Origin of the sequence: Brevundimonas sp., from assembly GCF_036963785.1 — a bacterium.
Classification (GTDB): Bacteria; Pseudomonadota; Alphaproteobacteria; order Caulobacterales; family Caulobacteraceae; genus Brevundimonas.
Genome location: NZ_JBALUS010000003.1, coordinates 224,184 through 279,836 on the forward strand (window position 1 = coordinate 224,184; position 55,653 = coordinate 279,836).

General features: G+C 68.9%; 56 protein-coding genes and 1 tRNA gene (2 of these 57 running past the window's edge). 31 read left to right on the top strand and 26 right to left on the bottom strand.

All coding sequences use genetic code 11. The features are described 5' to 3' along the window. Positions 1-1,652 carry the 5' portion of a transcription termination factor NusA gene (gene nusA / locus V7672_RS07785; RefSeq protein ID WP_335624029.1) on the bottom strand. The gene continues 121 nt to the left of window position 1, outside the view, so only the first 1,652 of its 1,773 coding nucleotides appear in the window; the start codon lies at positions 1,650-1,652; its stop codon lies beyond the left edge, outside the window. A gap of 3 nt (positions 1,653-1,655) precedes the next feature. After that, a complete protein-coding gene (rimP, locus tag V7672_RS07790; RefSeq protein ID WP_335624030.1) occupies positions 1,656-2,219 on the bottom strand; it encodes a ribosome maturation factor RimP in 564 nt (187 codons plus the stop codon). Positions 2,220-2,391: 172 nt separating this feature from the next. Between rimP and V7672_RS07795 the strand changes: the two genes are divergently transcribed. After that, positions 2,392-2,943: a phosphatase domain-containing protein gene (locus tag V7672_RS07795; RefSeq protein WP_335624031.1), complete on the top strand. Its 552-nt coding sequence runs from the start codon at positions 2,392-2,394 to the stop codon at positions 2,941-2,943. Here V7672_RS07795 and trmB read toward each other — a convergent pair. The 6 genes from trmB to hemC form a co-directional block, all read right to left on the bottom strand. After that, on the bottom strand, positions 2,868-3,572 hold the full coding sequence (gene trmB, locus V7672_RS07800; RefSeq protein WP_335624032.1) for a tRNA (guanosine(46)-N7)-methyltransferase TrmB: 705 nt from the start codon (positions 3,570-3,572) through the stop codon (positions 2,868-2,870). The two genes, V7672_RS07795 and trmB, sit on opposite strands and share 76 nt — an antisense overlap. Before the next feature lie 143 nt (positions 3,573-3,715). Beyond that, positions 3,716-4,906, bottom strand: a complete 1,191-nt coding sequence (metK, locus tag V7672_RS07805; protein WP_335624033.1) for a methionine adenosyltransferase — start codon at positions 4,904-4,906, stop codon at positions 3,716-3,718. A 60-nt stretch (positions 4,907-4,966) separates the two neighbouring features. Beyond that, entirely contained in the window at positions 4,967-5,521 is a 555-nt protein-coding gene (locus V7672_RS07810) for a biotin transporter BioY (RefSeq protein ID WP_335624034.1), read from the bottom strand. 9 nt (positions 5,522-5,530) lie between these two features. Beyond that, a tRNA-Thr gene (locus V7672_RS07815) sits at positions 5,531-5,606 on the bottom strand. 41 nt (positions 5,607-5,647) lie between these two features. Continuing rightward, the gene (locus V7672_RS07820) at positions 5,648-6,334 is read right to left on the bottom strand and encodes a uroporphyrinogen-III synthase (protein ID WP_335624035.1); all 687 of its coding nucleotides are present in this window, start codon (positions 6,332-6,334) and stop codon (positions 5,648-5,650) included. 4 nt (positions 6,335-6,338) lie between these two features. Beyond that, positions 6,339-7,283, bottom strand: a complete 945-nt coding sequence (gene hemC, locus V7672_RS07825; RefSeq protein WP_335624036.1) for a hydroxymethylbilane synthase — start codon at positions 7,281-7,283, stop codon at positions 6,339-6,341. Between the two features lie 75 nt (positions 7,284-7,358). On the opposite strand from hemC, the gene tsaD reads away from it, so the two are divergent. The 3 genes from tsaD to V7672_RS07840 are packed head-to-tail and all read left to right on the top strand — an operon-like array spanning position 7,359 to position 9,923. After that, positions 7,359-8,510 (top strand): tRNA (adenosine(37)-N6)-threonylcarbamoyltransferase complex transferase subunit TsaD, encoded by a 1,152-nt coding sequence (gene tsaD, locus V7672_RS07830; protein WP_442889083.1) that lies wholly within the window; start codon positions 7,359-7,361, stop codon positions 8,508-8,510. Between the two features lie 22 nt (positions 8,511-8,532). After that, a complete protein-coding gene (locus V7672_RS07835; RefSeq protein ID WP_335624037.1) occupies positions 8,533-9,534 on the top strand; it encodes an NAD(P)H-dependent glycerol-3-phosphate dehydrogenase in 1,002 nt (333 codons plus the stop codon). After that, on the top strand, positions 9,531-9,923 hold the full coding sequence (locus V7672_RS07840) for a Rieske (2Fe-2S) protein (RefSeq protein WP_335624038.1): 393 nt from the start codon (positions 9,531-9,533) through the stop codon (positions 9,921-9,923). Before V7672_RS07835 ends, V7672_RS07840 begins: the two co-directional genes overlap by 4 nt. Here V7672_RS07840 and V7672_RS07845 read toward each other — a convergent pair. Then, the gene (locus V7672_RS07845) at positions 9,920-10,423 is read right to left on the bottom strand and encodes a phasin family protein (protein WP_335624039.1); all 504 of its coding nucleotides are present in this window, start codon (positions 10,421-10,423) and stop codon (positions 9,920-9,922) included. The genes V7672_RS07840 and V7672_RS07845 overlap by 4 nt on opposite strands. Before the next feature lie 22 nt (positions 10,424-10,445). Further along, on the bottom strand, positions 10,446-11,198 hold the full coding sequence (locus V7672_RS07850; protein WP_335624040.1) for a creatininase family protein: 753 nt from the start codon (positions 11,196-11,198) through the stop codon (positions 10,446-10,448). A 122-nt stretch (positions 11,199-11,320) separates the two neighbouring features. Here V7672_RS07850 and nth point away from each other — a divergent pair, with 122 nt between their 5' ends. Further along, positions 11,321-12,058, top strand: a complete 738-nt coding sequence (gene nth, locus V7672_RS07855) for an endonuclease III (protein WP_442889086.1) — start codon at positions 11,321-11,323, stop codon at positions 12,056-12,058. On the opposite strand, the gene V7672_RS07860 is transcribed toward nth, so the two are convergent. Both V7672_RS07860 and V7672_RS07865 read right to left on the bottom strand, forming a co-directional pair. Further along, entirely contained in the window at positions 12,055-12,477 is a 423-nt protein-coding gene (locus V7672_RS07860) for a GNAT family N-acetyltransferase (protein ID WP_335624041.1), read from the bottom strand. The genes nth and V7672_RS07860 overlap by 4 nt on opposite strands. 13 nt (positions 12,478-12,490) lie before the next feature. Next, entirely contained in the window at positions 12,491-13,429 is a 939-nt protein-coding gene (locus tag V7672_RS07865; RefSeq protein ID WP_335624042.1) for an ATP-grasp domain-containing protein, read from the bottom strand. 28 nt (positions 13,430-13,457) lie between these two features. On the opposite strand from V7672_RS07865, the gene V7672_RS07870 reads away from it, so the two are divergent. Beyond that, complete coding sequence (locus tag V7672_RS07870) at positions 13,458-14,462, top strand: adenosine kinase (protein WP_335624043.1); 1,005 nt, start codon at positions 13,458-13,460, stop codon at positions 14,460-14,462. Here the strand turns inward: V7672_RS07870 and V7672_RS07875 are convergent. Together V7672_RS07875 and V7672_RS07880 are read right to left on the bottom strand one after the other, a co-directional pair. Beyond that, on the bottom strand, positions 14,459-15,742 hold the full coding sequence (locus tag V7672_RS07875; protein WP_335624044.1) for an RsmB/NOP family class I SAM-dependent RNA methyltransferase: 1,284 nt from the start codon (positions 15,740-15,742) through the stop codon (positions 14,459-14,461). The genes V7672_RS07870 and V7672_RS07875 overlap by 4 nt on opposite strands. Before the next feature lies 1 nt (position 15,743). Next, positions 15,744-17,726, bottom strand: a complete 1,983-nt coding sequence (locus tag V7672_RS07880; protein WP_335624045.1) for a potassium transporter Kup — start codon at positions 17,724-17,726, stop codon at positions 15,744-15,746. A 166-nt stretch (positions 17,727-17,892) separates the two neighbouring features. On the opposite strand from V7672_RS07880, the gene V7672_RS07885 reads away from it, so the two are divergent. Together V7672_RS07885 and V7672_RS07890 are read left to right on the top strand one after the other, a co-directional pair. Beyond that, positions 17,893-18,357 carry an Rrf2 family transcriptional regulator gene (locus V7672_RS07885; RefSeq protein ID WP_335624046.1) on the top strand — a complete coding sequence of 155 codons (465 nt, stop codon included), beginning with the start codon at positions 17,893-17,895 and terminating at the stop codon, positions 18,355-18,357. Further along, positions 18,354-19,154: an SDR family NAD(P)-dependent oxidoreductase gene (locus V7672_RS07890; RefSeq protein WP_335624047.1), complete on the top strand. Its 801-nt coding sequence runs from the start codon at positions 18,354-18,356 to the stop codon at positions 19,152-19,154. The genes V7672_RS07885 and V7672_RS07890 overlap by 4 nt, the downstream gene beginning before the upstream one ends. 281 nt (positions 19,155-19,435) lie before the next feature. Here V7672_RS07890 and V7672_RS07895 read toward each other — a convergent pair whose 3' ends face one another. Beyond that, entirely contained in the window at positions 19,436-20,134 is a 699-nt protein-coding gene (locus V7672_RS07895; protein ID WP_335624048.1) for a MarC family protein, read from the bottom strand. Between the two features lie 94 nt (positions 20,135-20,228). Here V7672_RS07895 and pyrF point away from each other — a divergent pair, with 94 nt between their 5' ends. Next, positions 20,229-20,951: an orotidine-5'-phosphate decarboxylase gene (gene pyrF / locus V7672_RS07900; RefSeq protein WP_335624049.1), complete on the top strand. Its 723-nt coding sequence runs from the start codon at positions 20,229-20,231 to the stop codon at positions 20,949-20,951. Here pyrF and V7672_RS07905 read toward each other — a convergent pair. Together V7672_RS07905 and V7672_RS07910 are read right to left on the bottom strand one after the other, a co-directional pair. Then, positions 20,948-21,574: a hypothetical protein gene (locus V7672_RS07905; protein WP_335624050.1), complete on the bottom strand. Its 627-nt coding sequence runs from the start codon at positions 21,572-21,574 to the stop codon at positions 20,948-20,950. The genes pyrF and V7672_RS07905 overlap by 4 nt on opposite strands. 99 nt (positions 21,575-21,673) lie before the next feature. Beyond that, positions 21,674-21,910 (bottom strand): DUF1674 domain-containing protein, encoded by a 237-nt coding sequence (locus V7672_RS07910; protein ID WP_335624051.1) that lies wholly within the window; start codon positions 21,908-21,910, stop codon positions 21,674-21,676. Positions 21,911-22,018: 108 nt separating this feature from the next. On the opposite strand from V7672_RS07910, the gene htpX reads away from it, so the two are divergent. The 7 genes from htpX to V7672_RS07945 all read left to right on the top strand — a co-directional run bounded on the left by htpX (position 22,019) and on the right by V7672_RS07945 (position 28,518). Next, entirely contained in the window at positions 22,019-22,963 is a 945-nt protein-coding gene (gene htpX / locus V7672_RS07915; RefSeq protein ID WP_335624052.1) for a zinc metalloprotease HtpX, read from the top strand. A gap of 47 nt (positions 22,964-23,010) precedes the next feature. Further along, entirely contained in the window at positions 23,011-23,292 is a 282-nt protein-coding gene (locus tag V7672_RS07920) for a hypothetical protein (RefSeq protein WP_335624053.1), read from the top strand. 99 nt (positions 23,293-23,391) lie between these two features. Continuing rightward, positions 23,392-24,627, top strand: a complete 1,236-nt coding sequence (locus V7672_RS07925) for an argininosuccinate synthase (protein WP_335624054.1) — start codon at positions 23,392-23,394, stop codon at positions 24,625-24,627. A 112-nt stretch (positions 24,628-24,739) separates the two neighbouring features. Beyond that, positions 24,740-25,186: a hypothetical protein gene (locus tag V7672_RS07930; protein ID WP_335624055.1), complete on the top strand. Its 447-nt coding sequence runs from the start codon at positions 24,740-24,742 to the stop codon at positions 25,184-25,186. A 33-nt stretch (positions 25,187-25,219) separates the two neighbouring features. Further along, entirely contained in the window at positions 25,220-25,747 is a 528-nt protein-coding gene (locus tag V7672_RS07935; RefSeq protein ID WP_335624056.1) for a hypothetical protein, read from the top strand. A gap of 360 nt (positions 25,748-26,107) precedes the next feature. Continuing rightward, positions 26,108-27,379: an NAD(P)/FAD-dependent oxidoreductase gene (locus tag V7672_RS07940; protein WP_335624057.1), complete on the top strand. Its 1,272-nt coding sequence runs from the start codon at positions 26,108-26,110 to the stop codon at positions 27,377-27,379. Continuing rightward, positions 27,376-28,518 carry a serine hydrolase domain-containing protein gene (locus tag V7672_RS07945; RefSeq protein ID WP_335624058.1) on the top strand — a complete coding sequence of 381 codons (1,143 nt, stop codon included), beginning with the start codon at positions 27,376-27,378 and terminating at the stop codon, positions 28,516-28,518. Before V7672_RS07940 ends, V7672_RS07945 begins: the two co-directional genes overlap by 4 nt. Here V7672_RS07945 and V7672_RS07950 read toward each other — a convergent pair. The 3 genes from V7672_RS07950 to V7672_RS07960 form a co-directional block, all read right to left on the bottom strand. Beyond that, complete coding sequence (locus V7672_RS07950; protein WP_335624059.1) at positions 28,515-29,591, bottom strand: alpha/beta hydrolase; 1,077 nt, start codon at positions 29,589-29,591, stop codon at positions 28,515-28,517. The two genes, V7672_RS07945 and V7672_RS07950, sit on opposite strands and share 4 nt — an antisense overlap. Further along, the gene (locus V7672_RS07955) at positions 29,588-30,526 is read right to left on the bottom strand and encodes a class I SAM-dependent methyltransferase (protein ID WP_335624060.1); all 939 of its coding nucleotides are present in this window, start codon (positions 30,524-30,526) and stop codon (positions 29,588-29,590) included. The genes V7672_RS07950 and V7672_RS07955 overlap by 4 nt, the downstream gene beginning before the upstream one ends. 114 nt (positions 30,527-30,640) lie before the next feature. After that, complete coding sequence (locus V7672_RS07960) at positions 30,641-31,426, bottom strand: class I SAM-dependent methyltransferase (RefSeq protein WP_335624061.1); 786 nt, start codon at positions 31,424-31,426, stop codon at positions 30,641-30,643. 286 nt (positions 31,427-31,712) lie between these two features. Between V7672_RS07960 and V7672_RS07965 the strand changes: the two genes are divergently transcribed. Next, positions 31,713-32,195, top strand: a complete 483-nt coding sequence (locus tag V7672_RS07965) for an Hsp20 family protein (RefSeq protein ID WP_335624062.1) — start codon at positions 31,713-31,715, stop codon at positions 32,193-32,195. A 73-nt stretch (positions 32,196-32,268) separates the two neighbouring features. On the opposite strand, the gene V7672_RS07970 is transcribed toward V7672_RS07965, so the two are convergent. Genes V7672_RS07970 through V7672_RS07980 form a run of 3 tightly spaced genes read right to left on the bottom strand, consistent with a single transcriptional unit; the run spans position 32,269 to position 33,660 of the window. Beyond that, positions 32,269-32,808: a Smr/MutS family protein gene (locus V7672_RS07970; RefSeq protein ID WP_335624063.1), complete on the bottom strand. Its 540-nt coding sequence runs from the start codon at positions 32,806-32,808 to the stop codon at positions 32,269-32,271. Then, entirely contained in the window at positions 32,792-33,040 is a 249-nt protein-coding gene (locus V7672_RS07975) for a helix-turn-helix domain-containing protein (protein WP_335624064.1), read from the bottom strand. The genes V7672_RS07970 and V7672_RS07975 overlap by 17 nt, the downstream gene beginning before the upstream one ends. A 23-nt stretch (positions 33,041-33,063) precedes the next feature. After that, a complete protein-coding gene (locus V7672_RS07980; RefSeq protein WP_335624065.1) occupies positions 33,064-33,660 on the bottom strand; it encodes a DUF2975 domain-containing protein in 597 nt (198 codons plus the stop codon). 466 nt (positions 33,661-34,126) lie between these two features. Here V7672_RS07980 and rdgB point away from each other — a divergent pair, with 466 nt between their 5' ends. The 8 genes from rdgB to V7672_RS08020 all read left to right on the top strand — a co-directional run bounded on the left by rdgB (position 34,127) and on the right by V7672_RS08020 (position 43,158). Then, positions 34,127-34,729 carry an RdgB/HAM1 family non-canonical purine NTP pyrophosphatase gene (gene rdgB, locus V7672_RS07985; protein WP_335624066.1) on the top strand — a complete coding sequence of 201 codons (603 nt, stop codon included), beginning with the start codon at positions 34,127-34,129 and terminating at the stop codon, positions 34,727-34,729. Further along, complete coding sequence (hemW, locus tag V7672_RS07990) at positions 34,722-35,873, top strand: radical SAM family heme chaperone HemW (RefSeq protein ID WP_335624067.1); 1,152 nt, start codon at positions 34,722-34,724, stop codon at positions 35,871-35,873. The genes rdgB and hemW overlap by 8 nt, the downstream gene beginning before the upstream one ends. Positions 35,874-35,915: 42 nt before the next feature. Then, on the top strand, positions 35,916-36,797 hold the full coding sequence (gene rsmI, locus V7672_RS07995) for a 16S rRNA (cytidine(1402)-2'-O)-methyltransferase (protein ID WP_335624068.1): 882 nt from the start codon (positions 35,916-35,918) through the stop codon (positions 36,795-36,797). After that, on the top strand, positions 36,794-37,213 hold the full coding sequence (locus tag V7672_RS08000; protein WP_335624069.1) for a YraN family protein: 420 nt from the start codon (positions 36,794-36,796) through the stop codon (positions 37,211-37,213). Before rsmI ends, V7672_RS08000 begins: the two co-directional genes overlap by 4 nt. Positions 37,214-37,228: 15 nt before the next feature. Further along, a complete protein-coding gene (gene gshB / locus V7672_RS08005) occupies positions 37,229-38,176 on the top strand; it encodes a glutathione synthase (RefSeq protein ID WP_335624070.1) in 948 nt (315 codons plus the stop codon). 83 nt (positions 38,177-38,259) lie between these two features. Next, complete coding sequence (locus V7672_RS08010; protein ID WP_335624071.1) at positions 38,260-39,840, top strand: YifB family Mg chelatase-like AAA ATPase; 1,581 nt, start codon at positions 38,260-38,262, stop codon at positions 39,838-39,840. A 34-nt stretch (positions 39,841-39,874) separates the two neighbouring features. Then, complete coding sequence (locus V7672_RS08015; RefSeq protein ID WP_335624072.1) at positions 39,875-41,386, top strand: response regulator; 1,512 nt, start codon at positions 39,875-39,877, stop codon at positions 41,384-41,386. Between the two features lie 35 nt (positions 41,387-41,421). Next, the gene (locus tag V7672_RS08020) at positions 41,422-43,158 is read left to right on the top strand and encodes an AmpG family muropeptide MFS transporter (protein ID WP_335624073.1); all 1,737 of its coding nucleotides are present in this window, start codon (positions 41,422-41,424) and stop codon (positions 43,156-43,158) included. 6 nt (positions 43,159-43,164) lie between these two features. On the opposite strand, the gene V7672_RS08025 is transcribed toward V7672_RS08020, so the two are convergent. Together V7672_RS08025 and dapF are read right to left on the bottom strand one after the other, a co-directional pair. Then, the gene (locus V7672_RS08025; RefSeq protein WP_335624074.1) at positions 43,165-45,450 is read right to left on the bottom strand and encodes an NADP-dependent malic enzyme; all 2,286 of its coding nucleotides are present in this window, start codon (positions 45,448-45,450) and stop codon (positions 43,165-43,167) included. 103 nt (positions 45,451-45,553) lie between these two features. Further along, the gene (gene dapF, locus V7672_RS08030) at positions 45,554-46,399 is read right to left on the bottom strand and encodes a diaminopimelate epimerase (protein WP_335624075.1); all 846 of its coding nucleotides are present in this window, start codon (positions 46,397-46,399) and stop codon (positions 45,554-45,556) included. Positions 46,400-46,490: 91 nt separating this feature from the next. On the opposite strand from dapF, the gene V7672_RS08035 reads away from it, so the two are divergent. From V7672_RS08035 to V7672_RS08060, 6 genes are all read left to right on the top strand, one after another. Continuing rightward, entirely contained in the window at positions 46,491-47,294 is an 804-nt protein-coding gene (locus V7672_RS08035) for an ion channel (RefSeq protein ID WP_335624076.1), read from the top strand. Between the two features lie 99 nt (positions 47,295-47,393). After that, on the top strand, positions 47,394-49,541 hold the full coding sequence (locus V7672_RS08040; RefSeq protein ID WP_335624077.1) for a prolyl oligopeptidase family serine peptidase: 2,148 nt from the start codon (positions 47,394-47,396) through the stop codon (positions 49,539-49,541). Between the two features lie 65 nt (positions 49,542-49,606). Continuing rightward, positions 49,607-51,817 carry a prolyl oligopeptidase family serine peptidase gene (locus V7672_RS08045; protein WP_335624078.1) on the top strand — a complete coding sequence of 737 codons (2,211 nt, stop codon included), beginning with the start codon at positions 49,607-49,609 and terminating at the stop codon, positions 51,815-51,817. A 71-nt stretch (positions 51,818-51,888) separates the two neighbouring features. Next, positions 51,889-52,644 (top strand): DUF1223 domain-containing protein, encoded by a 756-nt coding sequence (locus V7672_RS08050; protein WP_335624079.1) that lies wholly within the window; start codon positions 51,889-51,891, stop codon positions 52,642-52,644. Between the two features lie 109 nt (positions 52,645-52,753). After that, entirely contained in the window at positions 52,754-53,437 is a 684-nt protein-coding gene (locus tag V7672_RS08055) for a hypothetical protein (protein ID WP_335624080.1), read from the top strand. 58 nt (positions 53,438-53,495) lie between these two features. Continuing rightward, positions 53,496-55,211 carry a CHAT domain-containing protein gene (locus V7672_RS08060; protein WP_335624081.1) on the top strand — a complete coding sequence of 572 codons (1,716 nt, stop codon included), beginning with the start codon at positions 53,496-53,498 and terminating at the stop codon, positions 55,209-55,211. A 3-nt stretch (positions 55,212-55,214) separates the two neighbouring features. Here the strand turns inward: V7672_RS08060 and V7672_RS08065 are convergent, their stop codons facing one another. Then, a protein-coding gene (locus V7672_RS08065; protein WP_335624082.1) for a phosphotransferase crosses the window boundary here: on the bottom strand, positions 55,215-55,653 show its 3' portion. It continues 638 nt past the right edge of the window; 439 of the gene's 1,077 nt are visible here — the last part of the coding sequence; its start codon lies off the right edge, out of view; it ends in the stop codon at positions 55,215-55,217.

The window sequence follows — 55,653 nt, forward strand, 5'->3', positions numbered from 1 at the left end:
TAGGACTCCTCGCCTTCGCCGCCCTCTTCGGCCTCATATTCAGGCTCGGGCTCGGGCTGCGGCAGTTCCGAGGCATCGATCCAGCCGGCCGCGACCCGGGCCTGCAGGATCAGCATTTCGGCGTCTTCCTGGGCCAGGCTGAAGCTCTCCAGCACGCCGGGGACCTTGACGCGCTCGCCGTTCTTCATCTCGTAGCCGCCGCGGATTTCGTCGGTGGCCAGATCGGCCAGATCCTCGACGGTCTTGACGCCATTCTCGCCGAGGGCCACCGCCATCGGCAGGGTCACACCGGGAACCTCGAGCACGCCGTCCTCGACGCCCAGTTCCTTGCGGCGGGCATCCAGGGCCTGAGCCTGCTTGTCGAGGAAGTCGCGGGCGCGGGCCTGCAGTTCCTCGGCGGTTTCCTCGTCGAAGCCTTCGATGTCCGAGATTTCATAGGGCTCGACGAAGGCCAGATCCTCGACCGTGGCGAAGCCTTCGGTGACCAGCAGCTGGGCGATCACCTCGTCCACGTCCAGGGCTTCCTGGAACAGGGTGGTGCGCTCGGCGAACTCGCGCTGGCGACGCTCGGAGTCCTGGGTCTCGGTGATGATGTCGATCTGCCAGCCGGTCAGCTGCGAGGCGAGGCGGACGTTCTGGCCGCGACGGCCGATGGCCAGCGACAGCTGTTCATCGGGCACCACCACCTCGACGCGGTCGGCCTCTTCGTCGAGCACGACCTTGGAGACCTCGGCGGGGGCCAGGGCGTTGACGATGAAGGTCGGCTCGTCCGGGTTCCACTGGATGATGTCGATCTTCTCGCCCTGCAGCTCGGCCACGACCGCCTGCACGCGCGAACCGCGCATGCCGACGCAGGCGCCGACCGGGTCGATCGAGCTGTCGTTGGACAGGACGGCCATCTTGGCGCGCGAGCCGGCGTCGCGGGCGGCGGCGCGGATCTCGATCACGCCGTCATAGACCTCGGGCACTTCCTGGGCGAACAGCTTGGCCATGAAGCCGGGATGGGCGCGCGACAGCATGACCTGCGGGCCCTTGGCCTCGGGCCGGACGTCATAGATGTAGGTACGGATGCGGTCGCCGATGTTGAACAGCTCGCGCGGGATAGAGTCGTTGCGGCGCATGATGCCCTCGCCCCGGCCCAGGTCGACGACGGTATTGCCGTATTCGACGCGCTTGACGGTGCCGTTGACGATCTCGCCGACGCGATCCTTGAACTCTTCGTACTGGTTGGCGCGCTCGGCCTCGCGGACCTTTCCGGTGACGACCTGACGGGCCATCTGGGTCTGGACGCGGCCGAATTCGAACGGCGGCAGTTCCTCGATATATTCCTTGCCGACCACGGCCTCGGGATCACGCTTCAGCGCGTCCTTGAGGCGGACCATGGCCGAGTCATTGAACTCTTCCAGCTCGTCCTCGGGCTGCCAGTCGTCCTCGACGATGGTGACGTGACGCGTCAGGGCCAGCTCGCCGGTCTTGGGGTCCAGGCTGGCGCGGATGTCGTGATGGGCGCCGTAGCGGGACTTGGCACCCTTCTGGATGGCCTCTTCGATCGCCTCGATGACGATCTCCTTGTCGATATTCTTCTCCTGGGCCACCGCATTGGCGATCTGGAGCAGTTCGAGTCGGTTTGCGGAAACGCCGGTCACGGCCATGGGTCAGTCCTCGGAGTCGGTAGAGTGGGTGTCAGCGTCAGGATCGGAAGCGTTGCGGGCGGCGCGCTTTTCGGCCCCCGCCTTCAGAAGTTCGTCGGTCAGGACCAGCTTGGCATCGACCAGCCAGTCAAAGGGGATCAGGGCCGTGTCGGTCTCGCCGTCCAGGTCGATGGCGACATTGCCCTCGTCGGTGCCGGCCAGAATGCCCTTGAAGCGCTTGCGGCCCTCGATCATGCGATCGGTTTCCAGCCGCGCCTCATAGCCCTCGAACAGGTCGAAATCTGACAGCCGGGTCAGGGGCCGGTCGATCCCGGGCGAGGAGACCTCCAGCAGATATTCGCCGGCGATCGGGTCGGCGGCATCGAACACCTCGGAGATGGCGCGGCTCAGCCGGGCACATTCCTCGACCGAAATGTCATTGTCGGCGGGGCGTTCAGCCATGACCTGCAGGCGACGGCGCAGGGTGCCGCCCATCAGCCGCACACGGACCACCGCCAGGCCGAGGGTCTCGGCGACGGGGTCGATCATTTCGATCAGGGCGCGGTCTTCGGCGGTCCTGGCGCGCACGCGGGGCGTACTCCCAATAAAAAAGCGGCCGACCGTCTTAAGGCCGCCGCTTGATCACGACGCCGTTCGACGCCGGTCTAACGATGTGGCCCGCCCTATAGCGCCCCCGGCGCGACTTGTCAGCCCCCGGGAGGTGATTGCTTTTTCCGCAGGCTCGCCTAGAGGCCATCCCATGGAGATTCACTGGATACCGCAGGACACGCCCGGCAGCCTCGGCGTGTCGCGTCGGCCGCCGGGGGGCGAGGCCATGGAGGCCGTGCTGGTCGCCAATCTGGGCTATGTCGACCGGGTCGTGACCCTGCTGGAGCCCGAGGAGGTCGAGCGGCTGGACATCGTCCGCGAGGCCGAGGTCTGCAAGGCGCACGGCGTCGCCTTCGACAATCTGCCGGTGCCCGACCACGACATTCCCGCGGATGTGGCGGCCTTTGATCGTCTGGTGAAAAAGTTGCGGAAACAGCTGCTGGCCGGCGAGCGGATGGTCATCCACTGCAATGCCGGTCTGGGCCGGGCCCCGACGTTGGCCTGCTGTCTGCTGGTCGCCGGGGGGCTGCACCCGGACGAGGCCGTGCTCAGGGTCGGGGCCGCGCGCGGGCGCACCGTGCCCGAAATGGACAGCCAGTACGCCTTCATCCACGCCTTTGCCGAGCGTCAGGCTGCGTCGGCCGCCCGTCGCTCGAAGAGCAGAAAGACCGGCTCGGTGTCGCCCAGGCGCTTGTCCTCGTAACGCGTCTGGATGTGATCGGCGGGGGCGGTGCGCCAGTCGTCGGCGGCCTCGGCCATCCAGTGAAGACCCGGCGTTTCCAGAAACCGTGCCAGTGCCCAGTCGGCATAGGCCTTCCAGTCGGTGACGAAGCGCAGCTTTCCGCCCTCCTTCAGGATGCGCGCCAGTTCGGCGGCCACGTCGGGCTGGACCAGTCGCCGTTTGGCGTGGCGCGCCTTGGGCCAGGGGTCCGGGAACAGGATCAGCACATGGTCGACCGAGGCGTCCGGCAGGGCCGCCAGAACCGCGCGCGCGTCATCGGCATGGATGCGGACATTCTTCAGCCCGCCCTCCTCGATGTGGCGCAGGGCTGAACCGACCCCGTTCAGGAAGGGCTCGCAGCCGATCATCAGGGTGTCGGGGTGGCGCGCGGCCTGACCCGCCAGATGCTCACCCCCGCCGAAGCCGATCTCCAGCCAGACCGCGCGGGCCCCGGGCATGATCGCGGCGGGATCCAGCGGCCCCTCGGCGGGATCGGGCAGGGCGACCGCCGGCAACAGGGTGTCGAACAGCGCCGCCTGACGCGGTTTCAGCGCGCGCGACTTGATGCGGCCAAAGCTGCGGATCGGGCCGTGGGAAGAGGGGTCGGACATGACTATGAGTGACGCGTGGCGAGTGGCGAGGAAAACGCTGGGGGTCGAACCGGCCGACGCTTCAGCAGCGGCCCCAGCCTTAAGGCGTCACCGAGTGAGTTGAAAGGGTCTCGCCACTCGCCACTCGCTACTCGCCACCTTCTTCAGGCCAGCGCCTTCAGCTGATCGACCAGATCGGTCTTCTCCCAGCTGAACCCGCCGTCGGGCTCGGGCTCGCGGCCGAAATGGCCATAGGCGGCGGTGCGGGCATAGATGGGTTTGTTGAGGCCCAGATGCTCGCGGATGGCGCGCGGGGTGCCGCCGCCGATCAGGCCCAGCAGCTTGTCTTCCAGCACCGTCTCCGAAATCTTGCCGGTACCGTGCAGGTCGACATGGATCGACTGGGGCTTGGCCACGCCGATGGCATAGCTGAGCTGCAGGGTGCAGCGATCGGCGAGGCCCGCCGCCACGACATTCTTGGCCAGATAGCGACAGGCATAGGCCGCCGAGCGGTCGACCTTGGTCGGGTCCTTGCCGGAAAAGGCACCGCCGCCGTGCGGGGCCGCCCCGCCATAGGTATCGACGATGATCTTGCGGCCGGTCAGGCCCGAGTCGCCGTCCGGACCGCCGATCTCGAACACGCCGGTCGGATTGATGTGCCATACGGTCTCATTGGTGATGAAGCCCTCGGGCAGGACGTCCTCGACCACCGGCTTGACCAGGGCGGCGACATCGCCCTGCGACATCCCCCGGGCGTGCTGGGTCGAGACGACGATTGAGGTGGCGCGCACCGGCTGACCGTCCTCGTAGAACAGGGTGACCTGGCTCTTGGCGTCGGGCTCCAGCGCCTTTTCACCGCCGTGACGCAGCTCGGCCAGACGGCGCAGGATGCGGTGGCTGTAGGCCAGGGTGGCCGGCATCAGCTCGGGTGTTTCGTTCGAGGCATAGCCGAACATGATGCCCTGGTCGCCCGCGCCCTCGTCCTTGCCCTCGGCGGCGTCGACGCCGACCGCGATGTCGGCCGACTGGCCGTGCAGATAGTTGGAAAAGGTCAGCGTTTCCCAGTGAAAGCCGTCCTGCTCATAGCCGATGTCGCGCACGGCGGCGCGGACCACCTGTTCGATCTCGGCCTCGATGCCGGGGGCCCAGGCGCCGTTCTCCCAGATGCCCTTGCCGCGGATCTCACCGGCCAGCACCACACGGTTGGTGGTGGTCAGGGTCTCGCAGGCCACGCGGGCCTCGGGGTCCTTCGACAGGAACAGGTCGACGATGGTGTCCGAGATGCGGTCTGCGACCTTGTCGGGGTGTCCCTCGGAAACGCTTTCCGAGGTGAAATGGAAGGAGGTACGGGACAAGGGCGAGCTCCGCGTGGCCATGAACGCCAAGGATGGGCCGCCAGACATATAAAGATATGCTTATATGTTCAAGCGGTCTCGCAAGCCGGTCAGCAGGGGCGCGATCAGCGCCAGCGCCGCCGACTTGACTGCCATGCCCCACAGGAACGGCATAACCCCCGCCGACAGGGCCTCCGTCGCCCCGATCCGGAGGCTGAGGCCCGCCCACCCGAGGGCCAGAATCAACAGATGACCGGCCAGCCCGAGGGCAAAGCCGCCCAGCATCGTGCGCCATATGGGGCCGGGGGACAGGGTGCGGCTGCCGGCTCCGACCATCAGGGCCGCCAGCGGAAACCCGACCAGATAGCCGGCGGTCGGCCCGGTCAGGGCCGACAGGCCCGAGGCCCCGCCCGCAAACACCGGCACGCCCAACGCCCCTGCCGCCAGATAAATCAGGCCTGCCGCCAGTCCCCACCGCGGCCCCAGCGCCAGTCCGGCCGCCAGAACCGCCAGCGTCTGCAGCGACTGCGGCACCGGCGACCCCGGCACCGCCACATCCACCCGCGCCCCAAGCGCGATCAACCCGACAAAGGCCAGGAGGGCGACGAGGACGGCGATGCGGTACGTTGTCATCATGAAAGGAAGTGGTGCCGCCTAGGTGACTCGAACACCTGACCCCCGCATTACGAATGCGATGCTCTACCGGCTGAGCTAAGGCGGCCTATGTCGGCGGGCGTGACCGGCCCGGCGCGAGGGCGGTGTTTATACGGGGCGGGGCGGCTTGCCAAGCGTCTGCGCGTCGAGCGCGTCGAGAAGGCTGTGCTCGTCCGGTCGGGCGGCGATGTGGACCCCGGCAAAGCCCAGCGCCATCAGCGGTTCGGCCACGGCGTCGGACAGGGCGAGGGCGATACGCCCGGGGGCAGAAGCGGCGTGGTTGCGGGCAAAGGCCACGGCCGCGCGCGCCGAATGGAACAGGATGCCGTCGATAGGGCCCGGGGCAGCAACGTCGGCCTCGACCGTCTCATAGACGGCACGCGGCAGGACCGTCACATCGGGACCCACCAGGGCGGTCAGGTCGGCGGCGGGCCGGGTCGGGCCGGGCACCAGCACCGGGCCGGCGGCCGCGTCCCGGATCAGGGCGGCGAGGGCGCGGGCATCGCCGGACGCCGAGCGCACATCCGTAAAGCCGACGGCCCGGGCGGCTTCGGCCGTGCCATCGCCCACGCAGAACACCGGCGGGGCGCGGTCGGGGCGGATCGCGGCCCAGACGGCCACGGCATTGCGGCTTGTAAAGGCCAGCGCCGCATGGGTGGGGACGGGGTCGGCGCTGTCGCTCGACAGGGCGCGGACGACCAGCAGGGGGGCGATCACCGGATCATGGCCCCGTGCCGCCAGCCGTGCGGCCGTGTCGTGCGCGCCGGGTTCGGTGCGGGTGATCCAGAGGCGCATGGCCCTAGTTCTCGAACGGCTCGCCGTCGGCGAGGGCGCGGTCCTGGACCGTCTGGCCGAGCGCTTCGGCGGCGGCCTCGACGTCGGAGGACAGGGGAATGCGGGCCGTCTCGCGCCAGCGGCGGGTGCCGTCGGGGCGCAGCCGCTCGGCGATCAGCACCAGATCCTCGCCCTCCTGCCAGGCATGGGCGCCGACGGCGGTGCGGCAGGATCCCTCCAGCGCCCGCATGGCGGCCCGCTCGGCCAGAACGGCCAGCGCCGTGACGGGGTCATTCAGGGCAGGCCCCCAGAGGTCGAGGCCGGGCGCGCCGTCCTCGCGGGTCTGCAGGGCCAGGGCCCCCTGACCGGGCGCCGGGACGAAATCCTCGACCGGCAGCAGGGCGCGGATGCGGTCGCCACGGCCCAGCCGGTTGAGGCCCGAGGCGGCCAGCAGGATGGCCTCGAACTCGCCGTCCGCGACCCGCTTCAGCCGGGTGTCGACATTGCCGCGCAGCAGCTCGATGCGCAGATCGGGACGAAGGGCCAGCAACTGGGCCTGCCGCCTGAGGCTGGCGGTGCCGACGCGGGCCCCCTCGGGCAGGTCCAGGACACTGTCGAAACGCTCGCTGACAAAGGCGTCGCGCGGGTCCTCGCGCACGGGAATGGCGGCCAGCTTCAGGCCGGGCGGCGGCTCGACCGGCACATCCTTGAGCGAATGCACCGCCAGATCGCAGCGGCCGTCGATCAGGGCGGCCTCGATCTCCTTGGTGAACAGGGCCTTGCCGCCGACCTCGAGCAGGCGCCGGTCCTGAATCCGGTCGCCGGTGGTGACGATCGGGACCAGCGGCAGGTGGGCGTCCATCTCGCTGGACCCCACGCCGAGCGCCCCGGCCAGGGCCTGACGGACATGACCGGTCTGGGTCATCGCCAGGGTCGAGCGGCGCGTGCCGATGCGGAGGGTGAGCGTCATGGTCGGATCGTCGCCGTTGCGTCGCGGGTTGCGGGCCGCTACCTCGACCCGGTGAACAGGATTGTGGCCACCCCGATGAGCATGGACACCAGAGCCGCGCCCTATAGCACGGGGCCGGACACGGCAACCGGGCCGCTTGTCCTGCTGGGGATCGAGACCAGCTGCGACGAGACGGCGGCCTCGGTGGTGCGCCAGGCCGCAGACGGCACGGTCGAGGTGCTGTCCTCGGTGGTCCACAGCCAGATCGACGACCATGCGGCCTATGGCGGGGTGGTGCCGGAAATCGCGGCGCGCAGCCATGTCGAGACGATCGACGGCGTGGTCAAGCGGGCGCTGAGCGACGCCGGCTGCGACTGGAGCGGGCTGGACGGGGTGGCGGCGACCGCCGGGCCCGGACTGGTCGGCGGGGTCATGGTCGGCCTCAGCTACGCCAAGGGCGTGGCCCTGGGGAGCGGCCTGCCGCTGGTGGCGGTCAACCATCTGGAGGGGCATGCGGTCTCGGCACGGCTGGGCCGGCCGGTGGGCTATCCCTTCCTGCTGCTGCTGGTCTCGGGCGGGCACTGCCAGCTGCTGGAGGTGCGCGGCATCGGCGACATGAGCCGGCTGGGCACCACCCTGGACGATGCGGCGGGCGAGGCTTTTGACAAGATCGCCAAGGCCATGGGGCTGGGCTATCCGGGCGGGCCGGCGCTGGAGCGGCTGGCGGCCACCGGCACGGATGCGGGGGCCGAGCGGTTCGATCTGCCCCGGTCGTTGCTGGGACGTCGCGACTGCGACTTTTCCTTCTCGGGGCTGAAGACGGCCGCCGCGCGCCTGTCGCAGGGGCTGACGACCGAGGCGGACAAGGCCGATCTGGCGCGCGCGGTGCAAAATGCCATCGCCCGCCAGCTGGCCGAACGCTCTGTGCGGGCGCTGGACCTGTTTTCCGAAAGTCATCCGGACCTCGACCGGCCCGCCTTTGTCGTGGCCGGCGGAGTGGCGGCCAATGCCACAGTGCGCGCCCGCCTGACCGCGGTGGCCGAGGCGCGCGGATTCGACTTTGTCGCCCCGCCCATGGCCTATTGCACTGACAATGCCGCCATGATCGCCCTGGCGGGCGCCGAACGGCTGCGGCTGGGGCTGACCAGTGACCTCGCGGTGGCCGCCCGCCCCCGCTGGCCCCTGGACGAGGCCCGCGCCCTGTCCGACCCCACCCACGCGCCGGGCCGCAAGGGCGCCAAATCATGACCTGTCGTAACGGAGCAGACCGATGCAGATGAAGACGGCAGGGGTGATCGGCGGCGGCGCCTGGGGCACGGCCCTGGCCCAGGTGGTGGCGCGCGCGGGCCTTTCGGTCACGCTGCAGGCACGCGAGACCGAGGTGGTCGACAGCATCCGCCGCGACCGGGTCAATGCGGCCTTCCTCCCGGGTATCGAACTCGACCCGGCCATCCGCGCCACGACCGACATGGCCGATCTGGCGGACTGCGATCTGGTGCTGGCGGTGCCGCCGGCCCAGCACCTGCGTGGCACGCTGGAGGCCTTTCGTCCGCATTTCCGGGCGGGCACCCCCATGATCCTGTGCTCCAAGGGGATCGAGCGCGGCACGCTCAAGCTGATGACCGATGTGCTGGCCGAGACCCTGCCCGAGGCCACGCCGGCCGTCCTGTCGGGCCCCAGTTTTGCGGGCGAGGTGGCCCGCGGCCTGCCGACGGCAGTCACGCTGGCGGTCGCCGACGCCGACCTGGGCGAGGCCCTGATGGCGCGCCTGTCGCCGCCGGGGTTCCGCCTGTATCTGACCGATGACCTGATCGGGGCCGAGGCCGGCGGGGCGCTGAAGAATGTGCTGGCCATCGCCTGTGGCATCGTCGAGGGGCGTCAGCTGGGCCGCAGCGCCCACGCCGCCCTGATCACCCGGGGCTTTGCCGAGATGACCCGTCTGTGCGTGGCGCTGGGCGGGCGGTCCGAGACGGTCGCGGGCCTGTGCGGTCTGGGCGATCTGGTGCTGACCTGCTCCAGCCCGCAGTCGCGCAATATGAGCCTCGGTCTGGCGCTGGGTGAGGGCCAGACGGTCGAGCAGGCCCTGGCCGGGAAGCGGTCGGTGGCCGAGGGCTATCAGAGCGCGCCCGCCGTCCGCGACCTGGGCCGCAAGCTGGGTCTCGACATGCCGATCGCCTATGGGGTGGCGTCCCTGCTGGCCGGAGAGGCAACGGTTGATCAGGTGATCGGCAGCCTGTTGTCGCGCCCCCTGCGGGCCGAGACGGACGGATGACCGGGGAGCCGAAACCCGAGGCCCCCGATCTCGAGCGCAAACGGGTCTGGAAGACGCCGGCGGGCGTGGCCCTGTGCGCGCTGGACGACATTGCCGAGCCCGGCTCGCGCGGCTTTGTCCTGCAGATCGGTGAGGCCTTTTTCCACGGCTTTGTGGTGCGCAAGGACGGCGAGGTAGCCGGCTGGGTCGACCGCTGCCCGCATCAGGGTTTGCCCATGGCGATCGAGCTGGACCGCTATCTGACGCCCGATGGGTCGCTGATCCTGTGTGGCTGGCACGGGGCGGTGTTCCAGCCGCTGGACGGCGCCTGTGTCGGCGGGCCCTGCGCCGGTGCGCGCCTGATGCCGTGGCCGGTCCAGGCCTCGGGCGGGGTGATCCGGACGGCCTAACGCTTCAGGCGCTTGGCATTGGCAACGGCGGCGGTGTGGAGCGGCTTCAGCGCTTCGGCCTGGGTTTTCAGCAGGCCGGTGTTGAAGGTCAGCATCTGGCCGGTCGCCCGGCCCCACCAGCCCATGGCGTAGGTGAACTGGGCCGAGGCCAGACCCGCCGGGGTCCGCGCCGAGGCCATGGCGGTGGCCGCGCGCTGGGCGTGGCCGACCTCCGCCAGGGCGGACTTCGAGGCGCTGGCGGCGAGGGTGCCCACGTTTCCGGCCACCGAGGCGGCCGAAGCGCTGAGGGCCTCGAGCTTTTCGGTGCCCATCAGCGACAGCTCGGCGACGTCGGCGCGGAGCGGATCGGCCAGGGCGCGGGCCATGATCTCCATCCGGGCGGCGATGACGTCGGACGAGGCCGTCAGCATTTCACTGCTGTCAGACGCCGTGCTCAGGGCGGTTCGCGCATTGCGGGCCATATGCTTGCCGTCGCGCGTCATCGATTTGGGGGAGGTCATGGCACCAGTCTAGCCCATCCGGTCAGCCGGGTGTGACTTCATTTGTAAAGGCCGCCACATCCTTGATCAGGGCCGGCACGGCAGCATCGATGATGCGCTGGCCCTTCTCCGGACTGGCCTGGGCCGGGTCCGAGCCGATGCGGCCGTCGGGGAAGCGGGCGCGGTAGTCCAGGGCGTCACGGATCGGACCCACGGGGGCGATCTTCGGCGAATAGTCGGCGGTCTTGATCCGGTCGGGATAGGCGGCCTGGGTGACGGCGATCTCGGACGGGGTGGCATGCATGCCGTGGCCGGTCGGGAAGATCGAGCTGCACAGGGCGTGCACCCCCGGCAGGTCCCACCAGTTGACCAGCTTCAGCGCAAACGGCGCCCGCTCCTCCAGGAAACTCCACTCGGCATAGATTTCGGCGAAGGTCGCCTCAATGGTTGAGACATTGCCGCCGTGGCCGTTCAGGAAATAGATCCGCTCGAAGCCGTGGCGCGTCAGCGAGCTGACCCAGTCGGAAATGGCGGCCATGAAGGTCGAGGGGCGCAGCGAGATCGTGCCGCCGAACGCCAGATGGTGCTGGGCCATGCCGATGTTGAAAGTCGGGGCGATGATCAGGCCGTCGTCCTGCTTCTCGGCCGCGTGGGCGATGATCTCCGGGCACAGCCAGTCGGTGCCGAGCAGGCCGGTCGGGCCGTGCTGTTCGTTCGAGCCGATCGGCACGACGACCGTCTTCGTGGCCTTCAGCCGGGCCTCGATCTCGGGCCAGGACGACAGGTGGATCAGCATGGCAAACTCCGGAACTCAGATGCAGAAACAGCGCCCCCCAAGGGCCAGACCCGCATACGCCGATTGGTCGCAGCGGACAATCGCGGCTTGGCCCGCACGGCCGGCGCTGGCAGGAACAGGGTTTGAGGGAGGCGGAACTGGCCCGGACGACGGTAAAGAGCAGGGCGAAGGCCAAGGTCCGGTCGGGGACCGACCGTGCGCGGGGCGCCCGCGGCTGGCCGCCTGATCCGGCGCGGGTCGAAGCCATCTTTGCCCGACTGGCGGCGGTCATGCCCGAGCCGAAGACCGAGCTGAACTTCAGCAGCCCCTATACGCTGGTGGTGGCCGTCGCCCTGTCGGCCCAGGCGACCGATGTCTCGGTCAACAAGGCCACCGACCGGCTGTTTGCGGTGGCCGATACGCCGCAGAAGATGCTGGCCCTGGGGGAAGAGGGGCTGATCCCCTACATCGCCTCGATCGGCCTCTACCGGAACAAGGCGAAGAACGCCATCGCCCTCAGCCGGATCGTGCTGGAGCAGCACGGGGGCGAGGTGCCGCTGACGCGGGAAGCGCTTCAGGCCCTGCCGGGCGTGGGCCGCAAGACGGCCAGCGTGGTGCTGAACGAGCTGGAGATCGAACCGGCCATCGCCGTCGACACCCACGTCTTTCGCGTGTCGCACCGGCTGGGACTGGCCAATGCCAATACCCCCGACAAGGTCGAGGCCCAGCTGCATCAGGTCGTGCCGGAGGGCTGGCTGCCCAAGGCCCACCACTGGCTGATCCTGCACGGCCGCTACACCTGCGTGGCGCGCAAGCCCAAATGCGAGGCCTGCGTGATCCGCGACCTGTGCCCGTCCGTCTCGCCGGTCGTCGGGACCTAAGGCAGCTTCAGCGCCATGCCGACCGACGCAGGGGCCGTCAGGGTAAAGCCGTACTGAGCGTAGAGGCGGTGCGCCTCGCCATCGGCCAGCAGGCTGACATAGGTGCCGGAGGGCAGCTCGGCCCTCATGCGCTCCATCAGGCGGGCCATGATGGCCTTGCCCAGACCCCGACCCTGATGCGCGGGATCGACGGCGATATCGACCACCTGGACGAACAGGGCGCCGTCGCCGACCGCCCGGCCCATGCCGACCGGCTGGTCGCCCTGCAGAATCTGGACAGCGATCAGGCTGCGGGGCAGGCCGACGGCGGCCCCCGCCTCGGTCTTGGGGCTCAGACCGGCGATGTGGCGCAGGCGCAGATAGGTCTCGACCGACGGCGTCTGGTCGCTGAAGCTATAGCCGCTCGGCAGGTTGGTCACAGGTGCGTTCCGGTCAATGATTGAGGCGTCCGGCGACGGCGGTGACGAAGGTCCGGCCGCCGTCCGGTGCATGATTGAGATAGAAGTCCGGCTCGATCAGCTCGGCCTCCATCAACAGCCACTGGCGGTCGGCCCCTCGCGCCAGATCGATGCGGGCGTACAGCAGCTCTTCCTCGACCGTCGCCAGCACGCGTTCGGCCAGTGCGAGGGCCGCCGGATCCGGGTCGGATTCGGGCGCATAGAGGCCGCCGAACTGCTGCTGGATGCGGAACTCGCCGGCGCGCGGGCGTTTGCGCACCGCATGGCTGAAGCGGCCGCCAAAGAACAGCAGTGACAGCTCGCCCTCGGTCTCCAGCGTTGCGATGAAGGGCTGGATCAGGGCCGGGCCCTCCGGCGTCTCGGTCAGGGCCTCGCCGCGCGCCAGCCGCGTGGTCTGCCAGCCGCCGCCGGAAACACGGGGTTTGACCACCAGTTCGTCTGTGCCGAGCGCGTCAAAGGCGTCGGCGACCTGATCCGGCGTGATCTGCTCGCTCCAGAGCGTGGGCGGCACCGGCAGGCCCGCCTCGCCCAGCCGCTTCAGATAGGATTTGTCGGAATTCCAGGCCAGCACGGATGCCGGATTCATCATCGGCAGGCCGGCTGCCTGCCAGGTCGCACAGGCCTTCATCCAGCGCACGTGGTCGCGGTGATAGCCCCAGGCCACCAGCGGCATGACCAGATCGGCCGCGGCCAGCCCGTCCGCAGACCCGATGTGATCGGTCCAGGCCTCCGACCGGGCGTCGAGACCGCCCGCGGCAAAGGCAGCAACCAGCCGGTCACGCACCTGCGGCCATTGGCCGGCAAAGGAGGGGTCTTCGGGATTCGGGGTCAGGATCACAATGTCGGACATCGGCGGGTCATAGCGGAAATTGCCCGACGGCAAAGCCTCGACCCGTCGGCCTGCACTGGTCATGCGGGGACAGTCGGGCTAAGCGGCGCCCATGACCCATTCCGCCCCTACCCACGACGTCTGCGCCGTCGGCAATGCCATCGTTGATGTGCTGAGCCCCTGCACCCCCGAATTCCTGTCCGACAAGGGGCTGGAGCCCGGCTCCATGCGGCTGGTCGACGAGACGGAAAGCGCCACTCTCTATGACGCCATGGCGGCCGGGGTCGAGGCCTCGGGCGGCTCGGCCGGCAATACGGTGGCCGGCATCGGCAGTCTGGGCGGACGCGCCGCCTATATCGGCAAGGTCGCCGATGATCAGCTGGGCGGCGTCTTCGCCCACGACATCCGCGCGGCCGGCGTCACCTTCGATACCCCGGTGCTGAAGGACGGCGCGGGCACGGGCCGCTGCCTGATCAATGTCACCCCGGACGGCCAGCGCACCATGTGCACCTTCCTCGGCGCGGCCAACCAGCTGGCGCCCGAAGACCTCGATCTGGCGCAGGTGGCCGACAGCGCCATCGTCTATCTGGAGGGCTATCTGTTCGACCCGGCCCCGGCCCGCGCCGCCTTCGAAGCGGCGGCCGCGGCGGCGCACAAGGCGGGCCGGAAGGTCGCCATCACCCTGTCCGACACCTTCGTCGTGGCGCGCTGGCGCACCGAGCTGCTGGCCTTCCTCGACGGTTCGACCGACATCGTCTTCGCCAATGAGGCCGAGGCCTGCGCCCTGTTCGAGACCGATGATGTCGAGGCGGCCCCGCGCGCCCTGGCCGAAAAGGTCGAGGTGGTCGCCGTGACCCACGGGCCGAAGGGTTCGGTGCTGGTGCGCGGCGAGGAGCGCGCCGACATCGCCGCCGAGCCGGTCGCCAAGGTCGTCGATACCACCGGCGCGGGCGATCAATATGCGGCCGGCGTCCTGTTCGGTTTGGCGCGGGGCCTGCCGCTGGAAACCTGCGGGCGGCTGGGAGCGATTGCCGCCGCCGAGGTCATCTCGCACTGGGGCCCGCGCCCCATGACCTCGCTGAAGGATCTGGCCGAGGCCGCCGGGATCCGCCTTTAGTCCACGCGTTCCAGCGCAGCGATGAAGAAGCCGTCCAGCCCGCCCTTGTCCGCCCACTGGCCGGGCAGAATGCGCAGCCAGCCCTCGGGCGTCAGGGCCTCTTCCGGGGCGCCCACCGCCGCCGGATCGGCCGCCACCGTGCGGAACGCCTCATTGCGGCGCAGGAAGGCCGTGACCTGGGTCTCGCCCTCCTCCCGCTCCAGCGAGCAGGTGCAATAGACCAGCCGCCCACCGGGCGCGACGCGGGCCGCTGCGGCATCCAGCAGCCGGTGCTGGACATCGGCCAGATTGCCGACATCGGCGGGCCGGGTGGCGCGCAGGGCCTCGGGATTGCGGCGGAAGGTGCCGGTCGCCGAACAGGGCGCATCCAGCAGCACCCGGTCGAAGGTGCGCGCATCGTCCCAGTCCTCGGCGGGTGAGGCGATGACCTCGGCCGACAGACCCATGCGTTTCAGATTGTCGCGCAGGCGGTCCAGCCGCTTGTCGGAGCGGTCCAGCGCGGTGACGGTCGCGCCCGTGGCCGCCAGCTGCAGGGTCTTGCCGCCCGGGGCCGCGCACAGGTCGAGCACGGTGTGGTCGGCGCGCACCTCCAGCAGGCGGGCGGGGACGGCGGCGGCGGCGTCCTGCACCCACCAGAGGCCGTCCTCGAACCCCGCCCAGTCGCGCAGGTCGCCGCGGCGGTCGGTGCGCAGGGTGTCGGGGGCGAGGATGTGGGCCTCCAGCGCTTCGGCCAGGGCCCCGGCATCCGTGCCGGGCTTGAGGCTGAGGTCCGTCGGGGGCTCAAGGCTGGCGGCCTTGGCCATGGCCTGCAGCGCCGCCTCGCCGTAGGTCTGGCGCCAGCGGGCGGTCAGCCAGTCGGGAAAGTTGGCGACCGGATCGGTCGCGCCCGTCCCGTCACGGTCGATCCCGCGCAGCACGGCATTGATCAGCGCCTTGTAGGGCCGGGTGGCCGGATCGCGCTCGGCCAGTTTGACGGCGCTGGAGACGGCGGCAAAGGCCGGGGTGCCCAGCGTCAGCGTTTGGGCCAGGGCGGTGCGCATCAGGGTCCGCACGGCCAGCGGCGGCGACCGCTTCAGCCGCCGGTCGAGGATGGCGTCGATCTCGCCCAGTCGCCTGAGGGCGGCCATGGCCACGGCCCGGGCAAAGGCGCGGTCCTGAGGCTCCAGCGTCGAGACCGGCGGCTTCGACAGGGCCTCATCGAGGCCATTGCGACGTTCCAGCGCGGCATTCAGCAGCAGGCCGGCGGCATGGCGGGCCTGAATTCCGGGATCATCCGTCATCCTAGACCGACACCTGTGTGCCCAGCTCGACCACGCGGCCGGGCGGGATGTGGAAGAAGTCGGTCGGATTGGCCGCGTTGCGCATCAGGAAGATATAGAGCCGGTCCTGCCACAGGGGCATGCCCTGGGTCGCCGAGGGGACCACCGATCGGCGGCCCAGGAAGAAGCTGGTCGACATGATGTCGAACTTCAGCCCCTGCTTGCGGCACAGGCCCAGCGCCTTGGGCACATTGGGCTGTTCCATGAAGCCATAGGACAGCACCACCCGTTTGAAGTCATCATTGATCGGCTCGATCTCGATGCGCTTGTCGTCGCGCACCCGGGGCCGGTCGACGGTCTTGACCGTCAGGATGATGTTCTTCTCGTGCAGCACCTTGTTGTGCTTGAGATTGTGCATCAGCGCGACCGGGGCGACGCCGGGGTCCGACGTCAGGAAGATGGCCGTGCCCGGTGTCCGATGCGGCGGTCGGGCCGACAGCATCTCGATCAGATCCGACAGCGGCAGGCTGTCCCGCCGGGTCTTGGCCGTCAGGATCTGGGTGCCGCGCACCCAGGTCAGCATCAGCAGCACCAGACCCGTGCCGAGCGCCAGCGGGAACCACGCCCCCTGCGGGATTTTCAGCAGGTTAGAGGTCATGAACACCAGATCGATGGTCACGAACGGCAGGATGACCGCAAGGCTCGGACCCAGCTTCCAGTGCCACAGGCGCCGGACAATGAACCAGGCCAGCAGGCTGTCGATGAACATGGTGCCGGTCACGGCGATGCCGTAGGCGGCGGCCAGGGCGCTGGAGGTCTGGAAGGTCACCAGCAGCAGCAACACCCCGACCATCAGCAGCAGATTGATCGACGGCACATAGATCTGGCCGGCCAGATCCTCGGAGGTGTTCAGGATCTTCAGGCGCGGTAACAGGCCCAGATGCACCGCCTGCTGGGTGACCGAGAAGGCACCGGTGATGACCGCCTGGCTGGCGATCACGGTGGCGATGGTGGCCATGACCAGCACCGGCCAATAGGCCACGTCGGGCACCATCGACCAGAACGGATTGGCGGCCGCCGTGCGATCGGCCAGCACCAGCGCGCCCTGGCCCAGATAGTTGAGCATCAGACAGGGCAGGACCACCCACAACCAGGCCTTGCGGATCGGGGATTTTCCGAAATGGCCCATGTCGGCATAGAGGGCCTCGGCCCCCGTCACGGCGAGGAAGACGCTGCCGAGGATGACAAAGCCGACGAAGCCGTTGGAGATCAGGAAGGTCAGCCCGTAATGGGGCGACAGGGCCCGCAGGATCGAGACGTCGTCAAAGATATGATAGAGGCCCAGCCCCGCCAGAACCAGAAACCAGATCAGGGTCAGCGGGCCGAACCAGCGCGCCATACTGCCGGTGCCGCGCGACTGGATCATGAACAGGGCGATCAGGATGCCGGCCGCGATCGGCAGGACGAAGGGCGCGAACATATCGCCCATGCCCGGCGCATCGCGCAGGCCCTCGATGGCCGAGACCACGGAAATCGCCGGGGTGATGATACCGTCCCCGTAGAACAGGGCGGCGCCGACCACCCCCAGCAGGAAGACCACGGCCGAGCGTTTGCCGATGGCGTGCTGGGCCAGCGCCATCAGCGCCAGCGTCCCGCCCTCGCCCTTGTTGTCGGCCCGGGTCAGGAAGACGACGTATTTGATCGTCACCACCAGGATCAGGGCCCAGAAGACCAGCGAGACGACGCCCAGCACGGCCATTTCGGCGGTGCCACCCGAGCGACTGTGGTGCAGGGCCTCGCGCATGGCGTAGAGCGGGCTGGTGCCGATATCGCCGAACACCACGCCGATGGCGCCGATCACCAGACCCAGCTTGCCCTTGGCCGCCAGTCCGTGGTCGCCGTGCCCGTCCTGGGGCGCGGTGGTATCGGATGTAGCCTGAGGCGCTGCGGGGCCGGACGCGCCACCCGGGGGCGGTGCGTCGGGCCTGGGGGTGTCCCCGGTCATGCCTGGTCTCCGGGAGCCGTGGGAGGACGGTCCCTTCCATAAAGCCGCGGGGCTTTAGACCCTTTCTTCGGACGGTTCAATCGTGGCCCCCGGCACCGGCCCCCCAGCGAGGACGTTTGTGATTCCTGCGACAAACGCCTAAATCCGCATACGGAACCCATAACCCATGTCCGACAGCCAAAGATTCCCCGTCGCGGCCCACGCCCTGGCCTATCTGGCCCACAAGGGCGCCTACGGCCCTGCGCAGGCGGTGCCCAGCGCCATCCTGGCCGCCTCGGTGCCGACCAATCCGGTGGTCATCCGCCGCGTGACGGGTCTTCTGGCGCGCGCCGGCCTGATCGAGACGCGCTCGGGCGCCAGTGGCGGGGCCTGGCTGCTGCGTCGCCCCGAGGCCATCCGTCTGGACGAGGTGCTGAAGGCGGTCCACGGCTGCGCCCACCTGGGCTCTCCGCCTGCGGGGGCCAAGGGCTGTCCGGTGGGCGAGCATATCCCGCGACAGGTGGCCCGCGCGCTGGTTGCCGCAGACCGCGCGGCGGGCGAGGCCCTGTCGCGCATCACCATCGCCGACCTTCTGGCCGAAAACCCGCCCTCGCTGGCCGGGTTCGCCCTGCCGGTCGCAGCCGGCAAATGACCCGCAGACGGGTGCTGATTACCGGGGCCTCCGCCGGCATCGGCCGGGCGCTGGCCACCGTCTATGCCGCCGAGGGCTGGGACCTGATCCTGACTGCCCGTCGCAAGGCACCGCTGGATGCGCTGGCGGCCGAACTGGGCGCAGCCCACGGCTGCGACGCCCGGGTGATCCTGGCCGATCTGGGGGTGGAGGGCGCGGCCGAGCAGCTGGTGGCAGACATCCATGCGCAGGGCCTGACCGTCGACGGACTGATCAACAACGCTGGCTTCAGCCGCACCGAGGGCTTTCTCAACACCCCGCCCGAAGATCAGCAGGCCATGATCCGTGTCATGCTGACCGTACCGGTTCAGCTCAGCCGGGCGGTCGTGCCGGGTATGGTCGAGCGGGGCTTTGGCCGGGTGCTGAATGTGGCCTCGCTCGCTGGCCGCATGCCCGCGACCGGCGGCGACACCCTCTACGGGCCGATCAAGAGCTTTCTGATCAAGGCGTCACAGGGGCTGTGGCTGGAAATGCGCGGCACGGGCGTGCACGTGACCGCCCTCTGCCCCGGCTACACCCTGACCGAGTTTCACGACGTGAACGGCACCCGCGATGAGGTGTCCTCGGCCTATCCCGCCTGGATGTGGCAGAGCGCCGACCATGTGGCCCGCGTCGGCTGGCAGGCCTGCGAGGCCAACCGCCCACAGGTCACGCCGGGCGTCATGAACAACCTCATGGCCGGCCTGGCCAAACACCTGCCCGACCGGATGGCCCTGTCCATGGTCGGCGGCCACGCGAAACGGCTGAAGCGGATCTGATCGCTATGCGGCGGGGTCGAGATTGGCCGGAAAGCCGCCTGCAGGGCGGCCTGCACTCAGAATCTTCGCCTTCAGGCTCGCAGAGGTGAGGGTGTCGCGGCTGTGCCGATACAAGTTGACCCGGTTCGTCCTTTCGGTTCCGTCCGGTTCGAATAGCTGGAAGACGATTCCGCGCGGCGCTCCCTCGATGCGAGCATTGAGATCAGGGAACAGATTCCCCAGCCTGCGGATCAACAGGGTTCGAAATTGCGGCGTCGAAACCCCGGGTCGAGGCTCCGGCATCAGTGCCCACCGGCCGGATAGGGCGCGGTGACATCGCCCGAGAACATGCCCGGGATGGCCTCGCCGAGGCCCGCCAGGATGAACTGGATGGCCAGGGCGCAAAGGATCAGGCCCAGCACCCGCACCACGATGGCCATGCCAACCTCGCCCAGCAGCCGGCTGATGGGGCCCGTCATGGCAAAGCAGACGAAAGTCGCGACCCCGGCTCCGACAATGGCGACCAGACCGGCGACCTGACCGGCCGCGCCGATCTTTGTCGCCTCGCCCGCCTGGATGATGATGGTCGAGATGGCGCCCGGGCCGATCAGCAGCGGCATGGCAAAGGGCACGATCAGCCGCTGGAAGCGCCGACGGGCATAGCCGCGCACATCGGCCAGGTCCGACTGGGCGTCGGCATCGGCGAAGATCTTGAGGAAGTCCTCGCGCGCCATGTCGAGGCCCAGCAACAGCAGCAGAATGCCGCCCGCGATGCGGAAGGCGGCCAGCGAAATGCCGAAAAACTCCAGCAGCGCCAGACCGGTGAAGAAGAAGAACACCAGAAACGCGACGATGAACAGGCAGATCAGCGCCGACACCGACATGCGCTGGCTGAGGGTCGCCCCCGCCGTGGCCGCCGCAAAGATCGGGATGTTGCCGATCGGATCGACCAAGGCGAACAGGGCTACGAACAGGTTGACGCCAAGATCGACCGCGCCCATGGCTGATAGTCCCCTGTTTAAATCCGTCCGGTGAGGTGTGGCGCGCCCCGGCGCACCCGTGTTCTCCCCATAGCCGCTTGCAAGGAGTCCGTCGATGACCTCTCCCGTTCTTGCCGACCCGCGCCTGATCGTCGGGCTGGACCTGCCGTCGGTCGAGGCCGCTGAGGCGCTGGTCGACCGGATCGCCGACGGGGTCCTGGCCTATAAGGTCGGACTGACCCTTCTGGCCCGGCCGGGCGGGGTGGCCTTCGCCCACAAGCTGCGCGCCCGGGGCAAGATGGTCTTTCAGGACTGGAAGCTGCACGACATCGGCGCCCAGGTGGAGGGTGCAGCGCGCACCGTGGCCGAGGGGGGCTGTGACCTGCTGACCGTTCATGCCGAGCCGCAGGTGATGGCGGCCGCCATCCGGGGACGCGACGCGGCGGGCTCAGGGACAAGACTCCTGGGCGTGACCGTGATGACCAGTTTGTCCGACGCCGATCTGGTCGAGATCGGCTATCGCCAGTCGGCGTCCGATCTGGTCGAGCGGCGCGTGCGTCAGGCGCTCGACATCGGCATGGACGGCGTGGTTGCCAGCCCGCTGGAGGCCGCCCGGGTTCGGGCCCTGGCCGACGCGGCGGGGCGCGCGGACTTTCTGATCGTTACCCCGGGCGTGCGACCGGCCGGGGCTGACCAGGGCGACCAGCAGCGCGTGGCCACCCCGTCCGAGGCGCTCAGGGCCGGTGCCACCCATCTGGTCGTGGCGCGGCCCGTCGTGGCGGCGGACAGCCCGGTGAGGGCGGCGGCGCGGATTGCCGCCGAAATGCTCGAGGCCTAGCGGTCGTACATATAGACGTCTGAACAGTCGCAGTCCCGTCGGCGGTCATAGCGCCGGTCCCGCCGGTCATAGCGGTCATCATAGTGGTCGCGGCGCTGGTCGGACCGGGGCCGGTCATCCTGATAGCCGTACTCGTCGCGATAGCCCTGATAGCGGCTGTAGCCATAGCGCCCGCCCCGGTCGTAGCCGCGGTCGTAACCCCGGCCATAGCTGTCGTGACGCTGGCGATAGCGATAGGCATAGCCGTCATGCGGGCGCGGCGGCTGGTAATAGCTGTCGCTGTAATAGCCATAGCCGTATCCGTCGCGACCCGTGGCGGCGGCGCCGGTGGCGGCATAGACGCGCGTCTCGCCCTCATAGACGGCCCCCGCGGCGCCGGTGCGCGGATAGCTGTAGCCATAGTCATAGGGCGAGGGCTGGCCATAGGTGACCACCACGCGGCTGTCGGCCCGGCTATAGCTCTGGCCATAGCTGCCATAGCTGGCATAGGCCTGCGCCGGCGGGCGATGATCGCGGTATTGGGCCGCGACGGGCGTGGCAGCCGCCAGCGTCAGGGCCGCAAGGCCTGCGCCCAAGGCCAGAGCGCGGGGGGTCAGGGCGCGAAAGGAGCGGGAAGTCGACATCGCCTTGTCCTCGAAATCGCCGGTTCGGCGGGATTAACGAGAGGTTAACGCCATGCCCGGCGGATCGTTCGCTTTTCCCCTTGAAGGCGACGGATTCGCTCAGAAGTCGACGGCCAGACCCTTGCGCTCCCAGTCACCATAGCGGGTCGGCTCAAGCCCGCGTGGACCCCCGACCTCGTCCGACGGCGCCCCGGCAGCATCGGCTTCGGCGTTTCGGGCCGCCGCTTCTTCCAGGGCGCGCCGCTCGACAGGCGTCAGGGGGCGGTCCGGTGTCGCACCGGGCAGGTCGGCGTTGTGAACCGGGGCTTCCAGCGGGGGGGTGGGCGCTTCGGTCACAGGCGGGTCCTCTTGAGGCAGAGCAGGGCTGAGGACACATAGGAGACCGGTGGCGGCACGGCCAGCCCGCCCGCTTCACCCGCCCACATTCAGAGTTCCCGTCCGGTCATGAACCACGCCAAGACCTTCATCCTGCTGGCCGCCCTCACTGCCCTGTTCGTCGGCATCGGCTATCTGATCGGCGGCGCCATGGGCATGGTCATAGCGCTGGTGCTGGCGGCCGGCCTCAATCTGGTCAGCTACTGGAACGCCGACAAGATCGTCATGCGCATGTACCGGGCCCAGCCGGTCGACGAGACCCACCCCAATGCCGTGGTGCGCGCCTATGTCGCCGATGTGCTGCAGATGGCCGAGGGCGCCGGCCTGCCCCGGCCGGTCGTGGCCATCATCCCCTCCGACCAGCCCAATGCCTTTGCCACGGGCCGCAACCCGGAACACGCCGCCGTCTGCGCCACCTCGGGCCTGCTGGACCTGCTGACGCGGGACGAGGTGCGCGGCGTCATGGCCCACGAACTGGCCCATGTGAAGAACCGTGACACCCTGGTGATGACGGTCACCGCCACGGTCGCCGGCGCCATCTCGGCGCTCGCCAATTTCGCCCTGTTCTTCGGCGGCGACCGCGACCGGACCGGCGGTCTGATCGGCACCCTTGCCCTGATGCTGCTGGCCCCGCTGGCGGCCGGTCTGGTGCAGATGGCCATCAGCCGCACCCGCGAGTATCAGGCCGACCGCGTCGGCGCCGAGATCGCGGGCGACCCCCATGCCCTGGCCTCGGCCCTCGAGAAGATCGAGGCCTATGCCCGGCGCATCCACAATCCGGTCGCCGAGCGCAATCCGGCCTCGGGCCAGCTGTTCATCATCAATCCGCTGGCCGGCAAGGGGGCCGACAGCCTGTTCTCGACCCACCCGGCCACCGGCAACCGGATCAAGGCCCTGATGGCCCTCGGGGTCAGCAGGGGCGCCGCTTCGCCACGCCTGCGCCCGCTGGTCAGCGCGGGGTCCGGCACCACGGTGCCGACCACGCCGGCCGCCCCGCGCGGGCCGTGGGGCTAGGGCGACCGTCGTTTTGTCGCGCGGGCCGCCCGTGCTAGTTTCGCGCCATGGCGGAACCCGACGAAACGATCGAAGATATCGCCGCCAACCTTCTGACGGGCGTGATGGTCTTCCTGCTGAGCGCCGCGATGCCGATGCTTGCCGTCTTGCAGATCGTAAGCCGCCCCGACATCTGGACCACCGCCCCGAGCATGAAGACGCTGCTTTTGCCGGCCATGTTGGTCGGGGGGATCTACCTCGGCTTTGTCGGTATGCGCTGGGGTCTCAGGCGTGTCAGAATCCACCTGGAAAGACTCCGGAACCGACCGCCCTCGTCCGCCTCGGGCTGACGTCCTTCCATTCCCGCCCTTGCATCTCGGTGCATCTGGTTCTTTAAGCGCGGCCATCGTTTCGAGCGCCTCCCCGCGCACTCTCCCCGAGGTATCGCCATGTCCGATTTCAAGCCCAAGAAGGTTGTCCTTGCCTATTCCGGCGGGCTCGACACCTCCATCATCCTGAAATGGCTCGAGACGGAGTACGGCGCCGAGGTGGTCACCTTCACTGCCGACCTGGGCCAGGGCGAGGAGCTGGAGCCGGCGCGGGAGAAGGCCCTGCGCATGGGCATCAAGCCCGGGAACATCTTCATCGACGACCTGCGCGAGGAATTCGTCCGGGACTTCGTCTTCCCCATGTTCCGCGCCAATGCCCTCTATGAGGGCCAGTACCTGCTGGGTACCTCCATTGCCCGCCCGCTGATCGCCAAGCGCCAGATCGAGATCGCCCGCATGGTCGGCGCCGACGCCGTCTGTCACGGGGCCACCGGCAAGGGCAATGACCAGGTCCGGTTCGAGCTGAGCTATTATGCGCTGGAGCCCGACATCCGCGTCATCGCCCCCTGGCGCGAGTGGGACTTCAAGAGCCGCGAGGCCCTGCTCGACTTTGCCGAAAAGCACCAGATCCCGATCGCCAAGGACAAGCGCGGCGAGGCGCCCTTCTCGGTCGACGCCAACCTTCTGCACAGCTCCTCCGAGGGCAAGGTTCTGGAAGACCCGGCGGTCGAGGCGCCCGAATTCGTCTATCAGCGCACGATCGCGCCCGAGGACGCGCCCGATCAGGCCACCGTCATCACCCTCGGCTTCGAGCGCGGCGATGCGGTCTCGATCGACGGCGAGGCCCTGTCGCCCGCCACCCTGCTGGCCCGCCTGAACGATCTGGGCCGCGACAACGGCATCGGCCGCCTGGATCTGGTCGAGGGCCGGTTTGTCGGCATGAAGTCGCGCGGCATCTATGAGACGCCGGGCGGCACCATCCTGCTGGCCGCCCACCGCGGGATCGAGTCCATCACGCTCGACCGCGGGGCCATGCATCTGAAGGACGAGCTGGCCGTCCGCTATGCCCAGATGATCTACAACGGCTTCTGGTTCGCGCCCGAGCGCGAGATGCTGCAGGCCGCCATCGACAAGAGCCAGGAACAGGTCACCGGCACCGTTCGGGTCAAGCTCTACAAGGGCAATGCCACGGTCATCGGCCGCGAGAGCCCGCTCAGCCTCTACGATCAGGATCTGGTCACCTTCGAGGAGGGCGTCCAGGCCTATGATCACCGCGACGCGGCGGGTTTCATCAAGCTGAACGCCCTGCGCCTGCGGGTGCTGGAGCGCCGGAATCGCCGGACCGGCGGGGCCTGAAGGCGCCGCTGGGCGGGACCGCCACAGCCTTACCGCGATTTCACTTGAAGGTCGGCGGCGTTGGGTAAAGGCTGGGGCCAGCGATTATCCCCAAGCCCAAAGGCTCTTCCCCATGCGTCGTTTGATCCTCTCCGCCGTTGCCGTCTCCGCCCTCGGCCTGTCGGCCCTCGCCCTGCCTGCCGTGGCGGCCCCCGCCGCTGCGGTCGCCGTCGCCCAGGACCCCATTACCGAGGCTGAGGTTGAAGAGCGCGCCGCCGCCTTTGAGGTCACGCTCGAGGCCCTGGTCGCCGAGATCGAGGCCATCCGGGCCGACACCAGCCTGACCGAAGAAGACCGTCAGGCCCGCATGCAGGCCGCCATCGACCGCAAGAAACCCGAAATCGACGGCTTCGTCGCCATGCTGTCCGGCTTCGTCCGTCAGCAGACCCTCGACGAGGGCGGCACCGCCGAAGAGGCCGAAATGGCCGCCGGCATGATCGAGGACATGTTCGTCGAAATGCTGGTCCCGGGCCTGCTGTCCGGTGAACTGGCCGCCGCCATGGCCGCCGAAGGCGAATAAGCCGCCCCTTTCTCTCTATCAGGAGGTCTGACCATGATCCGCGCCCTGTCGCTTGCTGCCGCCCTGGCCCTGCTGCCGGTCTCCATGGCCATGGCCCAGACCTCCGATCCGGAGTCCGCTGAAGCCGCCCTTGAGGCCGCCGCAGAGGTCTTCGAGGGCCGCATGGACGAGTTCGCCGAACGCGCCGAGGCGATCTCGGAGGATGACAGCCTCACCGAAGAGCAGAAGGAAGCTGCGGTCATGGCGCTGTGGGGCGAGTATCAGCCCGACGTCATGGCCTTCACCCAGACAGTGTCGGTGTCCGTATCGGACATCGTTGCCGAGGCCCTCGCCGAGGTCGACATCGAGGCGGTCGTGGCTGAGGCCCTGGCCGAGGCCGATCTGGCCGGGGACATGGGCATCGCCGAGGCCGTGGCCGTGGGCCAGGGCATGATGACCAACGGCGCCTGGGCCAGCGACGACCCCGAACATCAGGCCACCTACGGCCTGATGGCCGACTACGCCCTCGGCATGGCCCTCGACGACGCCGAGATCGACCTCGACGCCAGTCCCGAGGACTGAGGTCCGGCGTGTCTCCTCCCCATTTTATGGGGAGGGGGACCGCGAAGCGGTGGAGGGGTTCTTCACCGCGCACTCGCCCTCAAGAGCCCCTCCGTCACGTCGGCTTCGCCGCCGCGCCACCTCCCCGGCTTCGCCAGGGAGGAGACCGCAACTACGACACCCGCCCCCAAATTCCCCCGTCCTTTCCACGCCCCTGTCGTTTCTCGCACCGATCTGCCCGCCCTGGTCGCGGCAAGGTCCATAGTGTCCGGTTGCCACAGGTCTGGATGACGGCGGCGCGATTCCAGACCATTCAGACCATTCAGACCACTCAGACGGTGTTTTCTCGCGTGACCCGCGCCGTTGCTCTAGACCCGCCCGATGAGCCCTTTGCCCGCGTTCCAGCCTGACCCCGCCAGCCCCGTCGTCGTCGTCGGTGCCGGTCCCGCCGGTCTGATGGTGGCCGAGCGGCTGTCGGCAGCGGGCGTGGCGGTTGAGGTGCACGACCGCATGCCCTCGCCGGCACGCAAGCTCCTGATGGCCGGGCGCGGCGGGCTGAACCTGACCCACAGCGAGCCGCTGGACCGTTTCCCTGCCCGCTATGGCGAGGCCGCCCCCGGGGTCATGGACTGGCTGTCCCGCTTCGGCCCGCAGGATCTGCGCGACTGGGCCGACGGATTGGGAGCCGAGACCTTTGTCGGGTCGAGCGGGCGGGTCTTCCCCAGGGCAATGAAGGCTTCGCCCCTGCTGCGGGCCTGGCTGAAGCGCCTGCAGGATCAGGGCGTGACCCTGCACAGCGGCTCTCGCTGGATCGGCCTCGAGGATGGCGCGCCGGTGTTCGAACAGGCCGGCGAGCGCCGTCGCATCCCGGCCCGGGCGCTGGTCGTGGCAACCGGCGGCGCCAGCTGGCCGCGGCTGGGGTCGGACGGACAGGGCCGGGATGTGCTGGCCGACCTCGGCGTGCCCGGCACCGGCTTCCGGCCGGCCAATGTCGGGGCCCGTCTGGACTGGTCGGAGGAATTCATCGCGGCCCATGCCGGGCAGCCCCTCAAGGCCGTGGCCCTGACCCTGGAGCGACGCCGGGTTCGGGGCGAGGCCATGGTGACCCGCTATGGGCTGGAGGGCGGCGCCATCTACGATCTGGGTCCGGAGCTGCGGCGGGCGCTGGCCCGCGCGGAGGGCGGCGACGGCCCGGCCCGGCTCTATATCGACCTGCGGCCCTCCGAGACCGCAGAGGTGCTCGCGGCCCGACTGGCCAAGGCGCCGTCCAGCCTGTCGCGGGCCAATCGCCTGCGCCGGGCTGCGCGTCTCAGGCCGGTCGAACTCGCCCTGCTGCGTCAGGCGCCGCCCCTGCCCGCCGGGGCCGACGACCGGGCCCTGGCCGAGCGGCTCAAGGGCGTGCCGCTGACGATTACCGGCCTTCAGGGGCTGGAGCGGGCCATCTCCAGCGCGGGCGGCATTGATCGGGCCGCGCTGACCCCATCCCTGATGATCGCGGGTCACCCCGGCCTGTTCGTGGCGGGTGAACTGCTGGACTGGGAGGCCCCGACCGGCGGCTATCTGCTGCAGGCGGTGATGGCCTCAGGCGTGGTCGTGGCCGACGGTGTGCTGGACTGGATCGCGGGCGCCGCCCCGGTTATGGAAGCGCAATGACCGACGCCCCCGAAATCCATGGTTCCTGTCCCGACCCCTTTGGTCCGGTAAAGGAAGCCTTCGCCCGCAACTTCACCGACGGCCCCGAGGGTCTGGACGAGGTCGGCGCCCGCTTCACCGTCTGCCGGGCGGGCGAGGTGGTGCTGGACCTGTGGGCCGGTCAGGCCGACAGCGTCGCGAACCAGCTGTTCGGGCCGGACACCCTCGCTCCCGTGTTCTCGACGGGCAAGGCGGTCATGGCGTTGATGATCGCCTGGGCGGTCGAGCGCGGCCTGCTGGACTATGAGGCCCCGGTCGCGTCGATCTGGCCCGCGTTCGGCCAGGCGGGCAAGGCGGACATCACCCTCGCCCAGCTGATGAGCCATCAGGCCGGCCTCGCGGGCCCGTCCCCGGCCATCGACCCCACCCTGTGGTTCGAGCCGGAAAAGGTGCTGGAGGTCCTGTGCCGTCAGGCCCCGCTGTGGGCGCCGGGCACCGCCTCGGGCTATCACCCGATCACCGTCGGCTATCTGGCGGGCGAGGTGTTTCGCCGCGCCGACGGCCGCACCATGGGCGAGGCGCTCAAGGCCGACTTTGCCGATCCGGCCGGTCTGGACCTGTGGCTGGGCCTGCCGGAGGCCGAACACGGTCGCGTCGCCCGCATGAAGAAGCCGACCGCCGCGCCGGATCTGGGTCCGATCGACGCCATCAAGACTGCCGCCTTCCTCGACAAGGGCTCGGCCCCCGCCGGCCGCGGGTCGGCCGAATGGCGCAGGATGGAAATCCCCTCGGCCAATATGCATGCGACCGCCGAGGCCCTGGCCCGCATGCTGGCGCTGGCCCTGCCGGAGGGGCTAGCCGGCAAGACCCTGTCGCCGGCGACGCGCACGGCCTTGATGCAACAACGGATTTCCGGGCCGGACCGGGTGCTGCCCTTTGACCTGTCATGGGGGGCCGGGGTCATGCGCAATCAGGGCCAGGGGGCGGTGTTCGGCCCCAATCCCGAAACCGTCGGCCACTGTGGCTGGGGCGGGTCCTGCGCCTTCGCCGACCCGGTGACCGGCCTGACCGCCGCCTATGTCATGACCCGCCAGTCGCCGCACCTGATCGGGGATCCGAGGCCTGCGGCCCTGATCAAGGCGCTCTACGCCGCGCTTTAGGAGGCCTGCTGTCCGGGAGCATCCGGCATGGCCAACGGATCGGCCGGGGCGGCCGGTTCGGCGACCGGCTGGGGCGCCGGCGACAGGTCCTGCACCGGCGAGACATAGTCTGCCATGGCGTCGAACTCCTCGAGGAAGACCGCCCGCATGGGGTCCGTCTCCATCAGCACCTCGTGCTTGGCGCCCGGCACCTCGACATAGCGGCCGCGCCCGAGCCGCTTGGAGGCCCAGCGATTGGTCTGCTTCCAGACACGGTCGTCCTCGCCCGGCTGGACGATGGCGACCGGGATCTTGACCGCCTTCAGCGCCTTGGGCTTCAGCGTCCGCTCGCCGAGGTCGATGGCAAACCCCAGCCAGCCCCAGGTCGGCCCGCCGACCGCCAGGTGCGGACAGGCATAAAGCTGCTGCCGCCACAGCTCGTAACGGGTCTCGTCCGAGGTCAGGGCGTCGTTCTCGAAGGTGTGCTCGAAGGGATCGTCCGGATCGTCCAGCACATAGTCCCCGGCCTTGCCGTGCCGCAGGTTCCAGCGCACCGCCAGCTTGACCGACCACATCGAGCGCTTGCCGGTCTTGATCTTGAGCATGGGGGCGCTCAGCACCGCTCCGGAGATGCGGCTCTCGCCCATCTGCAGGCTCATCAGGTTCAGCGCTCCGCCCATCGAATGGCCGACCATGATCCAGGGCTTCGGCGCCCGGGTCTCGAACGCGTCCAGCAGGCGGGCATAGTCGTCGAGGAACTCCTCGACGGCCCGGGCATGGCCCTTCAGCCGGTCGGGCAGCAGCCGCGCCGACAGCCCCTGACCGCGCCAGTCATGCGCCAGCACGCAAAAGCCGCGCGCCAGCAGATTGCCGATCACCTCGAAATACTTCTCGATCGGCTCGGTCCGACCGGGGCTGAGGATGACGGTGCCGCGCGGCTTGGCCGCGACCAGGGTTGAAGGTGTCCAGAAGGCTGCGCGCAGGCGCAGGCCGCCTGCACCCCGGAACCACTCGCCCTCGCCATGCGGCGGCGGTGAGGCTCCGGGAACGCCCATCAGCGGGGCATTGGCAGCATAGGCAGCGACTCGGTTCACTCGGGCTTCCTGAATTTGAGCGTCATCCGATCGCTCTCACCGATCTCATCATATTCCGTGCGGTCGAAGTCCGGGTCCGGCGGCTGGCCCTGGGGAGCGGTCAGCCGCATCGGGGGCAGGGTGTCGACGCCGAACGGATGATCACGATCATCCCTTTCATTCGCGTTGATTTCGGAAGCGGACACAAAGATGAAGCCGGCCTCGGCCGCCAGCTGGCGGACATAGGCCTCCTGGACATAGCCGCTGGCGGCGATCGGGTCCTGGTCATCCTCGGCCGACAGCCGGTGCTGTTCGATGCCCAGGGTCGCGCCCGGACGCAGCACGGAAAAGGCGTCGGCAAAGGCCTTCTCGGCGATCCCGGCCGCCATCCAGTAGTGCAGGCGGCTCATGAACAGCACCAGATCGGCGGTGTTGGCCTCGGCCACCGGACCGCTGGTCGGCCCAAAGTCGCTGTATTCGATCTCGCCATACAGGCGGGTATTGGCGGAGAACCGCTCTTCGTAGGCGGTGACCATGCGGGCCAGGGCAGGGTCGACGCCGAGCCCGGCCTGAAAGTTCACGGCCACATACTTTCCGCCGTTACGGGCCAGATAGGGGGCGAGGATCTCCGTGTACCAGCCGCTGCCGGGCCAGAAGTCGACCACCGTCATCTTGGGCTGCAGGTCGAAGAAGCGCAGCGTCTCGAACGGATGGCGCCATTCATCGCGCGACCGCTCCTCGCCGCGCCAGTCGCCGGCGATGGCCCAGGCCAGGCTGCCCTCCGGCGGGCCCTCGGGAACCGCCGGAGCATCCGGTTCCGGCTCGGCGGCCTTCTTGCGGTTGTCGCAGGCCGCCACCAGCCCGGCCATGCCGGCGCCCAGAATCAGCCCGCGACGCGACGGACGGATCACGCCGGACGCAGGCGACCGGGGGGCTCGGAAGGTCGGATCGGACATGTCGCGTTCCTGGGACACTTTCTCGGCTCGGTCACGGGTGGGCGACGCCGGGCAGGCCGACGGCCCGACCGGCTTAGACAGCTTCGCTGGCAGGGTCAAAGCCGCCGTGCCCAATCATTCCGGCTTGCGAAAGCGCAGGGTCATCCGGTCGCTTTCGCCGATGGCATCATAGGCGGCCCGCTCGGCCTCGGTCAGGACGCGACCGTCGCCCTCGCTGCGGCGCACCGGCGGCAGGGTCCAGACCCCGAACGGATGGCTGTGATCGTCAGCAGGATTGGCATTGAGGTCGCTGGAGGCCTCCAGCTCGAACCCGGCCTTCAGGGCGGCGGCGATGACGTAGGACTCGGGCACATAGCCGGTCGCGGCGCTCTGATCGACGTCGCTGCCCTCGGGCGCGCGGTGCTGTTCGACCGCCAGAATGCCGCCCGGTTTCAGGCCGGTAAAGAACATGGCCATGAAGTCGTCCGTGCGCCCGGCCCGGTGCCAGTTGTGGAACGCGCGCGCCACCAGGATGAAGTCGGCCGAGCCGTCGGGCACACCCAGGCCGTCCTGGATGCGGTTGACCGGCACATAGGTCCCGCCCGTGGCGTCGGCATAGGGCTGCAGGATCTGCGTCCACCAGCCGTTGGCGCCGGGCTGTATTTCGACCACGCTCAGGCCGGGGCGCAGGCCCCAGAAGGTCAGGCTTTCGTACGGGCGACGATGGACGTCGCGGGCGCGGTCGGCGTCGGAGCGGCTGTCCGAGGCGATGGCCGCCTTCAGCACTTCGTCTTCCTGGGTCATCGGCTGGATCAGGGCCGGATCCTGCGCGGCGCGGGAGGTCTGGGCGACGGCGGGCGTCGCAAGCGCCAGACCGGCGACGGTGGCCATCAGGACAAGCGGGCGAAGAGCGTAGGTCATGGGACAGGTCCGGTCATTCTGAGAAGGGTTGCCCCAGCCTTAAGCGGCTGAGCCGGGAGGGCAAGCGGGACCACCCTGCGCCGGGAGACAAATCGTCGCGCCGAAAATGCAGGCGGCGGTGCGGGCCCTCTTGACGTCGCCCCGGGCCACCCCAAATCCCTGACCGGGAGCGCCGATGTCGGGCTCCCGGGACGAGCGACGCTGCAAAGCGGGTCGTATCGCCCATAACCCCGCCGTCCGGGCAAATCGCCGGGCGGTTCAACCTTGCTGATCCCAGGAGGATGATATGCGTACCTTTGACCTGACCCCCCTCTACCGTTCCGCCGTCGGCTTTGACCGTCTGGCCGGCATGCTGGAAAGCGCCGCGCGCACCAGCGAAGCGGGGTGGCCCCCCTATAATATCGAGACGACCGGCGAGAACGCCTATCGGATCGAACTGGCCGTGGCCGGCTTTTCGCCCGACGAACTGACGATGGAGGTCAAGGAAAACCTTCTGACCGTCACCGGCAAGAAGGCGAACACCGGCGAGGACCGGACCTATCTGCATCGCGGCCTGGCCGAGCGCGACTTCGAGCGCCGCTTCCAGCTGGCCGACTATGTGGTCGTGACCGAAGCCCGGCTGGTGAACGGTCTGCTGACCGTCGATCTGAAGCGCGAACTGCCCGAGGCGCTCAAGCCTCGCCAGATCGAGATCGTCACCGGTTCTTCGGCAATCGAAGGCAAGGCCGAGCCCAAGGCCCAGCCGAAGATCGAGAAGAAGGCCGCATAAGCGCGCCGGTCTTCCTGTAACCCCAACCGACCTGCGGCCCGGAGGCTTTCGCTTCCGGGCCGTTTTTCATGGCTCAGCCGCGCTTGAGCGTGATGTACCAGGCGCCTTCGCCCCCATGACGTCGGTGCGCCGGGGCATAGGCGGCGACCACACCGCGCAGGGCATGGCTGCGCAGCCATTCCGGCAGGGAGGCGCGGATTACCCCCTCACCGCCGCCCGCCCTGCGACCGTGCCCGGTAATGACCAGCACCACGCGCAGGCCGCGCTGGTGCGCGCGCAGCAGAAAGCCGGTCAGCACATCCTCGGCCTGGAAGCGGCCATGGCCGTGCAGGTCCAGACGCGCTTCGATCGGCTCGCGCTCCCGCGACACGCGACGGTGGCGACGAGGGTCCAGATCGGACGGCGCCGACTGGGGCCGGGGCGCAGGTGACGGCGGGGGCGTAGGAGCGGTGCCCGAGGCGGACCGGGGCCGGTTGGTCGGCGCGGTCTGGACGGCCAGGGGCGGGGGCACCGGCATGCGGCGCGGGGCCAGGGGCGTGACGGTGGATGCTACCCGCTGCCACAGCCGCTCACCGTCCTCGGCCGGGACGGGACGGTCAGATTTGCGGGTCATCGACCGGTTCGTCCCCCGCCCCGGCCGGGCCCGGGTCACGGGACAGCAGATCGCCCGGCTGGCAGCCCAGTTCGCGACACAGGGCGTCGAGCGTCGAGAACCGGACGGCGCGGGCCTTGCCGGTCTTCAGGATGGACAGATTGGCCACGGTCACGCCGACGCGGTCGCTGAGCTCCGTCAGGGACATGCGCCGCTCCTGCAGCAGTCGATCAAGTTGGACGCGGATGGCCATGGGGGAACTCTAGTCGATGCGGATCAGATCGTCAGTTCGGATTCGCGCCTCAGCCGGGCGCCTTCACGGAAGACCTCGGCGAGGACGAAGACGACCAGCACGGAAAAGGCCGGGGTGACGAGGTTGAACAGGCTGGGCGGATCCATTACGCCGCGCACGAGCCGCGAGACCAGCAGCTGGCCCAGCCAGACCCCGCCGGTGACGATGGCGAGGATATAGCCGACCTGCTTCAGGCGGCTGACATTGTCGGGGTGGAAGGGATCGCCCAGTGTCAGGGTGCGGAAGATGCGCCGCAGGTGGCGCAGGATCAGGGCGAAACCGCCGAAATAGCCGACGAAGGCGCCGATCCCGAACAGGGCATGGGCGCGCGGCAGGGGAATACGGGTGCCGCCGGTATCGGACATGACCGTCAGGCCGACCTGGTCCATCGGAATGATGGCGACGACGGCAAAGACCAGACAGGTCAGCAAGGTCAGGAAAATCAGCAGCCCATAGGCTATATCGAGGGCTGTCTTGAGCAGGCTGGACACGGAACCGGGGCCGAGGGCCCGAAAGCCGGGCAGGCCGTGTCCCAGTCGGGTGCCGAGTCGGGAGGCGAAGCGAAGCGAAGGTGGGCGCATCGGGGGTCTCGCCGGCCGGATCGACAAGGGGACGATCTGGGGCGATCGCCGCGCGGGTACCGGCCGTTCAGGCCCGCGCGGATTTTACAATCGCGGTGTTTGTCTGCAGCGTCAAAGTCGGGGACTTCAAGGCGGGCCGGATCAGAAGGACTGGACCAGAATGGCGACCAGGGCGGTCGGCATGGCGGCCAGCAGGGCGACGTTCAGCACGACGTGACCGATACGGTCCATCAGCATGGTGACAGGCATGGTGTTCATTGTAGTTCTCCATCTTGCCCCTGAGAGGGCGGGTTTTGCGTGTTTTTGTTCAGATCAGCAATGTGGTTGCGCTATGAGCCTTTGACAAGAACGCTGCAACCCCGCGTCCTTGAAATAATAGATAGGCCTGCCGCGGCAAAAAATCACGTTACATATCGTTTAACGATGTTAAACTTTGGCAATCCTGCCCCGCCGAAAGAGTCCGGTCATGAAACTGAAATTAATCAAAGGGATGCGGCTGCTGGTCGCGACCCACAATCCGGGCAAGGCGGTCGAGATCGCGGCCCTGCTGGATGGAAATTACGACGTCGTCACAATGAGTGATCAAAATCTGCCCGAACCGGACGAAACCGAGACGACCTTTTCCGGCAATGCGCTGCTGAAAGCGCGTCATGCGGCCGACGCTTCGGGTCTTGTGGCGCTGGCGGATGACTCGGGCCTGTCGGTGCGGGCGCTGGACGGGGCGCCGGGCATATTTTCTGCGCGGTGGGCCGGTCCGGACAAGGATTTCTCCCACGCCATGGCCAAGGTCGAGCAACGGCTCGAGGAGATCGGTTCGGACGATCGGGCGGCCTGGTTCACCTCGGCCCTGGCCGTGGCCTGGCCCAGGGGACCGGCGGTGGTGGTCGAGGGGCGGGTCGACGGGACCCTGACCTTTCCGCCGCGCGGCGACCGCGGGTTCGGCTATGATCCGGTGTTCTTGCCGGAAGGCCACGACCAGACCTTTGGGGAGATGGAGCCGGCCTACAAGGACGGGATCAGCCACCGCGCCCGGGCCTTCGCCCTGCTGAAAGACGCCCTGATTGACTGACGCGCCCGACGGTCTGGCGCTCTATGTCCACTGGCCGTACTGCGCGCGCATCTGTCCCTATTGCGACTTCAACGTCGTGCGGGCCCGGGGGCGCGAGACCGAGATGGCGGGGCTGGTGACGGCCCTGCTCGACGATCTGGAGGCACAGGCGGCCCTTGTCGGACCTCGTCCGCTGGTGTCGATCTTCTTTGGCGGCGGCACACCGTCGCTGATGCCGCCCGAGGCCGTGGCGGCGGTCGTGGAGCGGGCGCGGGCCCTGTTTCCGGCGAGCAGCGCCCTTGAGGTGACGCTGGAGGCCAATCCCACCGATGCCGAGGCGGAGCGCTTCTCGGCACTGGCCGGGGCCGGGGTCACGCGCCTGTCGCTGGGGGTGCAGTCTCTGGACGATGCCGCGCTCAAATTCCTCGGCCGCAATCATTCGGGGGCCGAGGCCCGCCGGGCCGTCGCGCTTGCCGCCCGCCATTTCGAACGTCTGTCGATCGACCTCATCTATGCCCGGCCCGGCCAGACGGTGAGCGACTGGACCGGCGAACTGACCTGGGCGCTCGAGAGCGGCTTTGAGCACATCTCGCCCTATCAGCTGACGATAGAGCCCGGCACCGCCTTCGGCCGGGCCGTGGCGCGCGGGGCCTGGACACCGCCCGACGAGGATCTGGCGGCTGATCTCTATGAGGCGACACAGTCGGTGCTCGGGCAGGCCGGCTTCGAGGCCTATGAGGTGTCGAACCATGCGTGCGGCGTGGCGGCGCGGTCGGTTCACAATCTGCATGTCTGGCGGGGCAGGGACTATCTGGGCATCGGTCCGGGAGCGCACGGGCGGTTGACGCTGGACGGGGTGCGCACAGCGACGATCGCCCACCGGGGGGTCGCGGACTATGTCGCCGGGGTCGAGGCCGGCACGCCCTGGGCCGAACAGGCCGCCCTGTCGCCGGTGGAGGCGGCCGAGGAAAAGGTGCTCCTGGGCCTGCGCACCGTTGAGGGCGTTTCGCTGGCCGTGCTGGCAGACCTGCAGATCCTCCCGGTTGATCGCCCGCTGGCCGGTTTGATTGAGGACGGCTTCCTCGCCCTGTCGGACGGGCGCGTGGCGGCGACGGCGCGCGGTCGCCCGGTGCTGGACGGCGTGTTGAAAGCCCTGCTGACCTGATCTTTGCTTGAGGGGCGCGCCGCAGGCTGGCACGGTCGCCCGATGACTGAAACCGATCCCTCCCGCCTGTGGTCCGGAACCGCGCCACCGCCGCGTCGGGTCGATCCCGGCCTCTATGTCGTGGCGACACCGATCGGCAATCTGCGCGACATGACGCTTCGGGCGCTGGATGTGCTGGCGGCGGCCGATCTGGTGCTGGCCGAGGATACACGGGTCAGCGCGCGCCTGCTGACCGCCTATGGGCTGCGGGTCAAGCTGGAGCGCTGCGATGACCATGCGGCCGTACGCGCCATTCCCGGGGTGCTGGAGCGGCTGGACGCCGGGCAGGTGGTGGCGCTGGTGTCGGATGCTGGCACGCCGCTGGTCAGCGATCCGGGCTATGCGGTGGTCAAGGCCGTGATCGAGGCGGGGCTGCCGGTCTTTCCGCTGCCGGGGGCGTCGAGCCTGCTGGCGGCGCTAACCGGTGCGGGCCTGCCCAGCGACCGGGTGCTGTTCGCGGGATTCCTGCCGGCCAAATCGGGCGCGCGCAGGACGGCGCTGGAGGGGCTGAAGGCCCCCGGCCAGACGGTGGTGGTATTCGAAAGCGGCCCGAGGCTGGCGGCATCCCTTGCCGACATGGCCGAGGTGCTGGGCCCGCGCGAGGCGGTGGTCGCCCGCGAACTGACCAAGCTGCACGAGACCTGGGTGCGCGGCCCGCTGGACGAGCTGGCGGCCGATCCACGCTGCCAGTCGCCCAAGGGCGAGATGGTGGTGGTGATCGGCCCCGCCGATGAGGTGCTGCCCGATGAGGCGACGCTGGATCAGGCCCTGACCGCCGAACTGGCTGACCGGTCGGTGTCCGAGGCCGCCGCGCGCGTGGCCGCCAGCCTCGGCCTGCCGAGGAAGCAGGTCTACCGGCGGGCGCTGGAGCTCTCGGGCCAGTGACCCCGACCGCGCCTGACCGTCGCGAGGGGCGCACGCACAAGGGCCGCCTGGCCCACCACGAAGGCCATGCCGCCGAATGGACGGCGGCGGTCTGGCTGATGCTCAAGGGCTATCAGATCCTCGGGTTCCGGCTGAAGACCCGCCACGGCGAACTGGATATCCTCGCCCGCCGGGGACCGGTGCTGGCCGCCGTCGAGGTCAAGCGGCGCGCAACCCGCGAGGCCGCCATCGAGGCCCTCGGCCCCGTGCAGCACGGGCGGCTGGTGCGGGCAGCGGGCGCGGTGCGCAAGGCGCGGCCGGGCCTGAAGGGGCTGACGCTGCGGCTGGACCTGATCGCACTGGCGCCGGGGCGTCTGCCGCGCCATATCCGGGGTCTGGCCGCCGAGACCGACCTCGATGGCCGCTATCGTCTCTGATCCGAAAGGTCCGCCATGCTCAAGGTCGCCATCCAGATGGACCCGATGGAAGCGGTCGATATCGCCTCCGACACCACCTTTCTGATGGCCCTGACCGGGCAGGCGCGCGGGCACCGGCTGTGGGTCTATGATTTTCGCACCCTGGCCCTGGAGGACGGGCGGCTGTTCTGCCGGGCGCGTCCCGTCACGGTCCGCGACAAGAAGGGCGACCACGCCGATTTCGGCGACTGGCTGAAGCTGGACCTGGGCGCCGATGTCGATGTGGTGCTGATGCGTCAGGACCCGCCGTTCGACATGGCCTATGTCACCGCCACCTATCTGCTGGAAACGATCCATCCCCACACACTGGTGGTCAACGACCCGGCCGAGGTGCGCTCGGCGCCCGAAAAACTGCTGGTCGCGCAATTCCAGGGCCTGACGCCGCCGACCATGATCTCGGGGGACGCGGACATGCTGGCGGACTTCCATGCCCGCCACGGCGATGTGGTGCTGAAGCCCCTGCACGGGGCGGCCGGCTCGGGCGTGGTCAAGCTGAAGGCCGGCGACCCCAATCTGGCGGCCCTGGTCGAGATTCACGCCATGGGGTCGCGCGACCCGCTGGTCATCCAGAAATTCCTGCCCGCCGTCTCGGCCGGGGACAAGCGCATCCTGATCGTTGACGGCGAGCCGGTGGGAGCCATCAACCGCGTGCCGCTGAAGGATCAGGTGCGCTCCAACCTCCGCGTGGGCGGCACCGCCCAGCCGGTCGAACTGACGGACCGCGACAAGGAAATCTGCGCCGCCATCGGCCCGACGCTGAAAGAGCGCGGCCTGATCTTTGTCGGCATCGACGTGATCGGGGACTGGATGACCGAGATCAATGTCACCTCGCCGACCGGGGCCCAGCAGCTGAAGCGCTTTACCGGCATCGATGCCACCGACCGCATGTGGCAGGTAATCGAGGCGAAGCGCGCCGCCGGTTGAGCCCGCGCAGGTTCACAACCCGGCATTTGACAACCAGCGTTCGTTCATGATCTGTTCCATCCTGCGGGAGCGGAGGGACGGCCATGGTCGCGCGGGTGGTGACGGTTGCGTTCGACGGGGTGGATGCCCGGCGCGTCGATGCCGAGGTCCAGATCCTGGGCGGCGAGGGCACCCAGGCCAGCTTCACCTTGGTCGGCCTGCCGGACAAGGCCGTGGCCGAAAGCCGCGAGCGGGTACGCGGCGCCTTTGCCGGGATCGGACTGGCCCTGCCGTCGCGGCGCATCATCGCCAATCTGGCGCCCGCCGACCTGCCCAAAGAGGGCAGCCATTTCGACCTGCCGATCGCCCTGGCCCTGCTGGCCGCCATGGGGGTAATCGCGCCCGATGCGCTGGACGGCTGGGCCGCGCTGGGTGAACTGAGCCTCGACGGACGGATCGTGCCGGTCAGCGGCGCCTTGCCGGCGGCGGTGGCGGCCAACGGCATGGGGCTGGGCCTGATCTGTGCCGAGGCCAATGGTCCCGAGGCGGCCTGGGCGGGGCCCGAGGTGGCAGTCCTGGCCCCGCGCTCGCTGATCGGCCTCATCAACCATTTCAAGGGCAGCCAGGTGTTGAGCGCACCGCGCCCCGGACCGTTGAAATCGAACGGCCCGGTGCCCGACCTGAACGAGGTGCGCGGTCAGGAAGGGGCCAAGCGCGCGCTCGAGATCGCCGCGGCGGGCGGTCACAATCTGCTGTTCATCGGCCCGCCGGGATCGGGCAAGTCGATGCTGGCCCAGCGTCTGCCCGGCCTGTTGCCGCCGCTGACCCCCCGCGAACTGCTGGAAACCTCCATGGTCTGGTCGATGGCCGGGCTGATCGAGCGGGGTGGGCTGACGCGCGAGCGGCCGTTCCGGGCGCCGCATCATTCGGCATCCATGGCGGCCCTGACCGGCGGCGGGCACCGGGCCAAGCCGGGCGAGGTGTCGCTGGCCCACAACGGCGTGCTGTTTCTGGATGAACTGCCCGAATATTCGCCCCAGGCGCTGGATTCGCTCCGTCAGCCGCTGGAGACGGGCGAGGTGATCGTGGCGCGCGCCAATGCCCATGTGCGCTATCCGGCGCGGGTGCAGCTGGTGGCCGCCATGAATCCCTGCCGCTGTGGTCTGGGCGGGCCCGGCAAGGGAGCCTGCGGCAAGGCCCCGCGCTGCCAGAGGGACTATCAGAACCGCATTTCCGGCCCGCTGTTCGACCGTATCGACCTGACGGTGGAGGTACCCCCGGTGACCGCCGCCGACATGAGCCTGCCGGCCCCCGCCGAAGGTACGGCCGAGGCCGCCGCCCGGGTGGGGCGGGCGCGAGAGGTTCAGGCCGCGCGCCTGACCGACCTCGGCCCCGAGGAGGGCGGCGCCACCATCAATGCCCATCTGGGCGGCGCTTTGCTGGACCGTCATGCCCGGCCCGATGCCGACGGTCGGGCCCTGTTGATGCGGGCGGGCGAGGCCGGGGGTCTGACGGCCCGGGGCTGGACCCGGACCCTGCGGCTGGCGCGCACCATCGCCGATCTGGACGGGGCCGAGGGCATATTGCGCCGCCATGTGGCCGAGGCCCTGATCTATCGCCACAATCGCATGGATGCCGAGGCCCAGTTCAACCGGGCGACGGCCGCGGCCCACAGCCCGGTTTGAGCGAGCGTTAAGAGGTCGGCGCTAGTCTTTAGCCATGACGTCGCCTGCCGCCCCGCATGATCCGCCCGAGTCGGATCCCGCCGTCCGCTTCCTGCGGCTGATGAGCCATGAGATGCGCACGCCCCTGAACGGGGTGATCGGCATGCTGGGCCTGTTGTCCGACAGTGGGCTGGACCCGGCGCAGAAGGCCTATCTGGAAGCGGCGCGCACCTCGGCCGATCACCTGCTGGGGCTGGTCAATGACCTGCTGGACTATGCCCGGCTGGACGCCGGCAGTCTGGAGTTCGATCTGGCGCCGGTGCGCATCGACGATCTGGTGCGGGGCGTGGCCGAACTGCTCAGCCCGCGCGCCCATGACAAGGGGCTTGAGATCGCCTGGAGCGTCGCCGCCGATGTGCCCGTTGTGCGCGCCGACGAAGGCCGCCTGCGCCAGATCCTGTTCAACCTGGCCGGCAATGCGGTGAAGTTCACGCCTGACGGGGGGGTGGCGATCTCGGTCACCCGCTCCGGCGATCACGCCCTGGCCTTCGTGGTCGAGGACACCGGTCCCGGCGTGCCCGAGGCGGCCCGCGCCCGCATCTTCGAGGAATTTGGCCACGCTGACAGCACCGACGCCACCCGTCATGACGGGGCGGGGCTGGGGCTGGCGGTGGCGCGGCGGCTGGCCGAGGCCATGGGCGGCAGCCTGTCGGTCGACGACCGCCCTGGCGGCGGCGCCCGGTTCGTCTTCGCGGCCCGGTTCGATCCGGTTCCCGGCGACGCCCGACCGGCGGCGGCCGCCCTTGAGGGGCTGAAGGTCGCTGTGGTGGGCGCCCATCCCTTCACGACGGCGGCCGCGACGGCCATGGCGGAAACGGCGGGGGCCACATCGGTCGATCCGGCGCAGGCCGATCTGGTGCTGGTCGATGACGACGGCCGGACGGAAGACCAGAGTCTCGCCCCGCGTCCCGACCGGCCCCACGCCGTGATTATGCTCCGGCCCGGACGGCGCGACCGCATCGCCGACTACCGGGCCGCCGGCTTCGACGGCTATCTGATCAAGCCGCTGCGCCCGGCCTCGCTGGTCGAACGAGCGCTGGCCCTGACCGGGACGGCGTCCGGCCCCGGCCCTGCCGCCGACAATACCGAGGACGACCGCCTTGTCCGCCCGGCCTTCCCCGGTGTGCGGGTGCTGCTGGTCGAGGACAATCCGGTCGGCGTCCTACTGGCCACCACCCTTCTGAAGCGGCAGGGCTGTGTGGTCGAGACCGCCGCGGGCGGCGAGGAGGCGCTGGGTGCGCTGCAGCGGGCGCGGTTCGATCTGGTGCTGATGGACATGCGTATGCCGGGCATGGACGGCCTGACCGCCACCCGCACCCTGCGCGCCCGCGGCGACACCACCCCGGTTCTGGCCCTGACCGCCAATGCCTTTGCCGACGACCGCCGCGCCTGTCTGGACGCCGGCATGGACGACCATCTGACCAAGCCCCTGGGCGTCGAGGCCCTGACCGCCGCCCTGACCCGCTGGACGAACCCGCCGGAGCGCGCCAAGGTCGCCTCCGCATAGGGACGGTTGTCGCGTCCCCGCAGAGGACGAGCCGCATGACCGAGACCGCGAATTCCCGCCCGGAACCCGATGCCCGCCGGTTTGGCGGTCTGGCGGTCTATGGCGAGCGGCGCACCTTCACCATGCTGCTGCTTGGTTTTGCGTCAGGCCTGCCGAATCTGCTGATCTTCGACACCCTCTCGGCCTGGCTGAGGGATGACGGCGTATCGCTGGAGGTGATCGGCTTTTTCGCCCTCGCCACCCTGACCTATGCCCTGAAGTTCGTCTGGGCCCCGCTGCTGGACCGAACCAATGTGCCGGTGCTGACCAAATGGCTGGGGCACCGGCGGTCGTGGATGCTGCTGACCCAGGCCATGATCATCCTCGGCCTGTGGGCCATGTCGACCCTGACGCCCCAGACGCAGCTGGCCGGAATCGCGCTTTTCGCCGTGGCCGTCGGCTTCTTCGGCGCGACACAGGACATCGCCATTGATGCGTGGCGGATCGAGGCTGCGGACGACACGCGGCAGGGGGCCATGGCCGCGGCCTATCAGCTGGGCTGGCGCGTGGCGCAGATCGCTGCGGGCTTCATCCCTCTGGCGCTGGCCCAATACTACAACTGGAACCTGTCCTACGCCGTGATGGCGGGCCTGATGGTCTTCGGGGTGCTGGGCGTCATCCTGGCCCCCCGCGAGAAGACGCACATCATCCGGCCGATCCCGGTCGAGGACATCCCCTCGCGTCCCACGCTGGAAAAGATTGAATGGGTCGTACGGCTCGGCCTGATCATCCTCGCCGCCTTCATCATCGGCACCGGTTTGACGGACAAGCCGGACGCCCTGCTGTGGGGCGGCGGGCTTGTGCTCAGTGAGGGCGCGCGTGCTTCCATCACCGCCACGGTCGAGCAGAGCGGTCTGGTCGGGGTCCTGAATCAGCTGGGTTATGTGATCGGCGGCTTCGGCGTTCTCGCCCTTGCGTGCTGGCCCATCCCGCGTTTCAAGACCCGCCCCGGTGCCTATCTGGCCGGGTCATTCGGCGCGCCGCTGATGGATTTCTTTGTCCGCTTCGGCAAGCTGGCCGGACCCATTCTGGCGCTGATCTGCCTCTATCGTCTGGCCGACTTCGTCCTGAACATCATGAACCCCTTCTACATCGATCTGGGGTTCAGCCTCATCGAGATCGGCGAGGTGCGGAAACTGTTCGGGGTCATCGCCCTGTCGGCCGGCGTGTTCGCCGGGGGCTGGTCTGTGGCCCGGTTTGGCCTGATCCGCACCATGGTCATCGGGGCCTTCATGAGCCCTGTTTCCAACCTCGTATTTGCGTGGCTGGCCGCTCAGGGCCACGATCTGGGGGCCCTGTTCATCGCCATCGGCGTCGACAATGTCGCCTCCGGTTTCGCCGGCACGGCGCTGATCGCCTATATGTCGAGCCTGACGTCGATCGGCTTTACGGCCACCCAGTATGCCCTGTTCAGCTCGCTCTACGCGCTGCCCGGCAAGATCATCGCCTCACAGTCCGGCAAGATCGTCGAGGCGTCCGCCCGGGCGGCCGACGCCGGAGGGCCGCTTTCGGGACTGAAGGGGCTGTTCGCGAATGTGCCCCCGGGAACCCTGGTCGAGGGCGCGGTAAAGAGTGGGGTGACACCCGCAGGCCTCGGCGCGGGCTATGTCACCTTCTTCCTCTATTCGACGGTCATCGGCGTGTTTGCCGTCCTTCTGGCCTTCTATGTGGCCGCGCGTCAGCCCCGGGTTGAAGCCGAATACGCGGCTCGCGAGCAGGAACCGAAACCCTAGGCTCGCTCAGGCCTGGCCCTCGTCGCCGACGGCCTCGTCGTAGGCGGCGAAGGTGGCCGAGGCGATGATCTCACTGACCGAGGCGCCGAGGCTGACGATCTGGACCGACTTCTCAAGGCCCACCAGCAGCGGGCCGATGACCGTCGCGCCGCCGAGCGCCTGCACCAGCCGCGCCGAGATCGAGGCCGAGTGGATGCCCGGCATCACCAGCACATTGGCGTCACCCGTCAGGCGCATGAACGGATAGGCCGCGCGGGCCTCGGGATCGAGCGCCAGTTCGGCGGGCATTTCGCCCTCGTATTCGAAGTCGACGCCGATCTGGTCGAGGATGCGGATGGCCTCGCGCACCTGTTCGCTGCGGTCGCCCGGGGGGTTGCCGAAGGTCGAATAGCTGAGGAAGGCGACGCGCGGGGTACGGCCCAGTTTCTTGACCGTCGCGGCGGCCTGGATGGCGATCTCGGCCAGCTCGCGCGCGTCGGGCAGTTCGTGGATCGAGGTGTCGGCGACGAACAGGGTGCGGCCCTTGGCCAGCAGCACCGACAGGCCGATCAGCCTGTCGCGCACATCCAGCACCCGGCGCACTTCCTTGAGCACCATGTTGAAATTGCGGGTGGTGCCGGTGACGACGGCATCGGCGTCGCCGCGCGCGACCATGGTGGCGGCGAAATAGTTGCGGTCCTGATTGATCATCCGCTGGACGTCGCGGCGCAGATAACCGCGCCGCTGCAGGCGTTCGTACAGCCAGTCGGTATAGGCGTCGTTCTTTTCCGAAATGCGGGCGTTGACGATCTCGATGTCCAGATCGTCGAAATTGAGCCCGGCCTCGGCGGCGTTCTTGCGGATCAGGTCCTCGCGGCCCAGCAGGATGGGGGTGCCCAGCTCGGCCTGTTTGAAGCCCCAGGCGGCGCGGATGACGGTGGTCTCCTCACCCTCGGCGAAGACGACGCGCTTGTTCGGCGCCGCGCGCACGGCCGAGGCGATCTTCTGCATCAGGGCGGCGGACGGATCGACCCGCTGGCGCAGGGCGATGCGGTAGGCGTCCATGTCGAGGATCGGCTGGCGGGCGACGCCCGTGTCCATGGCCGCCTGGGCGACGAAGGGCGGAATGTACCAGATCAGGCGCGGATCGAACGGCGTCGGAATGATGTAGTCCGGGCCGAACTTCAGCTTGCGGCCGGAATAGGCGGCGGCCACCTCATCGGGCACATCCTCGCGCGCCAGCATCGCCAGGGCCTGGGCGCAGGCGATCTTCATCTCGTGGTTGACGGTGCGAGCCCGCACATCGAGGGCGCCGCGGAAGATGTAAGGGAAGCCCAGGACGTTGTTGACCTGGTTCACATAGTCCGACCGGCCGGTGGCCATGATGGCGTCCGAGCGCACGCTCAGCACATCCTCGGGCGTGATCTCCGGGTCGGGATTGGCCATGGCGAAGATGATCGGATTGGCCGCCATCGAGGCGACCATCTCCTTGGTGATCGCGCCCTTGGCCGACAGGCCCAGCACGACGTCGGCGCCGACCATGGCCTCGGCCAGGGTGCGGTGCGGGGTATCGGTGGCGTGGGCCGCCTTCCATTGGTCGACGTTTTCGCGGCCCTTGTAGACCACACCGTCGCGGTCGACGATGACGGTATTCTCGGCGCGAACGCCGACCGCCTTCATCAGGCCGATGGACGACAGGCCCGCCGCCCCGGCCCCCGCCAGCACCACCTTGATGTCTTCCAGCTTCTTGCCCGTGATGTGACAGGCGTTGATCAGGCCGGCGGTCGAGATGATGGCCGTGCCGTGCTGGTCGTCGTGAAACACCGGAATGTCCAGCAGGTCCTGCAGCTGGGCCTCGATCTCGAAGCATTCCGGGGACTTGATGTCCTCCAGATTGATGCCGCCCCAGGTGTCGCCGATGTTCTTGACCACGGTGACGAACTCGTCCGGATCGGTGGTCTTGACCTCGACGTCGAAGCTGTCGACGTCCGCAAACCGTTTGAACAGGACGGCCTTGCCCTCCATCACCGGCTTGGACGCCATATGGCCCAGATTGCCCAGACCCAGGATGGCGGTCCCGTTCGAGATCACGGCGACCAGATTGCCCTTGGACGTATAGTCATAGGCCCGGTCCGGATCCTCGGCGATCGCCAGCACCGGTACGGCCACGCCCGGCGAATAGGCCAGCGACAGGTCCCGCTGGGTCGCCATCGGCTTGGTCGGCGCCATGGAAATCTTGCCCGGCATGGGTTCGCGGTGGAACTCCAGCGCGTCGTCGTCGGAAAAGGTCTGCTTGTCGGTCAGGTCGGGCATGAGGTCGTTTCAGTGCGAGAGGAAGGCGGCGATCCTAGAGGGCGGGTGCCGCGCAAACAACGGCGGCGGGGCATCGATTTGACCTTGCGTCAGGTGGGACGTGTCAAATGGTGACGGTTCCGGTGCCGTCGAACGCGACCGGGCCGGTCATGAAGACATGGTCGCTGGCCTCGTCCCAGCGGATGGTCAGCGCCCCGCCCTCCAGCGTCAGGGTGGCGGACCGACCTGTCAGGCCCCGGCGGTGGGCGGCCACCAGCGCGGCGCAGGCCCCGGTGCCACAGGCCAGGGTCAGGCCCGCCCCGCGCTCCCACACCCTCAGGCGGATGTGGTCGGGCGACAGCACATGGGCAAAGCCGACATTGACCCCCTCGGGGAACAGGGGGTGATGCTCGATCAGGGAGCCTGCGCCCCGCACGAAATCGTCGTCCAGCCGGTCGGTGAAGAAGACCACATGCGGATTGCCCATCGAGACGGCGCCCGGCGTGTGGATCACGGGGGCCTCGACCGGCCCGACCTGAAGCTCGATGCCGCGGGTGTCCATCTCCTCGGCCAGCGGGATCTGATGCCAGGCCAGCCGCGGGGTGCCCATATCGACCTCGATCCGGGTGCCCTCGGCCCGGCGCGCGACGGTGGGACCGCCCAGGGTGCCGATCACGGCGCTCTCCTGTCCGGAGGCTTCCAGCAACAGCCAGCCTACACAGCGCAGCGCATTGCCACAGGTCTCGACCTTGCCGCCGTCGGCGTTCCACACCCGCATGAAGGCGGTCTCGCCCGGGTTGGTGGGCGGTTCGATGACGATCAGCTGGTCACAGCCCGGTCCGGTATCCCGCCCGCACAGGCGACGGACGGTGTCCGGCGACAGATCGAAGCCCGGCGCATCGACGCGCAGGATGATGAAGTCGTTGCCGGCTCCATTCATCTTCACATAGGGCAGGGACGTCGCGGTCATGTCCCGCCTATAGGCCAGGGGCGCGCCCCGCGCGAGCGGCCGGATGATCACGAACGGTTTGCATGCGCGACCATCCGCGCTATCTCCGGGCATGGCCTCCCCCACGAGCCCGAAAGACGACGCGCGCGGCTGGCGCATCCGGGCCCGGCTCAGGGCGCTGTATCACGGCAGCTCGCGTCAGGCCGTGCGCTTCCGCTTCACCGTCCTGATCATCGACATCGCCATCATCGCCTTTTTCATCGCGGCGCCGATCCTGAAGGGCGAAGGCTGGATCTTCTATGCCCTGGACTATGTGATTGCGGCCGTGCTGGCGGCGGACCTGATCGCGCGCGCCATGGCCTGGAGCGACATCCGGTCGTGGCTGAAGCGCCCGGTGGTATGGGCCGACCTGTTCATTCTGGCGACCCTGCTGTTTCCGGCCTGGCTGTTCAACTTCGGCTTCCTCAGGGTCATTCGCCTGTGGACGCTGATCAACTCCGACTTCTTCTGGCGGACGGTCGGCCGGAAGTATGACGACACCCACGTCGAGGATGTGATCAAGGCGTTGGCGGCGCTGGTCACCTTCATCTTCGTGGCCACGGGGTTCGTCTATACGGCCTTCGTCGGCACCCATGAGGGGCTGACCGGCTACGTCGACGCCCTCTATTTCACCGTCACCAGCCTGACCACGACCGGCTATGGCGACATCCTGCTGCCCGGCGCCTGGGGGCGGATCGTCTCGATTGTGATCATGCTGACGGGGGTGACCCTGTTCGTCCGTCTGGGCCAGACCCTGCTGCGCCCGCCCAAGATCCACTATCCCTGTCCGAACTGTGGCCTGCAGCGGCACGACCCGGATGCGGTCCACTGCAAGGCCTGCGGCGAGGGGCTGTGCATCCCCAACTATGAGCACTGACCCGTCCGCCTCATGACGAAACCGTAATGAAGCGGGTCCCGGCTTGTCGCCGCCCGCCGCCCGGTTAAGGTGCGCCACCCCCGACCGGAGATTTTGTCCATGCTTCGTCGCACCCTGACGGCCGTCGCCCTCACCCTGCCGTTGGCGCTGGCCGCCGCCCCTGTCCTAGCCCAGAGCACCGCTGACCCCTCCATGACCCCAGCCGCCGATGCCGACGATCCCTATCTGTGGCTGGAAGAGGTCGAGGGCGAGCGCGCCATGGCCTGGGTCGAAGACCAGAACACCCGTTCGCTGGGCGTCCTGACCGGTGACCCGCGCTATCAGGACCTGCACGATCAGGCACTGGCCCTGCTGGAGGCGCGCGACCGTATTCCCTCGCCCGGGTTCCGCCGCGCGGGCGGCGTCGAGAGGATCGACAATTTCTGGCAGGACGCCGACCATGTGCGGGGCATCTGGCGCACCACCACGGTCGACAGCTACGCCACCGATGATCCCCAGTGGGAAACGGTTCTGGACTTTGACGCCCTGGCCGAGGCCGAGGGCGCCAACTGGGTCTACAAGGGCGCCAGCTGCCTGCCGCCCGACGGACGGCTGTGCCTGGTCAATCTGTCCGACGGCGGCAAGGATGCCGTTACCGTGCGCGAGTTCGACCGCGAGACCGGCCAGTTCATCGAGGGCGGCATCACCCTGCCGGAATCCAAGGGCGGGGTGTCGTGGATCGACGCCGATACCCTGCTGGTGTCGCGCGACTTCGGCGAAGGCTCCCTGACCGATTCCGGCTATCCGCGCACCGTGCGCCTGATGACGCGCGGCCAGTCGGTCGAAGACGCCCCGGTGGTGTTCGAGGGCCAACAGAGCGACGTCTCGGTCAGCGGCTTCACCCTGCGCGATGCCGACGGCGTGGTGCAGGCTGTGCTGCTGAACCGCGGCATCAACTTCTATGAGAGCGAGACCTGGCTGCTGAACGCCGGCGGCACGACCCGTCAGCTGCCCCTGCCGCTCAAGGGCGGCATCACCGCCCTTGTCGATGGTCAGCTGATCGTGTCCACGGACCAGGACTGGACCGCACCCTCGGGTCAGGACTTCAAGACCGGCGATGTGCTGGCCTATGACCTTGCCGCCTGGCTGGCCGATCCGACGGTCGAGGCCCATCTGGTCATCCGCCCGGGCCCGCGCGAGTCGATCGAGGGCATCACCTCGACCCGCAACCGTCTGGTCGTCGCCCTGTTCGAGAACGTCCGCGGCGCCGTCTATGTCTATGACCCCTCGGACTGGAGCCGCACGCGCCTGGACCTGCCCGAGAACGTCACCGTTGGCGTGGGCTCCAGCTCCAGCCTTGATGACCGGGTGTTCGTCAGCGTCGCCGGCTATCTGAACCCGCAATCCCTGTGGCTGTTCGACGCCGCGACCGGCGAGGGCGAGGTGGTCAAATCCCTGCCGGCCAAGTTCAATGCCGACGGCCTTGAGGTCCGCCAGTTCGAGGCGGTGTCCGCCGACGGCACCCGCATCCCCTATTTCGTCGTGGGCCGGTCGGACATGCCGATGGACGGCTCCAACCCGACCCTGCTGTACGGCTATGGCGGCTTCCAGGTGTCGATGCTGCCCGGCTATTCGGCCACGGTCGGCAAGCTGTGGCTGGAGCGCGGCGGCGTCTATGTCGTCGCCAATACCCGCGGTGGCGGCGAGTTCGGCCCCACCTGGCACCAGTCGGCCCAGGGCGTGAACCGCCAGCGCGCCCATGAGGACTTCCAGGCCGTGGCGCTCGACCTGATCGACCGCGGCATCACCAGCCAGCCCCACCTCGGCATCATGGGCGGCAGCCAGGGCGGCCTGTTCATGGGGGCGATGCTGACCCAGCGCCCGGACCTGATCAACGCCGCCGTCATCCAGGTGCCCCTGTTCGACATGCTGCGCTTCCACAAGCTGCTGGCCGGGGCCTCGTGGATCGCCGAATACGGCAATCCGGACATTCCGGAAGAGCGCGATTGGATCGCCGCCTATTCCCCCTATCAGAACCTGCGCGCGGGCCAGCCCTATCCGGAGGTCTTCATCCACACCTCGACCAAGGACGACCGCGTCCACCCGGGCCATGCGCGCAAGGCCGCCGCCCGCATGCAGGAGCTGGGCTATGACGTCCTGTTCTACGAGAACACCGACGGGGGCCACGCCGCCGGCGCCAATCTGCGCGAGACCGCCCGGCGTCTGGCGCTCGAATACACCTATCTGACCCGCCGCCTGATGGACTGAAAAGCCCGATCCTCCCCCGTGAAGCTTGCGAAACGGGGGAGGATCAAGAAACCGGAGTTTGCATAATGCGTCGCCTGATCCTGTCCGCCGCCATTCCGGCCCTGATGCTGGGCGCCTGCAGCACAATGCCCGGGGCGCAGGACCCGACCGAGGCCTCCGTGCCGGTCTCACAGGCGTCCATGCCGAACTTTCCGGCAGACCTGACGCCGGCGGGCGTGGCGGCGGCGGATGATCATCTGGCGCTGGAAGCGGTCGACGGGGCCGAGGGCATGGCCTTCGTCGCCCGCTCAAACGAACGGGCGCTGGCGACGCTGGAGGGCGACCCCCGCTATGAGCCGTTCCGCCAGCAGGCCGAGGCGATCCTGACCGCGACGGACCGGATCCCCGCCCCGTCCTTCCTCGGCGACGGCATCGGCAATTTCTGGCAGGACGCGACCAATCCCAAGGGCATCTGGCGGCGGACGACGCTGGAGTCCTATGCCTCGGGGAATACGCAGTGGGAGACCCTGCTCGACATCGACGCCCTGGCCCGCGCCGAGGGCAAGGACTGGGTGTTCAAGGGCGCCAGCTGCCTGCCGCCCGCCGAGACCCGCTGCCTGGTCAACCTGTCCGACGGCGGCAAGGATGCCGTGGTGGTGCGTGAGTTCGACCTGACCACCAGGGCCTTCGTGGACGGTGGTTTCGTCCTGCCCGAGGGCAAGCACCGGATCAGCTGGCTGGACGCCGGCACCCTGCTGGTCGCCACCGATTTCGGGCCCGGCACCCTGACCGAGAGCGGCTATCCCTATATCGTCAAGACGCTGAAGCGCGGCCAGACCCTGGCCGAGGCGACCGAGGTCTATCGCGGCGAGGCGGGCGACGGCGGCTATGGGGTCAGCGCCTCGGTCTTCCGCGACAAGCACGGCGTAGTGGAGGCGGTGATTATCTCTCGCCCGCTCGACACCTTCCGCTCTGAGACATGGGAGCTGGTGGACGGCACTCCGGTGCGGTTGGACCTCCCGGCGCGGCTGACGATCTTTGGCGTGACCCATGGCTCTCTCATTTTTTCCAATGATGACCCCTGGACATTTATGGGCGAGGAGTTGCAGGCCGGGTCGCTTCTTTCGCCCTGCCTAGCTTGCCTTCGACCCGAACGAGATGGTCTCGCGTCCATACCTTCTCGAGAGTGGACCATCTTCTCACCGAGTTCGCGACAATCGATCGCGGACGTTCGGGTTCTCGACGACCGCGTCCTTGTTGCGATCTCGGATAATGTCGCGGGACGGCTGGCCGTCTTTGTTGACGGCGGTCACAGGGCCAGCTGGTTGCGGACCGATATCGTCACGCCAGACAACGTCAATGTCTCCCTCGGCGATTCGTCGAAATCGCGCGGCGAGGCCTTCGTCTCAACCCAAGGTTTCCTCACTTCCCCGACCCTGAGCCTCGCCGACACCGGCGCGGCCCGGCTCACCGAGCTCCGTTCCGCCCCGCCCAAGTTCGATGCCTCGACCCACCGGGTGGAGCAGTATGAGGCCACCTCCGCCGACGGGACGAAAATCCCCTATTTCGTGGTCATGCCGCGTGACCTCGCCATGGACGGTACCGCGCCCACCATCCTGTTCGGCTATGGCGGCTTCCAGATCAGCTTCCCACCCGCCTACAAGCCCGAGATGGGCAAGCTGTGGCTCGAGAACGGCGGCGTCTTCGTCCAGGCCAACATCCGCGGCGGCGGCGAGTTCGGCCCGGGCTGGCATCAGGCGGCCCTCAACGAAAACCGCCAGCGCGCCTTTGATGACTTCGCCGCCGTGGCCGAGGATCTGATTGCGCGCGGCATCACCTCGCCCCGCCATCTGGGCATCTACGGCCGGTCGAACGGCGGAGTGCTGACCAGTGTGTCGATCACTCAGCGGCCCGAGCTGTTCAATGCGGCGGTTATCGAAAGCCCGCTGATCGACATGCTGCGCTATCACGAGCTGCCCGCCGGGGCCTCGTGGATCGGCGAATATGGCGACCCACGCATTCCGGAAGAGGCCGCCTGGATCGCGGAATACTCGGCCTATCAGCGGCTCAGCCCCGAGGTCGACTATCCGCGCGTCTACATCACCACCAACACCCGCGATGACCGGGTCCACCCCGGCCATGCCCGCAAATTCGCGGCCCGGCTGGAGGCGCAGGGTCACGATCACCTCTATTTCGAGGACACGGCCGGCGGGCATTCGAACGACGCCGACCCGGTCGCCAACGCCCGGCGCTGGGCCCGGCACTATGTCTATCTGGCCCAGCAGCTGATGGACTGACGGCGGCTTCACACGCCCCTCACGCGAAAATGAGGGGCGCGTGAGAGGCGGAGCGGCTAGGAGTCTGACCCATGATATTTCGGGGCTGGACACGATTGGGGATCGCGGGGGCTGTAGGCGCCTGCCTGTTCGCCGCTGTGGGCACCTCGGCGCAGACCGTGCGTCGCGTGGCCCAGTCCGACGTCACCGTTCGGTCCGTGCCCGTGGTGGTCGAGCTGTTTACCGCCCAGGGCTGTGGCGGCTGTCCGGAAGCCAACCAACGCGTCGAGACCCTGGCCGACCGGCCGGGCGTGATCGTGCTGACCTATCCGGTCGACTACTGGGACTACACCGGCTGGACCGACACCCTGGCCCAGCCCGAATTCTCCGCCCGCCAGCAGGAATACCGCCAGGCGCTGCGCCTGAGGGCCGTGGCCACCCCGCAGGTCATTCTGGACGGCTATCGCACCGTGGCCCCGCGCGACGAGGACACCCTGGGGCTGGCCGTGGACGAGGAGTCCGCCCGCAATCTGTGGGGTCCCGAGATCGAGTTCCGCGAGACCGGCGACCGGGTCGGCATCGGCTCGGGCCGGGTCGCTGCGGAGGGGGCCGAGGTGCTGGCCGTGGTCTTCCGTCCGGGCCCCGTTTTGGTGCGGGTTGAAAGTGGCGACAACCGGGGCCGGGTGGTGCGCCATACCAATGTGGTGCAGTCGATCCACCCCATCGGCGAATGGACGGGGCGGTCGATCCTGCTGTCCCTGCCCGACGACATCGAGGACGGCGACCGCATCGCCGTGCTGATCCAGTCGCGCGACGATCGCCACATTCTGGGTGCCGCCGTTCGCTGACCGGCGAAAGGCCCTTTGCGGTCGCCATCACATTCAGTCAGTATTCGACCGGCCGGGGGGCTGGCAGGCTGTCGCGACGCGCAGTCTGGCGCGAGGCAGGGGAAGACACATGGGGCAGGGCGCACAGCAAACAGCAACGGGTCGGGTCTGGACCGCGGGTGTCGGCCTGGTCGCTGCCCTGCTGGTCGTGGCCTGCGCCGGGCTCGGTCGGGCGCAGGATCCCGGGACCGCCACCCTGCCGCCCGAAGCGGCCGGCATTTCGCAGCTGGTGACCGCCGCCGGCCTGGCCGACTGGGGACGGGCGAACGAGGATCCGGGGGCCCTGATCATGGCAGCCCGGATTGTCGGCGAGGTGCCGTTGCGCAATCAGGGGGATCAGCCCCCGGTACTGACCTTCGAGGGCCTGCTGGATGAGGCCGAGGTCATGGCGGCCGGTCATCCCGCCTATCTGGCCGCGATCGAACAGGTGCGCGGACAGGGGGTGCGGGGCGTGGTCTCCTCGCCCTTCGGCAATGGTCCGATTGCGACGGTCAAGGATGTCCGGGCGCGCGAGACCTTCGGCTTCGAGGTCGATGCCCGGGGCGGGGAAATCCTGCGGATCGCCGCCATCGGCGACGGCGACACCAATATCGATCTGGTCATCCGCGACGCCGAGGGGCGGCTGCTGTGTCAGGACGGGTTCGGCGACCACTATCCCGTCTGCACTTTGATGCCCCGCATCGCCGGCAAGGTGCGGGTCAGCGTGGTCAACCGCGGCGAGATCTGGACCAAGGTCCAGATCCTCAGCAACTGAGGACAGAATGAGGGCTTGGGCGCGAGGGGGACTCCGGGGATGGCCGCTGCTGGGGCTCATGGCCGCGCTGGTGCTGGCCCTTGCCATCGGCGGGCATGTGGGAGCCCGCCCGGGCGTCGCCCTGCAACAGGACCCGGACACGCCTGAATCCCTGCGCGCTGAAGCGTTTGAAGCCGCCCAGTGGGCCATTGTTTCGGATGCGGCCGACGCGCTGGCCAAGGTCTCGGCCCGGTTTGCCGAGGGCGACGACGCGCTCGGTCTGCTGGCCGAGCGGCGCGAACGACTGATCCAGCGCCGGGATGCCCTGGAGCGTGAGGTCGAGAGCCTCTATGCCCAGGATACGGACTCCGCTCGCGAACGCCGCCGCATCATGGGCCGCACCTATGAGCAGACCCTGGCCGAGCTGGCCGAGGTCGATGCCCGGATCGAGGCCGAGTTTCCCGCCTTTGCCGAACTGACCAGCCCGCGCGCCCTGACGGTCGTCGAGACGCAAGCCTTGCTGAACCCGGACGAGGCCCTGCTGCTGGTCTTCGTCAATCCGGAGGCGACCTATGTCTGGGGCGTGACTTCGGACCGGGTCGAGTGGGCGCGGGCCGCCGATCTCGGCGAGGAAGCCCTGGCCCTGTCCGTGGCCCGGCTTCGGGCGTCGCTGACCACGGCCGGCGCGCGGGCCGATCCGACGCTGGACCCGGCCCTGTTCGCCGGCCGTCCGGTCCGGGCCTATGACCGGGCCGAGGCCCATCGCCTCTATCAGGCGCTGGTCCAGCCGGTAGAATCCGCCTTCGAGGGGCGGACCACCCTGATCACCGTGGTCAGCGGCCCCCTGACCACCCTGCCATTGGCGGCCTTGGTGACGGCCCCGCCCGTGGGCGAAGACACGGCACCCGAAGCACTGGTGACCACGGAATGGCTGATCGATCGCTATGCGCTCGCCACCCTGCCGTCAGTGTCCAGCCTCAAGGCCCTGCGCTGTCATCTGGCGACGAACAGCGACCGGCACCCTGGGTGTCCGGCGCCGCTGACCTTGGGACACGCGGAACCGGTTGCGGCTGCGGGTGACCGCCTGCCCCTGATCGCCTTTGGTGCGCCGGTGCTGACCGGATCGCCGATGCCCGGTGCCCGGGGCGCGCCGGATGCGGACGGCATTCTGGGGCCGGGCCGGCTGGCCGATGTGGAAAAACTGCGCGCCCTGCCCGATCTTCCGGGCGCGCGGGCCGAGCTGACGGCGCTGGGCCAGATCTATCCGAAGGGCGTGGTCCGCATCGGCGCGGCCGCGACCGAAACGGCCGTGCGTCAGACCGATACCGACCTGCTGGCCGAGGCGCGCTTCGTCGTCTTTTCGACCCATGGGCTGATGGCCGGCGCCAGCTTCGCCGAGCCGGGACTGGTCATGACCCCGCCTGCGGAGGCGACCGCCGAGGACGACGGCTACCTGACCGCATCGGAAGCGGCCGGTCTGCGCCTGAATGCCGACTTCGTCGTCCTGTCGGCCTGCAACACGGCGGCCTCCGACGGCCGGCCGGGGGGCGAGGGGCTGTCCGGTCTGGCGCGGGCCTTCTTCTATGCCGGGGCGCGCTCGCTTCTGGTCTCGCACTGGGAGGTCTCGGATCAGGCGACCACCGCCCTTATCACCGGCACCTTTGCCGGGCTGGACCGGACGCCCGGAAACCGCGCCGTCGCCCTGCAGGGCGCCATGCGCGAGGTGCGCGCCGACCGTCGCTGGCAGCATCCGGCCTATTGGGCGGCCTTCACCCTGGTGGGTACCCCCAGCTAGGCGTCAGGCGCCCGCCTTCCTGGCAAAGCTCCAGGCGGCGTCCGACAGCGGCCCGACCTGGGCGGCCATGGTCCGGGCGTGGCTGCTGGCGGCGGTGCCGTCGCGCACCCGCCCGGCGATGCCCTGACAGATGGCGGCCAGCCGGAACAGATTATAGGCGAACAGCCAGTCGAGATTGTCGGGCCCCGCGGTTCCGGTCTTTTCGGCATAGCGCGCAACCGTATCCTCGACCGAGGGAATGCCCAGCGCCTCCAGATCCGCTCCGGCCAGACCGTTTCTCAGGGTCGCCGGAATCACCCAGGCGATCAGCAGATAGGAAAAGTCCGCCATCGGGTCGCCCAGCGTCGACAGCTCCCAGTCCAGCACGGCCCGCACCTCGGCCCGGTCCGGCGCCAGGATCATATTGTCGAGGCGGAAGTCGCCGTGCACGATCCGCGTCGGC

Coding starts and splice junctions, on each gene's coding strand:
- V7672_RS07890 (WP_335624047.1), top strand. CDS start 18,354: ATGACCCGCAGACGGGTGCTGATTACCGGGGCCTCCGCCGGCATCGGC.
- V7672_RS07975 (WP_335624064.1), bottom strand. CDS start 33,040: ATGGCCATCCGCGTCCAACTTGATCGACTGCTGCAGGAGCGGCGCATG.
- V7672_RS07940 (WP_335624057.1), top strand. CDS start 26,108: ATGAGCCCTTTGCCCGCGTTCCAGCCTGACCCCGCCAGCCCCGTCGTC.
- V7672_RS08045 (WP_335624078.1), top strand. CDS start 49,607: ATGCGTCGCCTGATCCTGTCCGCCGCCATTCCGGCCCTGATGCTGGGC.
- V7672_RS07945 (WP_335624058.1), top strand. CDS start 27,376: ATGACCGACGCCCCCGAAATCCATGGTTCCTGTCCCGACCCCTTTGGT.
- V7672_RS07965 (WP_335624062.1), top strand. CDS start 31,713: ATGCGTACCTTTGACCTGACCCCCCTCTACCGTTCCGCCGTCGGCTTT.
- trmB (WP_335624032.1), bottom strand. CDS start 3,572: ATGTCCGACCCCTCTTCCCACGGCCCGATCCGCAGCTTTGGCCGCATC.
- hemC (WP_335624036.1), bottom strand. CDS start 7,283: ATGACGCTCACCCTCCGCATCGGCACGCGCCGCTCGACCCTGGCGATG.
- V7672_RS08020 (WP_335624073.1), top strand. CDS start 41,422: ATGACCGAGACCGCGAATTCCCGCCCGGAACCCGATGCCCGCCGGTTT.
- V7672_RS07875 (WP_335624044.1), bottom strand. CDS start 15,742: ATGACGGATGATCCCGGAATTCAGGCCCGCCATGCCGCCGGCCTGCTG.
- V7672_RS07845 (WP_335624039.1), bottom strand. CDS start 10,423: ATGACCTCCCCCAAATCGATGACGCGCGACGGCAAGCATATGGCCCGC.
- V7672_RS07885 (WP_335624046.1), top strand. CDS start 17,893: ATGTCCGACAGCCAAAGATTCCCCGTCGCGGCCCACGCCCTGGCCTAT.
- V7672_RS08035 (WP_335624076.1), top strand. CDS start 46,491: ATGGCCTCCCCCACGAGCCCGAAAGACGACGCGCGCGGCTGGCGCATC.
- V7672_RS07970 (WP_335624063.1), bottom strand. CDS start 32,808: ATGACCCGCAAATCTGACCGTCCCGTCCCGGCCGAGGACGGTGAGCGG.
- V7672_RS08050 (WP_335624079.1), top strand. CDS start 51,889: ATGATATTTCGGGGCTGGACACGATTGGGGATCGCGGGGGCTGTAGGC.
- V7672_RS07810 (WP_335624034.1), bottom strand. CDS start 5,521: ATGATGACAACGTACCGCATCGCCGTCCTCGTCGCCCTCCTGGCCTTT.
- V7672_RS07955 (WP_335624060.1), bottom strand. CDS start 30,526: ATGTCCGATCCGACCTTCCGAGCCCCCCGGTCGCCTGCGTCCGGCGTG.
- V7672_RS07920 (WP_335624053.1), top strand. CDS start 23,011: ATGGCGGAACCCGACGAAACGATCGAAGATATCGCCGCCAACCTTCTG.
- V7672_RS07935 (WP_335624056.1), top strand. CDS start 25,220: ATGATCCGCGCCCTGTCGCTTGCTGCCGCCCTGGCCCTGCTGCCGGTC.
- V7672_RS08040 (WP_335624077.1), top strand. CDS start 47,394: ATGCTTCGTCGCACCCTGACGGCCGTCGCCCTCACCCTGCCGTTGGCG.
- V7672_RS07925 (WP_335624054.1), top strand. CDS start 23,392: ATGTCCGATTTCAAGCCCAAGAAGGTTGTCCTTGCCTATTCCGGCGGG.
- V7672_RS07865 (WP_335624042.1), bottom strand. CDS start 13,429: ATGACCAGTGCAGGCCGACGGGTCGAGGCTTTGCCGTCGGGCAATTTC.
- rdgB (WP_335624066.1), top strand. CDS start 34,127: ATGAAACTGAAATTAATCAAAGGGATGCGGCTGCTGGTCGCGACCCAC.
- V7672_RS07870 (WP_335624043.1), top strand. CDS start 13,458: ATGACCCATTCCGCCCCTACCCACGACGTCTGCGCCGTCGGCAATGCC.
- gshB (WP_335624070.1), top strand. CDS start 37,229: ATGCTCAAGGTCGCCATCCAGATGGACCCGATGGAAGCGGTCGATATC.
- rsmI (WP_335624068.1), top strand. CDS start 35,916: ATGACTGAAACCGATCCCTCCCGCCTGTGGTCCGGAACCGCGCCACCG.
- V7672_RS07835 (WP_335624037.1), top strand. CDS start 8,533: ATGCAGATGAAGACGGCAGGGGTGATCGGCGGCGGCGCCTGGGGCACG.
- pyrF (WP_335624049.1), top strand. CDS start 20,229: ATGACCTCTCCCGTTCTTGCCGACCCGCGCCTGATCGTCGGGCTGGAC.
- V7672_RS08025 (WP_335624074.1), bottom strand. CDS start 45,450: ATGCCCGACCTGACCGACAAGCAGACCTTTTCCGACGACGACGCGCTG.
- V7672_RS08015 (WP_335624072.1), top strand. CDS start 39,875: ATGACGTCGCCTGCCGCCCCGCATGATCCGCCCGAGTCGGATCCCGCC.
- V7672_RS08010 (WP_335624071.1), top strand. CDS start 38,260: ATGGTCGCGCGGGTGGTGACGGTTGCGTTCGACGGGGTGGATGCCCGG.
- V7672_RS07795 (WP_335624031.1), top strand. CDS start 2,392: ATGGAGATTCACTGGATACCGCAGGACACGCCCGGCAGCCTCGGCGTG.
- V7672_RS08055 (WP_335624080.1), top strand. CDS start 52,754: ATGGGGCAGGGCGCACAGCAAACAGCAACGGGTCGGGTCTGGACCGCG.
- V7672_RS07895 (WP_335624048.1), bottom strand. CDS start 20,134: ATGGGCGCGGTCGATCTTGGCGTCAACCTGTTCGTAGCCCTGTTCGCC.
- V7672_RS07880 (WP_335624045.1), bottom strand. CDS start 17,726: ATGACCGGGGACACCCCCAGGCCCGACGCACCGCCCCCGGGTGGCGCG.
- V7672_RS07840 (WP_335624038.1), top strand. CDS start 9,531: ATGACCGGGGAGCCGAAACCCGAGGCCCCCGATCTCGAGCGCAAACGG.
- V7672_RS07850 (WP_335624040.1), bottom strand. CDS start 11,198: ATGCTGATCCACCTGTCGTCCTGGCCCGAGATCGAGGCCCGGCTGAAG.
- V7672_RS08060 (WP_335624081.1), top strand. CDS start 53,496: ATGGCCGCGCTGGTGCTGGCCCTTGCCATCGGCGGGCATGTGGGAGCC.
- htpX (WP_335624052.1), top strand. CDS start 22,019: ATGAACCACGCCAAGACCTTCATCCTGCTGGCCGCCCTCACTGCCCTG.
- V7672_RS07930 (WP_335624055.1), top strand. CDS start 24,740: ATGCGTCGTTTGATCCTCTCCGCCGTTGCCGTCTCCGCCCTCGGCCTG.
- V7672_RS07960 (WP_335624061.1), bottom strand. CDS start 31,426: ATGACCTACGCTCTTCGCCCGCTTGTCCTGATGGCCACCGTCGCCGGT.
- V7672_RS07980 (WP_335624065.1), bottom strand. CDS start 33,660: ATGCGCCCACCTTCGCTTCGCTTCGCCTCCCGACTCGGCACCCGACTG.
- tsaD (WP_442889083.1), top strand. CDS start 7,359: ATGAGCATGGACACCAGAGCCGCGCCCTATAGCACGGGGCCGGACACG.
- V7672_RS07820 (WP_335624035.1), bottom strand. CDS start 6,334: ATGCGCCTCTGGATCACCCGCACCGAACCCGGCGCGCACGACACGGCC.
- V7672_RS07905 (WP_335624050.1), bottom strand. CDS start 21,574: ATGTCGACTTCCCGCTCCTTTCGCGCCCTGACCCCCCGCGCTCTGGCC.
- dapF (WP_335624075.1), bottom strand. CDS start 46,399: ATGACCGCGACGTCCCTGCCCTATGTGAAGATGAATGGAGCCGGCAAC.